The following is a 57,671-nucleotide window of genomic DNA, read 5'->3' as shown; positions in this document are numbered from 1 at the left end:
GGTGCCAGGCGACACCCATGTTGGTGTTCAGCGAGACCGTGATCATCCAGATCAGCGAGACGCCGATCTTGATCATGGCGACGAAGTAGATCAGGTTCTGCAGGGTGTTCGGGTCGAGATCCTTGAACGCGAGGACGAGCGGGTACGAGGCGAAGTAGCCGGCCTCGTAGTGGTCCACGTGGTGGATGGCGCCCTCGAGGCCGCGCAGGGCGTAGATCGCCAGGCCGATGGTGAGGATGACGTACTCGACGAAGTACGCCTGCCAGGCCTTGGAGCCCGCGAAACGCGACTTGCGGCCCGCCCGGGAGGGCAGGTTGAGCAGCCGGATGGCGATCAGCACGAGGATGCCGAGGATCGTCATCACACCGATGAACTCGATGTACATCTCGAACGGCAGGAAGCCGCCGATGACCGGCAGCGTCCAGTCGGCCTGGAACAGCTGGCCGTACGCCTGGGCGAGGGTGGGCGGCAGCGTCAGGAAGCCGATCGCGACGAACCAGTGGGCGAAGCCCACGATCCCCCACCGGTTCATCCGGGTGTGACCCAGGAACTCCCGGACCAGGGTGATCGTGCGCGCCTTCGGGTCGTCCGTACGGCTGCCCGCCGGCACCGGCTGACCGAGCTTCACGAACCGGTAGATCTGCGCCACGGCCCGCGAGATCAGCGCAACGCCGACCACGGTCAGGACCAACGACACGACGATCGCGGCGAGTTGCATGGAAGGCCTTTCGCCTGAGGTGGGTTCAGCCCTTGCGGGTGTTGATCTCCTCGGTGAGCTGGGGGACGACGTCGAAGAGGTCGCCGACGACGCCGTAGTCGACGAGGTCGAAGATCGGGGCCTCGGCGTCCTTGTTGACGGCCACGATCGTCTTCGAGGTCTGCATACCGGCGCGGTGCTGGATGGCGCCGGAGATGCCGTTGGCGATGTACAGCTGCGGCGAGACGGACTTGCCGGTCTGGCCGACCTGGTTGGTGTGCGGGTACCAGCCGGCGTCGACGGCGGCGCGGGAGGCGCCGACGGCCGCGCCGAGGGAGTCGGCGAGGGCCTCGATGATCGCGAAGTTCTCGGTGCCGTTGACGCCACGGCCGCCGGAGACGACGATCGCGGCCTCGGTCAGCTCCGGACGCCCGGTCGACTCGCGCGCCGTGCGGCCGGTGACCTTGGTGCCGGTGGCCAGCGCGCCGAAGGTGACGTCCAGGGCCTCGACGCTGCCTGCGGCCGGGGCGGCCTCGACGGCGGCGGAGTTGGGCTTGACCGTGATGACCGGGGTGCCCTTGGAGACACGGGACTTGGTGGTGAAGGAGGCGGCGAACACCGACTGCGTGGCGACCGGACCCTCGTCACCGGCCTCCAGGTCGATGGCGTCGGTGATGATGCCGGAGCCGATGCGGACCGCGAGACGGGCGGCGATCTCCTTGCCCTCGGCGGAGGAGGGAACGAGCACGGCGGCCGGGGAGACGGCGGCGACGGCGGCCTGCAGCGCGTCGACCTTGGGTACGACGAGGTAGTCGGCGTACTCGGCGGCGTCGTGGGTGAGGACCTTGACGGCGCCGTGCTCGGCGAGCGCGGCGGCGGTGTCGGCGGCGCCGTTGCCCAGCGCGACGGCGACGGGCTCGCCGATGCGGCGGGCCAGGGTCAGCAGCTCCAGGGTGGGCTTGCGGACGGCACCGTCCACGTGGTCGACGTAGACGAGAACTTCAGCCATGGGATTGCTCTCCTGCGGATTGCGAAGGCTTCGAGGGGCGATGAGGGAGTGGGCCTCGGCCGGGCCGGGGCCGCGGCGGGCCGCAGGGCCTTAGATGAACTTCTGGCCCGCGAGGTACTCGGCGAGCTGCTTGCCGCCCTCGCCCTCGTCCTTGACGATCGTGCCGGCGGTGCGCGTCGGGCGCTCGGTCGCGGAGTCCACGGCCGTCCAGGCGCCTTCCAGACCGACGTCCTCGGCCTCGATGTCGAGGTCGGACAGGTCCCAGGACTGAACCGGCTTCTTCTTCGCCGCCATGATGCCCTTGAAGGACGGGTAACGGGCCTCGCCCGACTGGTCGGTGACCGACACGACGGCCGGGAGGGAGGCCTCCAGCTGCTCGGACGCGGCGTCGCCGTCACGGCGGCCCTTGACCACGCCGTCCTCGACGGAGACCTCGGAGAGCAGCGTGACCTGCGGGACACCCAGACGCTCGGCGACCAGCGCCGGGACGATACCGCCGGTGCCGTCGGTGGAGGCCATGCCGGAGATCACCAGGTCGTAACCGGCCTTCTCGATCGCCTTCGCCAGCACCAGCGAGGTGCCGATGGCGTCGGTGCCGTGCAGATCGTCGTCCTCGACGTGGATCGCCTTGTCGGCACCCATCGACAGCGCCTTGCGCAGCGCGTCCTTGGCGTCCTCGGGACCCACGGTCAGCACGCTGATCTCGGCGTCCTCCGCCTCGTCGGCGATCTGCAGCGCCTGCTCGACCGCGTACTCGTCCAGCTCGGAGAGCAGACCGTCCACGTCGTCACGGTCGACGGTCAGGTCATCGGCGAAGTGCCGGTCGCCAGTGGCGTCGGGCACGTACTTCACAGTGACAACGATCCTCAAGCTCAAGGCATGCCCCTTCGCAAACGATCTCTACAGTCGCGCTGTTTGTTGACAATACGAGAAGAGTATGACATTTAAATCTTCGTTAGATCAATACTGACTGCTCTCGAAGCACTCCCACGGACCGACGCATCGGCCATGACTGGGCGGCTGCACGCCAACGCCCGCGGATGCCTCGATACCTGGCGTGCCGGACGTGAAGGAGACCGCCGTGCTTATCGGTGTGGTGAAAGAGTCCAAACCCGGCGAGACGAGGGTCGCGACCACGCCAACGACCGCCGCGCAGCTGCTGCAGCTGGGCTACGAAGTGGTGGTGGAGCCGGGCGCTGGTGCGGCGTCCAGCTTTCCCGACGAGGCCTACATCGAGGCCGGCGCCACCCTGGGCGACGCCTTGGCGGCCGACATCGTGTTGGGAGTGAACCCGCCGTCGGAGGAGCAGTTGGACGGGCTGCGCGAAGGCGCCACTCTCATCAGCCAGTTGGGACTGGCGGGGGAGCCCGGACGGGCGGACGCCTTGGCTGGACGCCCCATCACCGTTCTGGGCATGGACGCTGTGCCACGGATCTCGCGGGCCCAGTCGCTGGACGTCCTGTCATCGATGGCCAATATTGCCGGATACCGGGCCGTGGTCGAGGCGGCCCATGAGTTCGGCCGGTTCTTCACGGGGCAGGTCACCGCTGCGGGCAAGGTCCCGCCGGCCAAGGTGCTGGTGGCCGGTGCCGGTGTCGCCGGACTCGCGGCGATCGGCACGGCCGGCAGTCTGGGCGCGGTGGTGCGTGCCACCGACCCGAGGCCGGAGGTGGCCGACCAGGTCAGGTCGCTGGGCGGTGAGTACCTGTCGATCGAGTCCGTCGAGGCGCAGGTCAGCGCGACCGGATACGCCAAGGAGATGGGCGACGGATACAAGGCGCGCGAGCAGGAGCTCTACGCCGCGCAGTGCCAGGACGTCGACATCGTCATCACCACCGCCCTGATTCCGGGACGGCCGGCGCCCCGGCTGATCACCGCCGAGATGGTGGCCGCGATGAAGCCCGGCAGCGTGATCGTGGACATGGCCGCGTCCAACGGCGGCAATGTGGAGGGCTCCGTCGGTGGGCGGAAGGTGGTCACTGACAACGGGGTGACGATCATCGGCTACACCGACCTCGCGGGCCGGCTTCCCGCCCAGGCGTCCCAGCTGTACGGCACCAACCTGGTCAACCTGATGAAACTGCTGACGCCGGACAAGGACGGCACCCTGGTGCTGGACTTCGACGACGTCGTGCAGCGATCGATGACTGTCGTGCGCAAGGGCGAGCTGACCTGGCCACCGCCGCCGGTGCAGGTGTCGGCGGCACCGGCTGCCGCGCCCGCGGCGGCGACTGTCCGAGCCGAGAGCGTGCATCAGCGGGTCGTGTCGCCCGCCAAGCGGTTCACGGCGGTCGCGGCCGTCGGCGCGCTGCTGTTTCTGATCGCCGCGCTGTCACCGCGCGCGCTTCAGGGCCACCTGACCGTCTTCGCCCTCGCGATCGTGGTCGGTTACTACGTGATCGGGCATGTGCACCATGCCCTGCACACTCCGCTGATGTCGGTGACCAACGCGATCTCCGGCGTCATCGTGGTCGGAGCATTGCTGCAGATCGGCCACGGCGACACCGCGATCACAGCCGTCTCGACCGTCGCGATCCTGCTCGCCGCCATCAATGTCTTCGGTGGGTTCGCCGTCACCCGGCGCATGCTCGCCATGTTCTCCAGGAGCTGACCCCGCATGGCTGTCGACACCGCCGCACAGGCGGCCTACATCGTCTCGGCACTGCTGTTCATCCTGGCCCTGGCGGGCCTGTCGAGACACGAAACCGCCAAGGCGGGCAACACCTTCGGCATCGTGGGGATGGCGGTCGCGCTGTTCGCGACCGTCGCCCTGGCCATCGACCAGGACCTGGAGGGCTCCGGCCTCGGCCTGCTGCTCGCCGCCACCGCCGTCGGAGCCCTCATCGGGCTGCGACGGGCCAAGGCGGTGGAGATGACCGGGATGCCGGAGCTCATCGCGCTGCTGCACAGCTTCGTGGGACTGGCCGCGGTGATGGTCGGCTGGAATGGCTATCTCCATGTCGAGGCGCACCTCGACGGTGACGCGGCACAGGCGCTGCGTGCCACGGACACCCTGGGCATCCACCATGCCGAGGTGTTCATAGGCGTGTTCATCGGCGCGGTGACGTTCACCGGTTCCGTGGTCGCCTTCCTCAAGCTGTCCGCGCGGATCAAGTCGGCTCCGCTGACACTGCCCGGCAAGAACGCCCTCAACCTCGGCGCGTTGTTGGTGTTCGCGATACTGACCACCTGGTTCGTGGTCGAGCCGAGCCTCTGGCTGCTGGTGGCGGTCACCGCGCTCGCACTGCTGTTGGGCTGGCACCTGGTCGCCTCGATCGGCGGCGGTGACATGCCGGTCGTGGTGTCGATGCTGAACAGCTACTCAGGCTGGGCCGCGGCCGCCTCGGGATTCCTCCTGGAGAACGACCTGCTGATCATCACCGGTGCCCTGGTGGGCTCCTCCGGCGCGTACCTGTCGTACATCATGTGCAAGGCGATGAATCGTTCCTTCATCTCCGTGATCGCCGGTGGTTTCGGGATCGAGGCGGGACCGGGCGGTGACCGTGACTACGGCGAGCACCGCGAGATCAATGCCGAAGGTGTGGCGGAGATGCTCACCGGCGCCGATTCAGTGATCATCACGCCCGGTTACGGCATGGCGGTGGCGCAGGCACAGCACGGTGTGGCTGAACTGACCCGCACCCTGAGAGAGAAGGGCAAGGACGTCCGCTTCGGGATCCATCCGGTCGCCGGGCGACTCCCGGGCCATATGAACGTGCTGCTGGCCGAAGCCAGGGTGCCCTACGACATCGTGCTGGAGATGGACGAGATCAACGACGACTTCGACGGCACCACCGTCGTACTCGTCATCGGCGCCAACGACACCGTCAATCCTGCGGCGATGGACGATCCCGGCAGCCCCATCGCCGGCATGCCCGTGCTGCGGGTATGGGACGCCGACAACGTCGTGGTCTTCAAGCGTTCCATGGCCTCCGGATACGCCGGAGTACAGAACCCGTTGTTCTTCCGGGAGAACTCGGCGATGCTGTTCGGCGACGCCAAGGAGCGTGTCGAGGACATCCTTCGCGCACTCTGACGCCGTTTCCATCGGTCGCTGACGCGGCCGCGCGCACGCGGGGAGACACTGGGGGGCGGCCGTCTTCGGCGGCCGCCAGCTTCGGGAGGCGTTCGACCCCGACGACCTGCTGCTCGCCGAGGAGATCACGGCCCGCGCCGGGCTTTGCATCGACAACGCCCGTCGCTACACCTGTGAGCGGAGCACGGCTCTCACTCTGCAGCGCAGTCTTCTGCCCCGACGGCTGCCACGGCAGGCGGCGGTCGAGGTCGCGTCCGCTACCTTCCCGCCGACCTCCGGGCCGGCGTGGGCGGCGTGGGCGGCGACTGGTTCGACGTCATCCCGCTCTCCGGCGCGCGGGTGGCGCTGGTGGTCGGCGACGTGGTCGGCCACGGCATCCAGGCATCCGCCACTATGGGCCGCCTGCGTACCGCGGTGCGAACCCTGGCTGACGTGGATCTGCCACCTGACGAACTGCTGACTCATCTCGACGACCTGGTTACTCGCCTCGCCGACGAGGATGCCGACGGGGAGTACGACCCTGATGCCGATCCGGACATCGTCGGCGCCACTTGTCTCTACGCGGGTCTACGACCCGGTCTCCCGCGGTTGCACCCTGGCGCGCGCGGGTCATCCACTGCCCCTCATGGTCACTCCCAGGGGAACCGTCGGCCTCCTCGACCTCCCGGCAGGTCCACCGCTGGGCCTGGGTGGCCTGCCCTTCGAATCAGCCGAGGTGGAACTGGACGAGGCATGCGACACGGTGCTCAAAGCGTGTTGCCTGATCGCCCTCAGGACGACATTGCCCTGCTGATCGCCCGCCCCAACGCCCTGGACGCCGGACAGGTTGCCACCTGGGACATACCGGCCGATCCCGCAGCCGTGGCCCAGGCCCGCAAGAACGTCTCCGCTCAAGTTGCTGAATGGGGACACGAAGAGGCTCTCTTCGCCACCGAGTTGGTGGTCAGCGAACTGGTCACCAACGCCATCCGGTACGGCGAACCGCCTATCCAGTTGCGTCTGATCCATGACCGCACGCTGATCTGCGAAGTCACCGACGCAAGCAATACAGCCCCTCACCTGCGCCGTGCCCGGGTCTTCGACGAGGGTGGCCGCGGGCTTCTTCTCGTGGCCCAGCTCACTCAGGGCTGGGGCACCCGCCAGTCGTCCACCGGAAAGACTATCTGGGCCGAGCAGGCGCTGCCGAATGCGACGCCGAATCCTGGCAAAGGGCGGGTGGAAGCGGGGCCGGTAGCAGCGCATCGCGGTGATCGAGACCCGTCGCCGGATTCTCGCGAGGGGAGTCTGCCGCGCCCGACATATCCCGGCGTCGCCGTCAGGCGACGTAGGCCTCGAGCGGCGCTGGGTGCTCCCACCTGCGGCCACACTTCTTGCTTCCAAACTGGACGGCCTGCTCGTCACGTTCGAGCACCGTTTGGCCGGGCTCTGCCACGACCAGCCGTGGCGGTGCACGCAGGCGCCACACTCCCGCGATAGAACACGTGAGCCGAACTGCCTGCCGATCACGGTTCTGACGCGTTCCAACAGCCATCGCTGATCTACCCAGCCGTGCGCAGCGGGGCCATTGGCGAGTGTTCTTCCAGCCGAACGGACCCTTCATCACTTCGTGTTCCCGATCTTGCTGCTGGGGACTCGGGAGACGGTCGTCATCATCGCCGCAGTGACGTACGGAACCGCCGGGGAGCGGCCGTGTCCTGGGCGGGCACCTATGCGGTGCCCGTGTCGGAGGGAAGGTTCCGGAGGCAGGCGGTCACCCTCAGTAAGCGCCTGCCTCCGGCTCGCACCACCGCGCCCGGCGTTCCGTGCCTCGCGGTGCGGGGCGAGGCACGGAAGCCGGTGGATCAGCGCGCGGGGTGGGAGTCGTGGGTCTGGCCCAGAAGCCGTCTGGCTCTCTCCAGGACGGGCTTGTCGACCATCCGGCCGTCGACCGCGGTGACGGAGTCCCCTGCGGCGACGACGGTGCGCGCCCACTCCAACTCGGCCTCCGACGGGGCGAATCCCCGGCTGACCGCCTCGACCTGGGCCGGGTGGATGCAGAGTTTCCCGGTGAAGCCCAGGCGGCGCGCGTGCAGGACGTCCTCGTGGAGGACCGCGGCATCCTTCACCGCGGTGGTGACCCCGTCGACCGGCGGGCAGATGCCGGCTGCGGCGGAGGCCGAGACGAGCTTGGAGCGCGCGTACGTGAGGGCGGTGTGGTCGTCCCAGGCGACACCGAGCTGCCCGGCGAGGTCGACGTTGCCGAATGCCGCACGGGCGACGCCCACCGTGGCACACACCTCCCACGCCCGTTCCACACCGGCCGCTGTCTCGATGAGCGGAACGAGCTCGCAGCGTCCGGCGACACGGGCGGCGACTTCCGTGAGTACGGCCGGATCCTCCGCCTTGGGCACCATGACCGGGCAGCCCTGGCGGGCCGCCTCCGCCAGATCGGACTGGAACCAAGGGGTTCCCGGCGGGTTGATCCGGACGACCGCGTCGTTCCCCTGAGCGAGCCAGGCGGCGGCACTGACGCGGGCCCGCTCCTTGTCCTCAGCCGCGACGGCGTCTTCGAGGTCGATGATGACCAGGTCCGCACCGGAGGCGGCGGCCTTGGCGAAGCGGTCCGGGCGGTGCCCGGGGACGAAGAGCCAGCTACGAGCCGACGAGATGTACCTGCTGCCGCGGGTCATGCGAACATCACCTCGGCGGTGGCGTGCCGGGCCTCTCGTCCAGAGGCGATACGCAGCTCCGTCCGGCCGTTCACCGGGGTGCCGGCGGCTAGAAGGCGGTCGCCCGCGAAGGCCGGGCTCCGCAGGCGATAAGACACGGACCGCACCTGGCGGGCCGGGGCGTTGCGGTGGACGAGATCCATCATGAGCAGCACCAGAAGGGGGCCGTGGACCACCAGCCCGGGATAGCCCTCCTCGTCCCGGGCGTAGGGCAGGTCGTAGTGGATGCGATGGGCATTGGAGGTGAGCGCACTGAAGCGGAACAGTAGGGGTGCGTCCGGCCGCAGTGCGAGCTGCCACGCGTCGTCGGCCTGGGGTTCCGTCGACCCTTCGAGCGCCGCGGGAGCGCTCCGGGTGGGGCCGCGTCCGGACCGGTAGACAATGTCCTGCTCCTCGACGAGACAGGTCCGGCCCCCCTGCCGGTACTCGTTGCGCTGGGTCACGAAGAGCAGTTCGCCGGTTCTGCCGTGCTTGACCTCGACGCTCTGCACGCTGCTGACCCGCTCGGCCCGCTCTCCGAGACGCAGGGGTTCGGAAACGGTGCAGCGCCCTCCGGCGAACATCCGCTGCCGGTCGGGGACGGGGGGCAGGAAATGGCCGTGAGCCGGGTGGCCGTCGGGCCCGAGATCGCACTGGGCGGGCCAGTCCAAGAAGTAGAGCCAGTGCCACAGCGTCGGGAGAGGAGACCCGGAGCCTGCGACCGGTTCGGGTCTGTCGAGCAGCGCCGCCAGCGCCGCGACGGGTCCTGGGAGCAGCGGGTCCTCGCAGGTCGCCGAGCCCGGCTTCCATGACTCCACGTGCGCTTGTAGAGGACTCGTACTGAGCTGCATCGGTCCGTCCTTGGGAGCGGTGGGGTGCACGCGGGCGCTGCGCCGCTGATGGGCCCGGCCCGTCGACTGACGACCTTGACATAGTTGTAAGACAATTACATGATTGTCAATAGAGAGGCGCTTATGGACGCACGGTGACAACGCCCGCCCGGCCTGGAAGCAGGGCGGTTGATTCCTCTTGGCCGGTTCCCTCTGGTCCTGGGTGTGCAGCGGTTCTTGTGGCCGTGGAAGCACCCGCAGTGCGCCGTTCCGCAGAAGGGAATCACGTTGACGCCATCACCCCAGCCGCTCGGCGGTCTGCGCATCGTCGAAGGCGCTTCCTTCGTGGCCGGCCCCTCGGCCGGCCTGGCTCTCGCCCAGCTCGGGGCGGATGTCATCCGGGTAGACCCTCCGGGCGGTGGAAGCGACTTCCTTCGTTGGCCGCTTTCCTCCACCGGGGACAGCCTGTTCTGGGCCGGCCTCAACAAGGGCAAGCGGTCCGTGACGATCGACCACCGCACTGAACAGGGACGGGAACTGCTGCTCGCCCTCGCCACGGCCCCCGGACGCGGGGCCGGGATCTTCCTGGACAACATGGTCGGCCGACACCGGCTGACGTACGACGAACTGCGTGCTCGGCGCGAGGACGTCATCCATGTGCACCTCCAGGGCAGGAGTGACGGGTCCCCGGCCGTCGACTACACGATCAACGCGGAAGTGGGAGTACCGCAGATGACCGGCCCCCAGGGCGTGGAACAGCCGGTCAATCACGTACTGCCCGCCTGGGATCTGCTGTCCGGAATGGTCGTGGCCTCGGGAATCCTGGCAGCTCTCCTCCATCGTGAGCGTGAGGGGCAGGGGGCTCAGCTCGAACTCGCCCTGGCGGACGTGGCGTTGGCCGGCGTCGGCAACATGGGATGGCTGGCGGAAGCCGAGATGAGGGGTGGTCCGCGAGTCCGCCAGGGAAATCACATGTACGGCTCCTTCGGCGTGGACTTCGAGACCTCGGACGGCCGTCGGCTGATGGTGGTCGCCCTGACAGAGGGGCAATGGCGCGCACTGCGCGACGTCACCGAGACGGGTGCAGTCTTCGCCGCGCTGGAGCAGGCCCTGGGCGCGGACCTGAGCCAGGAGGGCGACAGGTATCGGCTGCGTGAGACGATCGCCGCCGTACTGAGGCCATGGTTCGCCCAGCGGGACTTCGGCACGGTGCGCGAACTGCTGGAGCGCGCGAAGGTCCTGTGGAGTCCGTACCTGGACATGGCCGAAGCGGCTCGCGCCGCACGCGCTGACGAGACGTCGGTGGCGGCGGAGATGGACCAACCCGGGATCGGCCCTCTACTGGCCACCGGTCGACCGCTGCGGTGGGCCGGCACCGGGGCGCCTCCCGTGCCGGCGCCACGTCTCGGTGAACACACCGAGGGCGTGCTGTCCGATCTCCTCGGCCTCACGAGCGAGGAGATCGGTCGACTGCAGGACGCGGGTGTCGTCCGTGTGAGCGGCGACGGCAGTCAGCAGAGTCGACGGCCGTCCAGCCCGGAGCTTCCCCCGGGCGCGCCGCGACAGCGCGGTCTGCCTGCACGGGCGTGACCTTCCCCGGAACTCGCACTCCGGTGGCGACGCCTGTTGACGGTGCTGGTCCGCGCCGCACGGCAGCTCTCCTCTGATGCGTGCCGCGTAGAAGGGCGGGCCTTTGTGGTCTTCCGTCGGCCTTGATCGACACATCGACAGCGACGGGTAACGGGCTGGCATGGTGGACGGAGGGTCTGTGACGGTTGTGCCTGGGGCGCCTTCCTGAGTGCTCGGCTGGATCGCCCCTCGTCGGGGCTGTGTATACGACCACGCCGCACTGGTGTCGCCGACCGGCCTGCCCCCGCCCTTGACGCGATCTTGTGCGGCCGCATCACCGGCGCCCGCGACTGGCCGGCCACTCCGCTGGCCACAGTTCCCCCCGTGGTCGTCAGCCGCTGTTCGGACGGCCCGTGGCGGTGTGCAGGCCGGTGGTAGCCGGAAGCGATGCGGCGGTCGGCGGTGAGGGTCGAGGAAGATGCGCCCATCACGAGGTGGCAACGGACCCGAATGTCACTGTCAGGCCTCTTGACGGACAGTTGTTAGGCAGCTTTGAATGCAGTCTGACATTAGCTCGCTTGGTAGAAGTCGAGCCAGGCGCTCTGCAATGAGGCGGTGTGCTGATGAAGGTAACGCGCTTGGATCTGCCGAGGGTGGCCGCGGACGCCCCCTCTGCCGATGCCGTGGCAGTGGCTGCGGCTGAGCGTGCGGGTCGGCTCACAGACCTGAAATATCGCTGGCCCGCTCGCTACCGGGCCAGCTGGGCCGCGTTCCTGATGCTCGCCGCGGTGGTGCTCTTCGCGGCGCCGCGGACGCTCAGTAGCGCGTCGCTCGAAATGGTCACCGCACTCGCCGGTGTGCTGGCGATCGCCGCGATAGGGCAGATGCTGATCATCATGCTGGGATCGATCGATCTGTCGGTCTCGGCCATCATGTCCGTAGCGGCAGGCATGATCGTGCACTATGGCGGCCCAGGGGCGAGCGTGCCGACGGTGATCGCCTTCGCGTTGGTGGTCCCGGTCGTGTTCAGTGTGGTCAACGGAGTGCTCATCGCCGTTTTCCGGCTCAACGCGCTGATCGTCACTCTGGCGACGTTCGGCATGATCTCCGGTGGGATCACGCTGTGGACGAGCGTGTCGCTGTCCGTTTCGGGGCAGGCGCCACAGTCCCTCCAGGAGATCGCGCAGAAGACGTTCTTCGGCGTCAATGCCGGCTTCCTGTTCGCGCTGGTCGTGGCCGTGATACTCACCGCGGTTCTGACCAAGACCCGTTTCGGTCGCCGTATCGCAGCCGTCGGCGCCAATCGGCGGTCAGCGCGCGCACTTGGAATCCGGGTCACCGCGGTCGAACTGTCGACGTACGCCCTCGCCGGGCTGCTCTACGGCATCGCGGGCGTGCTGCTGGCCGGGTACATAGGGACGCCGGACGTCTACGCGGGCGCGCCGTACCAAATGGCCACGATCACGGCGGCGGGCATCGCGGGCGTGATCTTCACCGGAGGACCGGCGAGCGTCGCCAGCGTCGTGATCGCCGCAATCTTCCTCCAGTTTCTCGACCAGGCGCTCTCCATCATGGGCCTTTCGGCCGGAGCGCGCGTGGTGATCCAAGGACTTGCCCTCGTGGTCGCCGTCGCTGCCATCACCCTTGGCCAGTACGGCGCCTCGAGCTTCAGGCGTGGCTTCAAGAAGGCCGGACGCCCCGTTGCCGGCGGCTGACCCCAAGCAGTGTCATCCGCGCATCTCCGTTACCTGCCATGCCGATAGGAGCACATCAATGACGATGGGCAAGCAGGCCTGCGTGCGTAGTCGTAAGACCCGCCAAAGGCTCACCATCACCACAGTCGCCGCGATACTCGCGCTGACCGCCTGTTCCAGCACGACAGCGAGCAACTCCGCGAACAACGCGGGCTCGGCGGACGCGTCCGCAGGGTCCTCCGCGCCGGTCGACGAGAAGGCAGTCGCCACGACCGTCAAGCGCATGTTCCTGAAGGACATTCCGCTGGAAACCATGGACCCGGTGGTCCAGGAGGCCATGAAGACGGCCGCCGTCAAGTTCACGCCGAAGATGGAGTCCAAGCTCCAGGAGTGTCTGACGAAGAACGTCTGTGAGACCGGCACCGGCTCGCTCACGATCGGCTTCCCCAACGACAACATCAATCCGTGGCGCCAGACCTTCCGCGCCGAACTCACCGCCCAGGCGATCTCCTCGGGTCAGGTCTCGAGGGTCATCTACAGCCTGGGGTCCGACGTCGCCAGCTACCTGGCGAACTTCAAGAGCATGATCGCCCAGCGGCCCGACATCATCGTGATGGACACGATCTGGGGAGCCGCCGTGCTGCCCGTGGTGCAGCAGGCCAAGGCGGCCGGCATCACCGTCGTCCAGGTGGAGACACCGGTTCCGGACGCGGTCGCGAAGGCGGTGGACGTCTACGCGCCCGCCGACCTCTGCGGTGCCTACACCGACGGTGCGAAGCAGGTGGCCCAGATGGTCGGCAAGCCCGGCAGCTACGGTCTCTACACCGGTGTTCCCGGCAACGCCAGCGCGGCCGCATGGCAGCCGTGCCTCCAGAAGGGCCTGAAGGACGCGGGCTGGCGCAAGTCGATCGAGGGATTCACCCAGTGGACACCTCAGGGCATGACGCAGGCGGGTAACTCCCTGTACGCCTCCGGCAGGGACCCGGAGGCGGTGGCCTACGACTACACCCTGGAATACTTCATGGCCCCGTACCTCAAGGCCGACCGTACGCCGCCGATTCTGATGTCGGACGTCGTGAACTACGCCTTCCTCAAGCAGTTCAAGCAGGCGCAGGAGGACGGCGTCAAGGCAACCGCGTTCGTCGCCAACAGCCGTGTGTGGTACGGCCGCATCGGTGTCACCGCCGGAATCATGGCCAAGCAGGGCCAGAAGGTCGACCACGAGGTGTCGATTCCGTACCCGATGGTCGACATCAGCGAGGTGATGCCGACCTACGACCCGGCGATGCCGGCGAACGCACCGGTACCCACCCTCTTCAATGCCAAGCAGGCGGCCGCGGTTCTTGCGGCAGGTTCGTGATTCCTGAACGACCTGGTGGTTCTGGCCGGACCGGGCCTCGCCCGGTCCGGCCAGAACCGAAGCATCGAATCAGCCAGCGGAGGAATCCTTGATGGAGAAGATCATGCCGCGTACAGACGATCTCGCCGAGGACAGGACCCCCGGCACCACGGACGGGGAGCGCAGCGTTCCCGCTGTCACCCTTACCGGGGTCACGAAGTCGTTTCCCGGCGTTCGCGCATTGTCCGACGTCGACTTCGACTGCCGGCCGGGCGAGGTCCACGCCCTGGTCGGCGAGAACGGCTCCGGGAAGTCGACCCTGATCAAGATCGCGTCGGGTGTCCTGGGCGCGGACGAGGGCACCGTCCTCATCGGCGGCGAGGAACTCGGTGCCGGCGGTGTGCAGCGGGCCCGGCGCCTGGGACTCATCACCGCCTACCAGGACACTTCACTGGTTCCCGAGCTGAGCGTGGCCGACAACATCACCCTCAGCTTCAACGCCGTCGGCGAGTCGCGGCCGCCCGACCTGGACCAGCTGCTCGCCCGGTTCAACCTCCCGTTCAAGCCCACGGACCTGGTCTCCGCTCTCGGCCCGGGCGCCCGCCAGCTGCTCGAAGTGGCGAGAGCGATGGCCCACCGCCCCCGCGTACTGATGCTCGACGAGCCCACCGCCGCGCTCGACATGCGTCTGGCGGAACAGCTCAGCGATCTCATCAAGCAGGCCCGCGACGAGGGCACCGCCATCGTGTACGTGAGCCACCGACTGGCCGAGGTCAAGCGCCTCGCCGACCGTGTCACGGTGCTGCGCGACGGCGTCATCCAGGGTACGCACGCTTCGCGGGACTGGAACGTCGACGAGATCGTCGAGCTCATGGTCGGCGCGCCGACCGAACTCGAGTTCCCCACGCGTACACCGCCGTCTTCGTCGCCCGTCCGGCTGGATGTCCAAGAGCTCTCCGGTCACGGGTTCGGGCCGGTGTCGATCAACGTGCGTGCGGGCGAGATCGTCGGTGTCGCCGGGGCCGAAGGCAACGGCCAGCGAGCGCTACTGCGCGGCATCATCGGCATCGACCGGACCGGCGGATCGAGCAGCGTCGATGACAAGAAGTTGCGCCGTGTCACGCCGGCGACCGCGCTCGACGCCGGCATCAGCTTCCAGAGCGGCGACCGGGCGGCCGAATCGGTCTTCGAGTCGATGTCGGTCATGGACAACGCCACGATCCAGCTGGGCCCCGATGCAGGGCCGGCCGGGTTGTCGCTCAGTCGACGGTTGCTGCCTGCCTTCCGGCAGGCGAAACGTGATTTGGGCATCGTCGCGGCGTCGCCGTATCAACCCGTCAGCGGGTTGTCGGGCGGCAACCAGCAGAAGTCCGTGCTCGCCAGGCCCGCGCTGCGTCAGCCGAAGGTGCTCATCGTCGACGAGCCCACGCAGGGCGTCGACGCGCGGGCCCGTATGGACATCTACCGCGTCCTCGCATCCGCTGCCGACGAGGGCATCGCGGTCCTTGTGAACTCCTCCGACTCGGCTGAACTCGCGGGGCTCTGCGACCGCGTGTACGTCATGTCGCGCGGACGGGTCGTCGAGGAGCTCAGTGCGCCGACGACCGAGACCGAGATCGTGCGTGGCTTCGTCAGCGCGACCGATGTGGCCGAAGAACAGGGCCCCGCTCTGATCCAGGGGCAGGGACTGCTGCGCCGGCTCGTCGGCCGTGTGTCCGCGCACCTGCCCATCGCCATCCTGCTGCTGCTGATCACCATGGTCGCGCTCTACACCGGCACGCAGTCCGACGTGTTCTGGACGAAGACGAACCTGGCGAACCTGCTGATCCTCACGTTGCCGCTGGCCTTCGTCGCGATCGGTCAACAGTTCGTGATGTTCACCGGCCTGCTGGACATCTCCATAGGTTCGACGATGAGCCTGACGGTCGTCCTGGTCTCCATGACATTGCCCGACCTCGGGATGTCATCGGTTCTCTCCACGCTGGGCCTGCTGACAGTGGAAGTCCTGGCAATCGGCCTGTTCAACGTCCTACTGATCGAAGTTCTCAAAGTGACACCGATCGTCGCGACGGTGGCGACCATGGGCATCGTTCAGGGCATCGCGATCGTCCTGCGCCCGCAACCGGAAGGTGTGATCGCCCCGGAACTCGTCACGCTCGTCGCTCAGGGCATCGGCTTTGTTCCGGCCGCGTTCGTCATGCTGGTGGTCATCGCGGTCGCCGCGGAGTTCTGGCTCCGTCGAAGCCGCGGAGGGCTCGCCCTGCGCGCTGTGGGATTCCACGGCGAATCCGCTCGTCGCGTGGGGACACGCGTCGTCCGGGTACGCGTGCTCAGCCTGATCCTCTGCGCCCTCGGCGCCGTAATCGGTGGCGTCTTCCTCGCCAGCCAGACCGGCTTGGGGTCGAACGCGGTCGGCGCCGGTTACACCCTTCCCTGCTTCGCCGCCGTGTTCCTCGGCGGAGCGGTGCTCAGTGGTGGCCGCGGCTCGTTCATCGGTGCCATGCTCGGGGCGCTGTTCCTGGGCCTGCTGAACAACGTCACACCGCTTCTGCACATCCCGGATGCCTGGCAGCAGATCCTTTACGGGGGCATTCTGCTGGTGGCCGTCGGGGCCTACGCGTCGCTCGAGCGCGCCCGTAACCGCGGCATCCGCACAGCCTGACAACCCATTCCGCTCGCACTGGAGCACAACGTGCACTGGAGAACAACGGTGACCTACGAGATCAACACGCTGATCCCCGGGCGGACCTTCGTGGAGGCGCCCCGCTGGCACGAGAACCGGGTCTGGTTCTCCGAGCTGCACACATGCAGCGTCATGTCGGCCAGGGAAGACGGCTCCGACCTTCGCGTCGAGGCGATCGTTCCCGCACAGCCGTCCGGACTGGCCTGGCTGCCGGATGGCAGACTGCTCGTGGCGTCGATGCAAGATCGCACGTTGTTGCGTCGCGAGGCCGACGGCAGCATGGTGGTGCACGCGGATTTGAGCGGTCATGTCAACGGCTTCTGCAACGAAGTCATCGTCGACCGGTACGGCCGGGCCTATGTCGGCGACTTCGGGTTCGACCTGGACAACCGGGCCCCGATGGCGCCGGGCTCCCTCCACCGGATCGACCCGGACGGCCGGATCACCGAGGTCGCCACCGACCTCTGGTTCCCGAACGGCTGCGTACTCACCGAAGACAACGTCTTCCTCGTCAACGAAACCTTCGGGAACCGCATCTCCGCCTTCGACCTGACCGACGACGGGCGGCTCATCAATCACCGGGTATGGGCCGAGTTCGGTCCGCTGCCCAGCACGACGGAGTTCGCCGAGGCCCAGGCGGAGTTCCTCGTGTGCCCTGACGGCATGTGCGTCGATGCCGAGGGCGCACTGTGGATCGCCGACCTCGGTTCTGAGAAACTCCTGCGCCTGCGTGAAGGGGGCGAGGTGATCGATGAGATTGTGCCCGGCATGATGCCCTTCTCGTCCGTCATCGGAGGAGAAGACGGCCACACCATGTTCATCTGCGCCGCGCCCGACTTCGACCAGGAGGAACGCCGGATCACGACCGAGGCGAGGATCCTGACGACGCGCGTGTCGGTGGGGATGGCAACGGGGACGATGGAGCCGGCCGCCTGAAGTCCGGTAGTCCGGGTCGTGCTGCTTCGCCCCGCACCAGGTGACGGGTCCGGGCGTGTGTCGAAAGTGGATCTTGTCCGTGAGGGGTCTTGATTCGTGGCGCATGCAGATCTCACCGACGAACAATGGGCAGTGCTGGAGTCGCTGTTGCCGAACGGACGGAAGCCCGGTCGGCCACCGATACGAAGTCGGCGACAGCTGATCGATATGACCAACTATTGCCGAGAGTGTCAGAACGGTCACTGAAGGTGCTCCGAACGCACCTCCCAAGGCAGGGACTCCCCGATCCTGGGAGGAAATTGACCCCTCTTCGCTGGGCGTTTGTTGAGGTTCACTGACTGCGGCACACCCCAAGCCCTCGCAAAGGATCGACTCGGTATGCACTTCATCAACATCGCCGCACCCGTGGCTCGCACCGGCGCCCGTCGCGTCAGGCTGGCGACAGCGTCTCTGGTCTCCGCGACGACGCTCATCATGTTCTCGGCGGGGGCCGCGCAGGCGCACCACGGGTTCGACGACTTCGACACCGATCGCCTCTACTACATCTCGGGTACTGTCTCGCAGGTCCGCTGGGGTGAGCCGCACTCCTACTTCAACGTGACCATCGACAGCGATCTCCCTGCTGACACCCCCGAGCGCGATCTGCCCGAGGGACTGCGGGACGCCGCCGACAGCGACCCGATCAATGCCGCACCGTCCTACAGCGGGTCTCAGGACGAGCTGGAGGTCACCATCGCGCCGCCGAGCTTCACGGGGATGTGGGGCCTGGACCGCGAGCTCGAGGACGGCGAGCGGATCGAAGCCGTCGGTTACGTCGGCAGGAGTCACACCGACGAGTTCCGTCCGGTCGTGTTCTGGTACGAAGAGGGGAAGCCTGTCAACCAGGTGCTCAACGAGGAACTCCCGGCGAGGCCGCTGCCGGTCCCTTATCCGGAGGGCGACGCACCCGCCGCCGACGCCGACCAGGATTCCCCGTCGGCCGCAGCGGACTCCGAGGGCACGTCACCGACCGTGGTGTGGGCCACGCTCGGTGGCGTACTGGTCGCCGTTATCGCAGGTGGAGTCTTCTACCTGCGACGACGCTCGCCCCGAGAGTGACGGCGCCAGTCATGGACAACATCTTCTCCTGGCTGGAGGACAACTGGTTCTCCGAGGCCGTCCGTGGCACGGCCTACCTGTACCCGATGCTCGAAAGCGTCCACATCATCGGCATCGCCCTCCTCATAGGGCCGGCCGCGGCATTCGATCTCCGGCTGCTGGGGCTCGGCCGGCGGACTCTGCGGGTGACGACCGCGGCCGACTACTTGCTCCGCATGTCACATCTCGGCTTCGTGATCGCGGCAGTCACCGGCGTGGTCATGTTCCTGCCCGGCGCGAGCCTTCTCGCCGACCGTGGCAGTGCTCCGTGGAAGCTCGGCCTCATCCTGCTCGCAGGTCTGAACATCCTGATCTTCCATCGGCGGACCTACCGCGGCGTGGCCGACTGGGACATGGACCAGCCGACGCCTGTCGCGGCCCGGGTCGCTGCGGTCGTCTCCCTCACGTCGTGGTCGGGCGTCACGATCGCGGGGAGGCTCCTGGCCTATACCTGACCGCCATAGCGGACGGAGCCGCCAGGAAGCATGGATTGATTCGACATGCGCTTCGTCCAGGATCGGCGCGATGGCGCCGTAGCCTCGGTGGTCATCGCTCTTGTCGGCGTCGGCTGAATCGTTCAGCCGACGCCGACACCATCAAGGCCCGCAGTGACAGATGCGACGGCGAGGATGCGTCCGGCGTGCGTTCTCCGTCAGCGGGCATCGAATGGCTGGTCACAATCATTCGTTGATGGCCGCGACGACGGTCGCCTCGCAGTGAACCGAGAGCTTGTCGCACCGGGTGGGTGCGCCATGAGGCGCCATGGACGGGGGATGTCGGGCCGAGAGTCAAAGAGCTCCGACACCGTCGGGACGGGCTGGCACTGCCAGACAGCCTCTTGCGGTCATGGACCGGCCGGTGACGTGAACGGTATCGACGATCGACAGTTCCATCTGGAGCCCTTTCTTCTATCGGCCGGAGGCACAGTGATCGCCGCCGGTTACTGGGACTGCGTGATCCGCAGGATGCTCAGAACGCGCCGCCGCTCGCGTGCACGGCCTGGCCGGTGATCCACCGGCCGCCGTCCGACACCAGGAACGCGACGATGTCCGAGATGTCCTCGGGCTCTGCAAGTCGGTCGAGCGGCGTGCCCGCCAGCCAGGGTTCCCATGCCGACCGCGGTGCCGCCATCAGTCCGTCCGTGCGCGTCACGCCTGGCAGCACGCTGTTCACCGTCACCTGCCTCGGCCCGAGTTCCTGGGCCAGAACCCGTACGAGCGTGTCCGACGCCGCCTTGCTGGCCGCGTAGACGCCCGAGCCGGCACGGGCCATCACCGCCGCACCGCTGGAGATGGACACGATCCGCCCGCCGTTCCGGACGCGCCGAGCCGCCTCGCGCAGCGCGACGAAAGTGGCCCGCGTGTTGGTGCCGAAGACGAGGTCGTAGTCCTCGTCGGTGACCTCGGCGATGGAGCCCGGCCGGTTCAGTCCGACGTTGCTGATCAGGACGTCCAGCCCACCGAACTCCCGCTCTGCCACCTCGAACAGTTCCTCGATCGCACCCGCCGCGGTCACGTCCGCGCCGACCGCGACCGCGCGACCGCCCGCCTTGCCGATCTCCGCGACCACCTCATCGGCCGCGTCCTTGTCCGAGCGGTAGTTCACCACCACGCTCATCCGCTCCGCGCCCAGCCGCAGCGCGACAGCGCGCCCGATCCCGTGCGAACTTCCCGTCACAAGAGCAACTTTGCCTTCCATGGTTTAGATACTCAACCAATAAGGTTGAGGATGTCAACTGTCGATAATCCATACTGGCATCGTGACCGAAACTGACCGGGAACTGGCGACCGTGCTGGGTGCGCTGCACCTGGAGATGAGTGCGATCTACGCGGAGGTGTCCCGCGCGTTCGAGCTGACCGCGCAGCAGGTCGAACTGCTGTGCCAGCTCAATGGCGCTTCCCCCTCCCTCGGTGAACTGGCCCGCGCGCTCGGATGCGACAAGTCCAACATCACTGGCATGGCGGACCGGCTGGCCCGGCGCGGGCTGGTGCGCCGCGAGGCGGATCCGTACGACCGCAGGATCAGCCGGCTCACCCGTACCGAACAGGGCGAGGCTCTGGGCGAAGCGATGGAAGCGGCTATTGCCCAACGGGTGGGGGAGCGCTGCGTCGGGCTGAGCGCGGCCGACCGGCAGCAACTCATCGCGCTCAGCCGTCGTGCACTGGCCGCGCTGGGCAAGATCCGCTGACGGCCGCTCATACCGGGCTCATCACGCAGTGGCATGCGAAGGGGCGGGCCCAGCGACCGAAGACGGCGAAGCTGACCGTGAACGAGCTGCTGTGTGGGTACGTGCAGGGCAGACCGACCGGGGTGATCAGAGCACCGGACGGGAAGCTGGTGCCAAGCCCCGTGACGCCGGAGTGGACTAGCTAGCCGCAACAAGCCCCGCTGGCAGGGCCGGCGGTGGGCTCTCGACCTGGCGATGTCGTGGAGTCCACAACAGATCGCGAACCGGTCGCTGTTGGACTTCTGCGATGATGAGTCCATGTGTATCTCGCGCGACGACCGATTGCGTTGGGGCTGCGCTGCGCATCGGTGACAGCTGGATTGTGCGCACGGTCGGCGATCCACCGGCCCTCGAGCCGCTTCACTGCAGCTCCAGAACTGAGGAATTGGCCATCACCGATGGGGAGATGCGTGATGTTGCCGAAGCGCCGAGTGTTCGGCTCGGCGGTGGTGAAGTCCCGCCGCAGCAGGTCAGGCAAAGGGGCCGCTTCCGGCTCGGGGAGCCGCGGTGCGGACCTTCTTGCGCAGGTGCGCGTCCCGACGGCCGCTCCGGCGCATCACCCCCTCGCCGCGATTGTGGTTGACGCTGAGTCCGGAACCATGAGGGCGAAGAGCCGCCCGAGGGAGGGCTGCTCCTCGAGACTCCAGATGCACTGCAACAGCTTTTCAGCACCATCCTCACCGAGGCGCGGCTCGACCTGGCCGAGGAACTTGGCTGAGATCTCGTCGTCGGTCATGGGGTTTCGCGGGTGCCCCTTGGGATTCTCACCCATGAGAGTCAGCGCCCGTCCGTCCTTGAGCTCCACCTCGAACCGACATGCCATCTGCCAGGGGAAGCTCGCTGTGTACGCCGGGTCTTCGATCAGCTGGATCGTGTTCGTGACGTCCAACAGACTGGGGTCGAGGTAACGCGCTGCCTCGAACGTCGCCTCCGTGATCGCGCCGTCCACCAGTGCTGCGGCGATGAGATACGGACCACTGTGGTCGGCGGTTTCCCGGTTCGAGGGGCGCCACAGGGCTGGCTCAGCCTCGCGTGACACGACTGACTTGCGTTCCATGTAGACCCTCATTGTCGCGATGTCACGTGGGTCGACTGTCTTGCGCATCTCCAGCGCAAGCTGAACAGGCAGCTGCATCTCGTAGCGCAACGGCAAGTGTTTGAAGTACGTGTTCTCCACGCGGAACGCGCGCTGAGGGCTGCCGAAAGGTCCGAGCGAGAACTTGTGGTCGAGCTGCCGCATGAATCCGCGAGCGCCTTCGAACGCCATCTCAGGCCCGGTGATCCCCGCTTCAGCGAGTACGGCTGCGAAAAGCCCGTTGCGACTACCGTTCGGGCCGGCCAGACCCTTCCAGTTGGAAATTGAACCCACCCGGGTCTCGTACAAACAGATGTTGGGGACAACCGCGAGCCGGATCGCATTCGCCGTCTGTGCCCGCGAGAGTCCGAGAAGCCTGGCTGCGGCCGCCGAAGTCGCGATGCTGTGGAAGAGAGGGTGGTCCCAGCCATTGCCGCGGAGTACGACCTCATCGACGAGCTGCCCGCAAACCTCGTACGCGATGACGATACCCAGCAGGGTTTCCGCCCCGCTCGCACCGGCGACCTCAGCTGCTGAGAGAACCCCTCCGAGATTGTCACTGGGGTGGGGCCCTGTGTCCCCATGAGCGTTCGTCTTCTCGGTGCCGAAGTAGTCGTCGTTGAAGTCCAGGCACCGGGTGGCCGACCCATTGACGAACGCAGCCATGTCAGGTGTCGTCCGGATCGTGGTGCCCCAGAGCGTGGCGGGGCGAGAACTGGTGGCTGTCGACGCGACCGCCCGAAGGGCGCTGATTACGTCGGTCTCCTGAGCGCCGAGGGCACAGCCCACGGCATCGACAAGGCATCGCTTCGCGGCCCTGAGAGCGGCGTCGCCGACCTGGTCGTGAACCACCTCCGTTGCGAAGGAGGTCAACCCGCGTACGACGTTGTCAGCGATATCGGTCTGAGTGGGACCAGCAGTCATCTGGAGGACCTCGTGATGTTGCGGGCTCGGTGTCGGATTGCGTCCCGGCGAGCCTGGCAGGTTCGGGAGCGCTTACAAAGTAGGCCAGTACTAACAGCGGTGCAAGAGTCTGACCTTTAGCGCTCAGGTGACGTTATGCCTCGCGACGCCACCGTCCACCCAGCCCCGCAGTGCCCGTCGATGAGCGACACAAGCCGCTCCGCCTTTCGTAGCATCCGGTGATCTTGTTCGTTCATCCCCAACCTTGCCTCCCGGGCGTGGGAGTCGTGGACGCGTGACCATCGCCTGCCGCGTGGTTCGGGAGCCGTGGCACGGTGGCGCGTCCACCGAGGTATGCGATGCGCCCTCTGCTGCTGAGGAAGCGGGCTCCTCACGCGAGACGCCGACTGATCTCGGCAACGTCGGCAACGGATTCCAGGTTCTTGACCAGCTCGATGACGGCCTCGACCTGTTCAGGCAGAGGGGGGTATGCCGCAGCGGCAGCGCAGTCCCGGAACTTCTCTGACAGGCCATCCCATGTGGTGGGCCTTTCCGGACTTCCTGGGTAGCCGGCCCCGTCCTGGGCAAAAGTCCGGCCGTCTGTGGTCGTCATCTCGACGCGCCCCGGAGGGAGTTCGAGCTTCCAGTCGAGGGAACTGTCCTCGACGGGGACGACCTTGGCGGCCACAGCGCGGACTCGCCGGTCGCGGACACCCTCCTCGGTGAAATGCGCGAGCCTGACCGATCCATGGACGGCTGCCAGCGCAACGAGGTGCGGGAGGCTGAACTTTGCGTCGACAAGTGTCTGCGGCGCCCTTCGGGCGTCCAGAGGGGTGCACATGAGGTTGTGGTAGTCCCCCACGAAGACGCGAATCTCCTCGATGGCTTCTGGCTCCAGGTCGTGTTCCGCCATGAGCTCGATCGTCGCGTGAATATGGCTGTGCGATGTTCCGACCGAGGGCCAGAGTTTGTACAAGGTGCCTGCGCCTCGGTAGTCGCTACCGAGTTCGGCCAGCATCAGGTCGCGGTCGTACTGACCAGCGAAGAAGGTGTTGAAGACGCCGACCGGGCCTTCGAACAGCCGGTCAACGCCGGTTAGGCCCTTTTCGGCCAGCAGCGCGGCCGTGACGGCGCCTCGCGCCGAGAATCCCGCATAGAGCGCTCTGAGGTCGCTGCCCGTGCCGGCGATGACTTCCATGACCCCGGCGGACTGCTGACTTGCGATGCCGAGCGCATGCTGGAGGGCGGAGCCAGACAGACCCAGCACGCGGGACGCCGCGGCAGTCGCGGCGTAGATGCCGAGAACGCTGGACAGGTTCCAGTCCTTGCGCCATCCGACGTGGCACCGCAGGCGGGCGAAGATGTCCTGTCCGGCCGCGACGGCAGCGATCAAGTCGGCGCCGGTCACCGAGCCCTTGCGCTCAGACACAGCCATGGCGGTCGGCACCACCGAACTCGCGGCATGTTGCCCCCAGGGCGTCTGGTCGTCGAAGTCCAGACAGTGAGCCAAGCCGCCGTTGGCGAAAGCGGCGTTCACCGCCGGGACCCGCAGACCGAGCCCCCATACGGATGCTTCGCCCCGACCGCCGTCCCCCTTCACCAAGGCGAGTAGAGCTTGGAACGCCGGTTCCGCACCACTCGCTGCGAGGGTGACGCCCAGAGTATCGAGGATGCTCATCTTCGCCGCCTCGATCGCAGGGCCGTCCAAAGCCTCGATGGTGACGGTCGCTGCCATCGCTGCGAAGTGGTGAGAGACGTCTCGTTCGGTTCCGGGCATGCCGCACCTCGTTCCTTGAGAGTGCAAGACACTTTACGATATGTCTATGGTCTGACAGTATCCCGGGTGTGACCATTGTGGCGCCTACTGAAGGTGCAATGCCTCAGGCTGGAGGGCGACTATGAGCGTGAACTTCGCAAACAAGGTGGCTTTCGTCACCGGAGCGTCGAGCGGCATTGGGCGCGCCACCGCGCTGGCCTTCGCGCGCGCCGGTGCCTCGGTGGCAGCGGTCGACATCGACGAGGAGGGGGCGGCGGAAACCGTTCGCCAGATTGAGAAGAGCGGCGGAGCCGCGATCGCGCTCACCTGCGACGTGACCTCCGAGGCGGCGGTCTCTGGAGCGGTCCGGGCGACCCTCGACAGCTTTGGCCGACTCGACGCGGCGTTCAACAATGCCGGGATCGAGCAGCCGGTCGCACCCCTGGCCGAGATCGGCGCGACCGACCTCGACCGCTTGATCGCGGTCAACCTCAAGGGCGTCTTCCTGTGCATGCAGAGCCAGGTGCCCGCGATGCTCGCCGGAGGTGGAGGCACCATCGTCAACACCGCCTCCGGCGCCGGCGTGGTCGGTATCGCGGGCCAGGCCGTCTATTGCGCGACCAAGTTCGGGGTGGTCGGCATGACCAAGGCGGCGGCTCTCGACTACGCCGCGCTCGGCGTGCGGATCAACGCTGTGTGCCCCGGGATCATCCAGACCCCGATGATGGACCGTTTCACCGGGGGTACCGACGAGGGCCGTGCCCGGGTTGTGGCGCAAGAACCGATCGGCCGGATGGGATCCCCCGAAGAGATCGCCGACGCGGTCCTGTGGTTGTCGTCGGATGCGTCGTCTTTCGTCGTGGGCCACGCCATGGTCGTGGACGGCGGGCAGACGGTTTGACGCCGCCCAGCCCGAGAGCGGTTCGGACTTGAACGAGAGGGAGATACGGATGGCCAGGATCGGCTTCATCGGAGTGGGCGCGATGGGTTCCTCAATCGCCAGTCGGCTGGTGAACGGTCACGACCTCCTGGTCAGTGACCGCAATCCTGCTGCTGCCGCGGAGCTGGTGAGTCAGGGTGCCCGGTTCGCGACACCTGAAGAGATCGCTGAGAAGTGCCGGACCATCTTCCTCTGCCTTCCCGGCCCTCCTCAGGTGAAGGATCTGCTGCTGGGCCCCAAGGGCCTGGCGTTCGGCCTCGCCGCGGAAACGATCATCATCGACACCACTACAGGCACCCCCGTCACCGACTCGGAGCTGGTGGCAACGCTCTCGGAACGGCGGGTGACCTACGTCGACGCCCCGATCGCCGGTGGCGTGAGAAGGGCGCGCGAAGGAACTGCCACGCTCATGGTTGGTGCTGACCCCGAAGTGTTTGCAGGGATACAGGACCTGCTTCATGAAGTGACGACCGAGGTTGTCAATGTCGGCCCGGTCGGGTCGGGTCACGCGATGAAACTCGTCAACAACCTGCTCAACGCGTGCAACCGCTTTGCCGCGTTGGAGACCATTCGTCTGGGAGTCGCGGCGGGGATGAGGCAAGAGGTCGTCGTCGACGTCCTTAACAAGTCGAGTGGCCGGAACTACGCCACGGAATACACGTTTCCGCAGTTGCTCTCAGGAGACGCGTACAAGCCGCAGGGGTTCACCCTCCACCTCATGCTCAAGGACATCCGCCTGGCGAACGAGCTCGCGGAGACCCTCGGCCACACGACTCCGATCGGCAACCTGGTGCAGGAATTCACGCAGCAGGCGATCGAACGTTTCGGCCCCACCGCTGACCAGAGCCAGATGATGGCCGAATGGTATGACGCATGACCGACCCGGGACGTACGAGCGCGATGACGCCCGACACCATGCTGATCGACGGCGAATGGCGCCAAGCCTCCGACCGGGGAACCTTCGAGTCCGTCAATCCCGTGACGGGGCTGGCTTGGGCAACCTGCCCACGTGCCACGAAGCAGGACGTGGACGACGCCGTCGCAGCTGCGCGCCGTGCCTTCGAGGATGGACCTTGGTCGGCTTCCACCCCTCTCGAGCGAGCGCGCCTTCTGCGCAGACTCGGCGACCTTGTCGCCGAGCATTCCGAGGAACTCGCCCGGCTCCAGGTACAGGAGAACGGCAAGCTATGGCGTGAGGTCGCGGATCAGGCCAAGGCACAGGCCAACGCCTGCTACTTCTTCGCGGGGCTTGCGGAGCATCCGATCGGCCATACCCTCGCCGTGAGCAATCCCCACATGCAGGCCTTCACGCTCCGCGAGCCGGTAGGTGTTGTGGCTGCGATCACCCCGTGGAACAGCCCCATCGCCCAGTTGATCGCCAAGCTCGCTCCCGCCCTGGCGGCCGGCTGCACTGTGGTCGCCAAGCCTTCGGAGATCACGCCCATCTCCACGCTGTATCTCGCCCGGCTGATTGAAAAAGCGGGATTCCCCCCTGGTGTCGTGAACGTCGTCACGGGCAGCGGTGAAGCGGGGCGCCACTTGGTGGAGCACCCACACGTCGACCACATCTCGTTCACGGGGTCCACCGCCGTGGGGAAGCAGATCGCGGCGACTGCCGGCTCCCGTATGGCGAGGGTGTCCTTGGAGCTGGGCGGCAAGTCCCCCAACATCGTCTTCCCGGACGCTGACCTTCCCAACGCCGTCAACGGAGTCATGGCGGGGATCTTCGCGGCGACCGGGCAGACCTGCATGGCGGGATCGCGCGTGCTCGTTCACCACGACATCTACGACGAGTTCGCCGACGCACTTGCACGGCGGGCCTCGGAGATCAAGATCGGCGATCCGATGGACCCCGCGAGTGAGATGGGCACCGTCGCGTGCCGGTCGCAGTACGACAAGGTCCTCGGTTACGTGGATATCGCCGTGCGAGAAGGCGCACGCCTCGTCACCGGTGGGAAACGTCCCGACGCCCCTTCACTCAGCCGAGGCCTGTTCGTTGAGCCGACCGTGTTCACGGAGGTCACGAACGGCATGCGCATCGCACGTGAGGAGGTTTTCGGCCCGGTCGCGGCACTGATTCGGTTCCGGGACGAGGACGAGGCTGTGAAGATCGCCAACGACACTTCTTACGGCCTGGCCGCCGGTGTCTGGACGAATGACGTGTCGCGGGCTCATCGACTGATCCGACGGCTCCGGGCCGGCACGGTCTGGATCAACAACTACCGCAAGGTCAATTACGTTGCCCCGTTCGGCGGCTTCAAGGAGTCGGGCGTCGGGCGCGAGAACGGCGTCGACGCGATTCACGAGTACACCGAAGTGAAGACCGCGTGGATCACTACGGGGGGAACGATCAAGGACCCGTTCAACCCACGCGCCTGACGAAGGGGCGTACCCACTCAGGGAAGGCCCGAGGACGGGCCGTGGTCACGACGCATCGAAGCGGACGGAAACAGGAGTCACTGTGGATCTGAGCCTGAAAGGCAAGACAGCCCTGATCTCGGGAGCCAGCGCGGGCATTGGTCGAGAGACCGCGAAGACGCTGGCCCGCGAGGGAGTACAGACGATCGTGGTAGCCCGGCGAGCCCCTGAACTCGAGGCGTTGGCCGACGAGATTCGAGCGGCGGGTGATCCGGAACCCGTGCTGATCATTGACGACCTCCTCGATGACGGGGCCTTTGAGCGGGTCACAGCGACACTCATGGACGAGTTCGGCGGCGTCGACATCGTCGTCAACAACCTGGGGCAGGCTCGGCCGTTCGACCTGGAGACCACCGAGGAGGAATGGAGCGAAGCGTTCCGTCTGAACTTCGCGACCCCGAGAAGGCTCACCACGCCTTTCGTCGCGGGCATGAGGGAACGGGGGTTCGGGCGAATCGTCAATCTCACCGCGACATCGGAGCCGCAGCATGTGAGTGGTTCACTCACATCGAAGGCGGCCGTGCTCATGTGGGCGAAGGGCCTTTCCCGCCTGGTGGCAAAGGACGGCGTGACCGTCAACTGCGTCTCGCCCGGTTACCTGCTGACCGACCAGATCAAGAATAACTTCATCCCTCAGTTCGTCCCTACCGAGAAGGATCAGCGGGACTGGCTCGAGCGGGAGATCCCAACCGGGCGCTTCGGAGATCCCGCCGACGCGGCCACCCTCATCACTTTCCTGTGCTCTCCGCTGGCCGGGTACATCACAGGACAGCGGATCTATGTCGACGGTGGATGGAATCGGCACGTGTGACCGACATGGGGGCCTTGCCATGCGAACAGAGTTCCGGTGTTGGCGGCCGTGTCAGCTCGGTGGCCCCCGGATCACGGCTCGGTACGTGCTTCCAAGACCATGGGGTACGCCCCGCGACCGTGGTAGACCATGCCCGCCGGCGCATCGAGGCTGAGGTGGCCTGCCCTTGACCAACTCCGCGAGCAACCGAGGCTGTATCCGATGAGGTCCCGCTCTGATGGAGCTGCCGGCCGGGGTGTCCCGCCCGTGAGATCTACGCGGCGTACGGCATGAGGCCATCCAGTCGGTGAGCACTGCCGAGTGCGTCCAGGTCGCTGTCCATTGCGGTGATGTACTCGGCGCCCAGCCTGGCGCCACGCAGGGGAGGCTGTGGGTTACCTCGGCCGTGGGACGTTTGTGAACCTCGCCTTGATGAGGCCGTCCAACTCGGCGAGGGCCATTACACCTTTGCGTGGCGGCCATCATGGCAGCGGCGAGTTGCCTGCCCGGAGGCGCACTGTGCTGGGCCCAGGGCGGTGTGAGCGAATGCGGCGGCGCCCTTCGGCTGGATCACGGTCGGCGCGTGGCAGCCGCCAAAGGCATCAACGGAACCTTTTTTGGCCAGCTGCAGTGACCGCTCAACGCAAGGAAGATCTCGCCAGGTGTTGGGCCGGGAGGCGGTTGAACTGCCGTGTGCGGTCGAGACCAGGTGCAACCGTCTCGGGGTCAGAGGGCGCAAGTTGGCGGCGATCTCGTCACTGGGCCGCAGCGGTCCCAGGTGCTGGCGGACGCAGGCGTGGCCAATCCCAGTGTCATGCCGCGCCTGGTGAGTCACTGGCAATAGCGTTCCCCCCTCCTAGGCGGCTTCGACTGCGGGGGCGCGGTTCGCGGCTCGTGCTGAGCATGAGGGAACGCTTGCCAAGCCAGGAACAGCGTGACTATTGTCTGACTGAAGCGCGGCGTGCAAAATCTCTAACCGGGGTCGGGAACGAACCTATGATCGCGGCGCATCCTTAGGAGCGGCATGCAAGGGATCGTATTTCTAGGCGAGCGCAAGCTTGAACTGGTGACTTTTCCGGATCCGACACCGGGACCCAATGAGGTCGTCGTCCGGACTGAGGCGTCGGGTATGTGTGGGTCTGATCTGCACATCTACCGCGGATCCAGGGGTGGGACGCACGGCAAGATCGCCGGCCATGAACCCGCCGGCGTGATCGTCGATGTGGGCTCGGAGGTTTCCGGAAGCTGGCTCGGCCGCTCGGTTATGGTTCACCACTACTTCGGCTGCGGCAAGTGCGACCAGTGCAACGCCGGTTGGACTCAGATGTGCCGCAACGGAGCTGTGGCCATGGGTAACACCGCACACGGATCGCACGCCGACCTGGTCAAGGTGCCGTTCAGTGCGATCCTGCCCATGCCTGATGGTTTGTCGTACCTGGCCGCTGCGGCCATCAGTTGCGGCACGGGAACGGCCTGGGGAGCGCTCAAGCGCCTGAATCTGACTGGCGACGACACCATCGCGATCTTCGGCCAGGGCCCGGTCGGACTGGCCGCCACCCAGCTCGCCGTCGCCATGGGTGCCCGCGTGGTCGCCCTCGACATCTCGCCCGCCCGCCTGAAACGGGCACACGAATTCGGTGCATGGCGGACGATCAACCCGGCGCAGGTGGAGTCGGTCGCCGACGCCGTCCGCGAAACTACGGGCGGCCGAGGCGTCTCGAAGAGCTTGGAGACTTCAGGCGCGTCATCCGCCGCGCAAGCCGCGCTGCACGTGTTGGACCTGTGGGGTGCTGCCTGCTGGGTCGGCGTCGGTTCGACGATCCGCTTCGACCTCACCGAGCACCTGTACAAGCAGATCACCGCGACGACTTCGTGGACGATGTCCATCCCGGCGATGGAGGCCTGCGCCAACTTCGTCGTCGAGCGGGGCGTCAACGTCGATGAGCTCTTCACCGAGCGCTGGAAGCTCACTGAGTACGCGGACGCCTATGAGCTGTTCGACAAGCAGACGTCCGGCAAGGGTGTCTTCACCCTGTAGCAACCCCCGCCAAGAGAAATCCAAATGACCGGTTGCGCCGATCAATGATAGTCAGCGACGACTCCGCAGGCAATCGTGGGGCGGGTGCTTCCTCCCTCATTAAGCGGATGGCAATGTGGTCGATTCGGCGCACGCGAGCCGTAGTGGCGGCGGAGGATGCGTTGCCGTGTTCGATCTGACATGGCTGACCCATATTGACGTAACTGCATCACTGCCAATCAGGCAGCTTCCGTATGTGTCTGGACGGTTCAACCAGGGTCACGTCGTTCGACGTGATGCATAGAAAGGGAAAAAGGGAATGGAAGGTCGCGTGCCCGAACTCTCCGGGAAGAATGTCCTCATCACTGGCGCCCTCGGCACAATTGGGCAGGCGCTGGTCGCCCGCTATGCCGAAGAGGGTGCCAACATCATCGCGCTGGATCGGCCGGACGCGCCCGATCCGCAAAAGGTGCTGGACGGCATCGCCCAGGGTGTACGTTACTTCGGCTTCGATCTGAACGACTTGGCCGGTCTGGAGACCAATGCGGCGGCGCTGGCCGACGAGGTCGGCGGAATCGACGTGTTGGTCAACAACGCCGCGCTGGTCATCTTCAAGCAGCACGATGAGTTCAGCATCCAGGAATACGAGGACCAGGTTCGGGTGAACTCGTCTGCCGCCTTCGTCCTGTCACGTGTTTGCTCCAAGCAGATGAAGGCGAAGCGCTACGGGAAGATCGTCAACATCACCTCGCTGACCCTGACAGGTCGATGGGACGGCTACGTGCCCTACATCGCCTCCAAGGGGGCCATGTATGGCCTGGTCAAAGGGCTTGCTCGCGAGCTCGGCGAATACCTGATCAACGTGAACGGTATCTCACCTGGTGCAGTGGTTTCGGAGGCCGAATTCCGGGACCGAGGTGAAAAGCGCGAAGAGTACCACCAGTGGATCCTCGAGAATCAAAGCATCAAGCGCCGAATCGAGGCCGTCGACATCGCCAACGCAGCAGTCTTCCTGTCGACTTCGATGTCGGACCTGATCTCTGGACAGAATATTCAGGTCGACGGCGGTTGGTAGTCGGCTGAGAGGTCGAGCCAGACAGCACAGTCCTGCTGGGTGCTGGCTCGCACTCACCTCGAGAGGGCCTACTGGCCTCGACATTTGTGACGGCTCGCCGGTTCAACCGGCGGGCCGTCAGGGTTTGTTCGGAGGGTGAAGGGCCAGTTGAGGGACCCGCCAGTCGTAACGGTCGGGTGCCGGGTTTCACGGCCTCGACAGGGTGGTGCTGCTCGCAGGGGGCGAGAGGGGCAGGTCGGGCGGGGTTCGGCAGGGCGGGCGGCGGCCGGTCCTGGTCGCTCGTGATCACCTCGGTCCAGGGCCAGTGCGCTGAGGGGCGGAGGGTGCGACGGCTTCCGGCGATGACCAGTTGGACGGGGGCGGAGAGCAGCCGCACGCGAAGCCAGTGGCTGCTCCCGCGGACGGGCGGGGCGGATCAGCGTGAGCATGGGCATCAAGGCGGGCAGTAGTCGACATCGCTAAATGGCATGACCTTGACAATTACCCTTGGTGCTTTGCCCGTTTTTGGGTTGCTCTTTACAGGGATTGCGACATCCGGGGAGAAAACTCTCCCTTCCAAAGGCGGAGTGGACGATGTGATCCTGTTCGACGTGACCGGGTAGCGAATCCCTGCGGGGGATTCTGAATGCCCAGCGGTTACGGCCGGGCGCGTCCCGCCGATCGACGGCGACCGAATCGCTGCTGTGTTGCCGGAGGTATTCCGTGCCTTGGGTGACCGGGAAATCGGTGCACCACAACCATAATCTGGGAGCTCTGTCGGTCCCGGACGGTTCGCGCGGGTGCCACATGCATGTTCCACTGGCGGTGAGGGTCCAACTACTCCCCGCTTGTATCATCTGTGAGAAGGCTGAGGAGATCGACGAAGCATGATGACAAAACTCAGGATCCCCCGACTCGGGCTGGCGCTTGCGCTTTCATTTGCGCTCCTGGCGTCCGTACCTCTGTTCGCCCAGGCCAGTGCGACTGATCGCGGTACGGGTTCCCTCGTTGGTGTGTGGCGTATGACCTCTCTGGAAGTCGGCACCGAGGGAGACCTCCAACCCGTGCCCTACTCCGGCCAGATCGTTTTCACCAAGTCCGGCACCATGTCGGTGCAGGCGATGAACCCCGATGCCAATGCCCCGGACACGCCGTACACGAGGAACGGGTACGAAGCCTTCTACGGGACGTTCACCGTCAACAGAGCCGCCAGGACGTTCGTCGTGACCGTCGATTCGTCACTGGCGCGCGACCTCATCGGGCAGAGCTTGACGCGTGCGTTCCGAGTGTCGGGCAACACTCTCGTCCTGACGCCGCCGGATCCGGCAGAAGGCTGGCGCGCCACTTATAAGCGCGTCTGATCGGGCAGGCCCCCGCTCGCCGGCCTCGAAGTTTCATGAGTCCCCGTCAGTTCTCTGACGGGGACTCTGTGGTGCCTGGGCGGTCAGCTGAGTTGCTGTCCGGTGCGCGGTATCCGGACTGCTGCGGAGCGGATAGCGTCCAAGTGTCGCCGCACCTATGCCACGGTGAGGGGAACGAACCTGATGGATTCGTTTTTGCGACCCCCTCTCGGGGGCGTGGGCGGCCATCGCTGCCAGGAGCGCGTGCGCGAGCATGGACAGTGTGATGTGGCGGTACTTCGCGAGCTGATACACGGGGGTGTCGCCGAGAGCGCCGGCTACCTACTGCGCATCCCGCCCCTCTCTACCGGCTGCAGGAGACGGTGAAGTCGCCCGCGCTCGTGTCCCGGACGAACTTCTCCGCGCCGACGAGCAGGAAGAGCTGCTCCTTGGTGGCTCGGCGGACCTGAAGGCCAGGGTGGGCGATGAGCGTGTGGAAGCGGGGCCGCAGCAGGCGGGCCTGGTCGCGGATGGCGAACAGGTCTTTTGGGCCCGCCGACTCGTAGGGCGAGATGCCGCTGTTGCGTCGTACGTACTGAACGGCGCGGCCGTGCAAATGATCCAGCAGGGGAGGGGCACTTTGACCACCAGCACCGACTCCGACCAGCACCTCACGGTCTGGACCGCCGAACCCGGCTTTCCCACCCACGAGCGGTTGAGGATCCTCTCTTCCTGGGCCGCCGACGAGAACCTGTCCACGTCACAGCCACTCACCTGAAGCTGGGGTGTACCCCGTACTTGGCGTCGTCTGCGGAGTCTCCGCAGACCGATCTACACAGACCGAACGACAGAGTCGGCTATGGCCGGGTGCGGCTCATGAAGGCTTTCATCGCTGCGCGGGCCTCCTCACTGTCGAACAGTTCGGCGGATCGCCGGGCTACGTGTTCACCATCGCGTTCGATTCGCTTCAGCAGGTCGCGGTTGAGGAGTCGCTTGGTCTCCGAGAGGCCCTGAAGGGTTCCTCCTGCGATCGAGTTGAGGGTGTCTTCCACGGCGGAGGCGAGTTCCGCGTCGGGCACCGCCCGTGTGATCAGGCCCATGTCGGCCGCTTCCGTTGCTCCGAACGTCCTGGCTGAGAGGAAGATTTCGGCGGCCGCGCGCGGCGAGAGGCGTTCGAGCAGGCTGAGGGAGATGACCGCGGGAGCGAGACCGAGGCGGACCTCGGTGAGGGCGAAGGTGACGGATTCGGCCGCCAGGACGATGTCGGCGGCTCCGACGATGCCGAGTCCTCCGGCTCTGACGGGGCCGCCGAGTTCGACCACCACAGGCTTGGCCATCCCTGCGATCTGGGCCTGCAGGCTGACGAGCTGTCGTGGCCCGTCCGCCCCGGTATCGGACGCGGCCTCCGCGAGGTCGGCGCCGGCGCAGAAGACGGGGTGCGCGGAGCGCAGTAGGACGACTCGTGTACCGGGGTCGGCTTCGGCCGTCGAGAGCCGCTCGCCCAGCTCCCCGACGAGTTGGCGGCTGAGGGCGTTGCGGTTGTGCGGGCTGTCGAGGGTGACGGTGGCGACGTGGTCGGAGAGTTCCAGATGGACGAGTTCGCTGGGCACGGTGTCCTCTCGCGGTGTTCGGGCGGGTCAGTAGGAGCGGGGCAGGCCGAGGGAGGACTGGGCGATGAAGTTCAGCACCATCTCCCGGCTGACGGGCGCCACACGGGTCAGCCGGGACGTGGCGAGGGCCTGGACCAGTCCGTACTCTTCGGCCAGACCGTTGCCGCCGTGGGTCTGGATGGCCTGATCGACCGCGCGGCATGCGACCTCGCCCGCGGCGTACTTGGCCATGTTGGCGGCTTCGCCCGCGGCGAGCAGATCGCGGGAGGCGTGCAGGGCCGCGGCCTTCTGCGTCAGCAGTCGTGCGGCCTCGATCTCGATGTGGATCGTGGCGAGGGGGTGTGCGATGGCTTGGTGGGACCCGATCGGGGCGGCCCACACCTCCCGCGTGCGGGCGTACTCGACGGCCTTGTCCAACGCCCATCTGGCGGTGCCGATGGCGGAGGAGGCCACCATGATCCGCTCGGGGTTCAGGCCGGCGAAGAGCTGGTCGAGGCCGGCGTCCTCCTTGCCGACGAGTGCGTCGCCGGGCAGTCGGACGTCATCGAGGAACAGGGTGAACTGCTTCTCCGGAGAGGTCAGGCCCATGCCGATCTCGTGCCGGGTGAAGCCGTCGGCGTCGGTCGGCACCATGAACAGGGCGGGCTTGAGTTTGCCCGTCCTGCGGTCCTCGGTGCGGCCGACGATCAGCACGTGGCTGGCCTCGTCGACACCGCTGATGAAGGTCTTCCCGCCGTTGAGGATCCAGTCGGTTCCGTCGCGGCGTGCGTGAGTGGTGATGTTGTGCGAGTTCGACCCGGCGTCCGGTTCGGTGATGCCGAAGGCGTACGTGGCGGTTCCGTCGGCGATGCCGGGCAGCCAGCGCTGCTTCTGTTCATTGGTTCCGAACTCGGCGACGATCGTGCCGACGATGGCGGGGGAGACGATCAGGAGCATCAGGGGGCAGCCGGCGGCGGCGAGTTCTTCCAGTACGGCGGCGAGGTCACCGATGTCGCCTCCGCCTCCGCCGTACTCCTCCGGGACGGACACTCCGAGGTAGCCCAGTGCCGCCGCCTCGTTCCACAGTTCCGTGGTCTTGCGGCCGTCGCTGACCGTCGCGTAGAAGTACGATTCACCGTATTTCTTGCCCAGATCGCTGACCGCCGCGCGCAGCGCGCGACGCTCGTCCGACTCCATGAACGTGCTCATGCTTCCTTCTCCTCGATGATCGCGAGCACGGCACCTGCCGTGACCTGCTGACCGACGCTCACAGCGAGCGCGGCGACGATGCCGGGGGCCGGCGCGGCAATGGTGTGCTGCATCTTCATGGCCTCCAGCAGCACGACCGGGTCGCCCTTGCGGACCTCGGTACCGACTTCGACGGCCACAGCGACGACGGTGGCCGGCATGGGGGCGAGCAGGGATCCCTGGGCCACTGCCTCGGCCGGATCCACGAAGACGGGTACGACGTCCAGAGTGAACGCGCCGTGCGGGCCGCTGACATCGACGACCCCGTCACCGATCGCCACGTGGTAGGTCTCGCGCAGACCGCCGTCCTGGAGCAGGACGTGGTCGGCGCGGGCGTCGAGCACGGAGACGTTCTCGATGTGGTCGGAGACGAGGCGATGTCCCTGAGAGGCGTACGTGACCGCGTATTCGGTCCGGCCTCGCCGGTAGGTGCGCACCCGGGGCCCACTGGGCACGTTGCGCCAGGCGGCGGGAATGCGCGCCAGGACGGGTGCGGAGGCAGCCACCTGGGCCGCTTCGCAGACCGCCGCGGCCAGTGCCGCCTTGCGCACGGCGCGTTCGCCGACGCCCGCCGTCCAGTCGTCGATGCGCTGGTCGAGGAGCGCGGTGTGCATCCGGCCTGCGATGAACTCCTCGTCGTTGAGAGCGGCGCGCAGCAGGTCCGTGTTGGTGGTGACGCCGTGGACCCTGCCGCGGCGCAGCGCGTCGTCGAGCATGCGGATCGCCGAGGGGCGGTCGACGGCGTAGGCGATGACCTTGGCGAGCATGGCGTCGTAGTGGATCCCGACCTCACTGCCGGCCTCGACGCCGGAGTCCACGCGCAGCGCCGGGGCACGAGGGATGTCGAAGGCCGTGCCGCCGAGGTCGAAGGCCCGGATGCGGCCGGTCTGCGGGGCGAAGCCGTCGGCCGGGTCCTCGGCGTACAGACGGACCTCGATCGCGTGGCCCGAGGGAGCGGGCGGCCGGCCCGTGAGCGGGCGGCCCTCCGCGACGGCGATCTGGTGGGCCACCAGATCCAGGCCGGTCACGCACTCGGTGACCGGGTGCTCGACCTGGAGACGGGTGTTCATCTCCAGGAAGAGGACACGATCGCCGTCGACGAGGAACTCCACCGTGCCGGCCCCCCGGTAGCCGACCGCGTCCGCGGCCGCCCGGGCGGCGCTGTGCAGGGTCTCCCGGGCCGTGTCCGACAGGTGGGGAGCAGGAGCTTCTTCGATGACCTTCTGGTGGCGGCGCTGGATGGAGCAGTCACGGTCGCCCACGATCCACGTGGTGCCGTGGGTGTCGCTGAGCACCTGGACCTCGACATGGCGCGCCATGGGCAGATAGGGCTCGACGAACACGGTGCCGTCGCCGAACGCGGACAGGGCCTCCGCTTCGGCCCTGGCGAGTTCGCCGTCCAGCTGGTCCAGCGACTCGACGACGCGCATGCCGCGACCGCCGCCGCCCGCGGATGCCTTGACCAGCAGCGGCAGGTCCGCGTGCGTGACGGCCTCGATGTCGACGTCGAGGACGGGAACCCCGGCCTCGGCCATGATCTGCTTGGCACGGATCTTGCTGCCCATGGCCTCGATCGATTCCGGCGTGGGACCGATCCAGGTCAGTCCGGCCTCCTCGACGGCCCGGGCGAAGTCCGCGTTCTCGGACAGGAACCCGTAGCCGGGGTGGACGGCGTCCGCGCCGGCGAGTCGCGCGGCGGCGATGATCAGATCCCCGCGCAGGTAGGTCTCCGAGGGCGCGTCACCGGGCAGCCGCACGGCGAAGTCGGCCTCGCGCACGAACGGTGCCCGGTCGTCGGCGTCGGAGTGGACGGCAACCGTCGCGATGCCGAGGTTCCGGCATGTACGGAACACCCGTCGTGCGATCTCTCCTCGGTTCGCGACCAGGATCTTGCGGATCATCAGAACTCTTCCTCGGGGCGGTGGCGCCTCGGCGACGTGGAGTGCGGCGGGTGCCGCCGGTGTGCGGGTCACAGGCGGAACACCCCGTAGCCCTGGGTGCCCTGGACCGGCGCGGAGTGAATGGCGGACAGCGAGATACCGAGGACGGCGCGGGTGTCGCGCGGGTCGATGACGCCGTCGTCGTAGAGCATCCCGGAGGTGAAGTAGGCCAGTGACTCCTTCTCGATCTGCTCCTCGATCACCGCGCGCATCTTGGCGTCGGCCTCCTCGTCGAAGGGCAGGCCCCTGGCCGCCGCGGCCTGGCGGGAGACGATGGACACGACTCCGGCGAGCTGCGCCGGTCCCATGACCGCGGACTTCGCGCCGACCCAGGTGAACATGAACCGCGGGTCGTAGGCGCGGCCGCTCATGCCGTAGTGGCCGGCGCCGTAGGACGCGCCCATGACGACCGACAGGTGCGGGACCCGAGAGTTGGAGACGGCGTTGATCATCTGGGCGCCGTGCTTGATGATTCCGCCCTGCTCGTACTCCTTGCCGACCATGTAGCCGGTGGTGTTGTGCAGGAACAGCAGCGGAGTGTCGGTCTGGTTGGCGAGCTGGATGAACTGGGCCGCCTTCTGCGCTTCCTTGCTGAACAGCACGCCCTGGGCGTTGGCGAGGATGCCGATGGGGTAGCCGTGCAGCTGCGCCCAGCCGGTGACCAGGCTCGTGCCGTACAGGGGCTTGAACTCGTCGAACTCGCTGCCGTCGACGATCCGTGCGATCACTTCACGCGGGTCGAAGGGGATCTTCAGGTCGGTCGGGACGATTCCGAGCAGCTCTTCGGGGTCGAACAGCGGGTCGGCGAAGCCGGTCCGGGGAGCGGGTCCGGCCTTGCGCCAGTTGAGGCGGCGCACGATCTGCCGTCCCAGCCGAATGGCGTCGTGTTCGTCGGCGGCGAGGTAGTCGGCCAGTCCGGAAGTCCGGGCGTGCATCTCGGCCCCGCCGAGCGACTCGTCGTCGGACTCCTCACCGGTGGCCATCTTCACCAGCGGCGGCCCGCCGAGGAAGACCTTCGCTCCACCGGCGACCATCACGACGTAGTCGCTCATGCCGGGCACGTAGGCTCCGCCGGCGGTGGAATTCCCGAAGACGAGCGCGATGGTGGGGCGGCGGTCGGCGCTGGCCTCGGTGAGGTTGCGGAAGCTCCGGCCGCCAGGAATGAAGATGTCCTTCTGCGTAGGCAGGTCGGCGCCTCCGGACTCGACGAGGTTGATCGTCGGCAGACGGTTCTCCGCGGCGATCTGCGCGGCCCGGAAACTCTTCTTCAAGGAGACCGGATTGCTGGATCCGCCGCGCACGGTCGGATCGTGGGCGATGATCACGCACTCGACGCCCTCGACCGCGCCGATGCCGGTGACGAGCGAGCCGCCGACGGCGAAGTCCGAACCCCAGCCGGCCAGCGTGCTCAGCTCAAGGAACGGGGCGTCCGGATCAAGGAGCAGCTCGATGCGTTCGCGAGCGGTGAGCTTCCCCCGGCGGTGATGTCGTTCGACGTTCTTGGCGCCACCTCCGGCGAGCGCCTTGGCGTGCTGTTCGGTGAGGTCGGCGACGCGTTCCAGCATCGTTTCACGGTTGGTGGCGTAGGCCGCCGAGGCAGGGTCGATCGTGGTCCTCATGGTCTCGTCCTGGTGAGTGGCGGGTGACGGCGTGGGCATCCGGCGGCTGAGGCCGTGGAGTGTGGGCGCATCAGCGTTCTCGGAACGGGGCCGCGGCCTCGACCGGAACCGTCCCTGCCCGGGCTTCGCCCCGCTCCGGGCGGGCCGGCGAAGGCTTGCGAGGTCCCAGCGCTTCATGATCGCCGCAGTGGGCTGGGATGCCGTCTTGAAGGCCTCATCTTCGACGAACCGTTTCGGGCGCCGCTGTCCGAGGAGCAGGAGCGCCTCCCAGTCACCGCCGTCGCCTCGGGCAGCGGGGACGGCCCACAGCGCGGCCTCGTCGGCCCAGGCCAGGTGGGCGATGTGGGTGGCGACGTCCCAGCCGGGGGACGCGGTGGCCGTACGCCACTGCGCCTCAGAGGCCTGCGCGACTGCGGCGAGCAGCCGGTCTCCCTCTGCGCGGAGCGCGGCCAGCAGCTCGTCGAGCAGGGCCATGCCGTCCGCGCCCTGCGGATCGGGGTGATGCGGGTGTGCGGTCGGCCGTCCACCGGCGAGGCCCGGGGCACGTACGCGGGCCAGGGCTGTCAGCAGTTCGCTGAGGAGGTTCATGCCAAGAACCTCTGAGGGATCGGCGCGTTGCGGGAGCGGAGCCACTCGCCGACCGCTTTGGCCTGAGGGTCGAAGCGCGTGGAGGAGGCGACGCCTTCACCGAGCAGGCCGACGATGACGATGTTGAGCGCCGACAGGTTCGGCAGCGGATGCACCCTGACGTCCAGGGCCGCAGCCTCCGGCAGCAGCCGCCTGACCGTGTCGGCATCGAGCCAGCCGGCCAGCCAGGCGAAGACGTCCTCGCGCCGCGGGTGCCCGGAGGGAACCCAGACGCCGATGTTCGCGCTGCCACCCTTGTCACCGGAGCGCGCGAACAGCAGTCTCCCCAAGGGCGCTTGCGTGACCGGCCCCCAGGCCATCGGCGCCGTGGACCGGGGGCCGGTCTCCTTGCTCACCCGGTCCGCACGGCGCAGGGGGTCTTCGAGGGCGGTCGGCGCGGTCACCGACGGAGCAGGGATGTCGATCCGGCGGCCGTCGTGCAGAACCACCGTGTGCGGCACGTCCCCCTGCGGCACGTAACCGGCGTCGAAGACTCCGTACGGGGTCGCGGGCCCGGGTGGGGCAGTGACGTGGAAGCCGGGGTACGAAGCGAGGGCGAGTTCGACGGCGGCGCTGCTGAAGGAGCGGCCGGCGACGGTGGCGTCCTGGTCCTTGACGTGGCAGCGCAGCAGCGCGGACGCCTCGGGCTGGGTCGCGGCATCGGGCCGGTCCGTGCGCACGAGATCCCAGGTGACCTGCTGGGGCGCTCGGACCGTGAGTGCCTGGTGCATCTGACCGCGTACCCAGCCCGCTTTCTGCTCGATATCGAGTCCCGTGAGCACGAATTCGACGCTGTTGCGGTATCCCCCGAGGCGGTTGAGAGCGACCTTCGCCGTGGGCGGCGGGGACTGCCCCCGCACTCCTGTGATGCTCACCCGGTCCTCGCCCACCTGCTCCAGGGCGACGGTGTCGAGCCGGGCGGTGACGTCCGGGTTGGCATACAGCGCGCCACCGACCTCGTAGACGAGCTGGGCGGTGACGGTGTCCACCGTCACCGCGCCGCCGCTGCCCGGATGCCTGGTGATGACGGTGGTGCCGTCCTCGCCGATCTCGGCCAGGGGGAACCCGAGCGCCCCGGAGGTGTCCAGGGCGGTGAAGCCGGCGTAGTTCCCGCCCGTCGCCTGCGCGCCGCATTCGAGGACATGCCCGGCGACGACACCGGCGGCGAGCAGGTCGAAGTCCTCACGGTCCCAGCCGAACTCGGCGATCGCCGGGCCGAGCGTCAGAGCGGCGTCGGTGACCCGCCCGGTGACGACGATGTCGGCGCCGGCCCGCAGTGCCTGGGCGATTCCGAATGCACCGAGGTAGGCGTTGGCCGTCAACACGCCCTTCCAGCCGTGCTCTTCGGTGGCGTCGAGCAGGTCATCGCCCTCGACATGCGCCACGTCGACCTCGACGGACTGCTCCTGGGCGAGTGAGCGCACCGCTGCGGCCAGACCGGCCGGGTTGAGTCCGCCTGCGTTCACCACGATGCGCACGCCCCTCTCGTGGGCGAGAGCGAGGCAGTCGGTGAGCTGGCGCAGGAAGGTTCTCGCGTAACCCAGCGACGGGTCCTTGCGACGGTCCTTGCCGAGGATGAGCATGGTCAGCTCGGCGAGGTAGTCGCCCGTCAGATAGTCGAGCGGCCCACCTTCCAGCATCTCCCGCATCGCGGAGAGCCGGTCTCCGTAGAAGCCCGAGCAGTTGCCGACCCGTATCGTGCGCCTGCTTCCGGCAGCGTGTTCGTGGTTCACGATCCCTTCTCTCCTCTCTCGATGCGGGCGTGCTCTCCGCTGGGACGGGATGTGTGCCGCGGCCCTGCCGCAGCGGCGTGACCACGTCCAAGAGACGGACGCCGCCACCTTGAGCCGGCCCGGCCCCAGAGAAAGCCCTGAGCTGCCTCGGCGAGGTCCGGTGCGGTCCCGCGCCCCCGCAAGGGGCGCGGGACCATGACCCACGGGTTTGTCACAACGCTTCCCAGCGGAGGGCTCAGGCGCCGAACAGGTCCTGGTAAGCCCGGCGTAGGTCCATCTTCTGGGTCTTTCCGGTCGCTGTGACCGGCAGATCCTCGACGATCACGATCTCCTTCGGGGACTCGAACCTGCCGAGGTGTGCTTTGGCATGTTCGATGAGGTCAGCGGCGGTCGCGCGCGCCTGGTCACGCAGGATGACGACGCCGACGATCGCCTCGCCCCAGTGCGTGTGCGGCACCCCGATCACCGCGGCGTTGGCCACGTCCGGATGTGCCAGGAGCACCGACTCGACCTTGATGCTGGGTACGTTCTCCCCACCGGACTTGATCATGTCCTTCGTCCGGTCCAGGAAAAGCAGCTGGCCGCTGTCGTCGATCACGCCGAGGTCCCCGGTGTGATGCCAGCCGAACCGCTGCGCCGCCGCCGTGGCCTCGGGGTCCTTGAGATACCCGGCCATGACGTTCGGGCCGCGGTGCACGATCTCCCCCGGCTGGCCCGGGCCGAGCAGTCGGCCCTCACTGTCCATGATCTTCGTCTCGCACAACGCCGTCGAGATCCCCCAGTAGTTCGCGTCCAGGTGCGGATGCTCCAGGGCGCGAAACGTCATCGTGATCGGGTACGCCTCGGTCTGGCCGGTGACCAGCCACACGTCGGCGTCCATGGTGCGCGCGATCTGCTCGATGAGTGGCCGGGGCATGGCGGCCATCGCGTACAGCGCCAGTCGTACCGAGGAGAAGTCCGTACTGCGGGACCGCTCGTGCCGCAGCATGGCCGCGAACATCATGGGCAGTCCGCCGAATATCGTCACCCTTCGGCGCTCTATGAGGTCGAGCCCCGCATCGGCGGTGAACCCGCGGGCGAGCGCCACGGCACCGCCCGCAGCCAGAACGGATGTCGTCATCGTGTGCTGGGCGCAGTGGAACAGCGGCAGGAAGCCGGACAGAACGTCGCTTTCGCGCATGAGGTGGGTGGCCATGTTCGCCGTCACCGTGCTGTAGACGGAGAGATGCGTATGCATCGCTCCTTTGGGATGCCCTGTGGTGCCACTGGTGTACATGACCAGGGCGAGATCGTCACCGCAGACGTCGACGTCGGGCAGATCCTCGGACTGCCCCGCGGTCACCTCGGCGAAAGCGGCGACCCGCTTCCCGTCCCCGGGACCGATCGCGACCGCGGTGATGCCGAGCCGGTCGAGGACGGAGGCGATGTCCTGCCGCTCGAGCAGTTCCTGGTCGACGACCGCGTATTCGACCTCGGCGTGTTCGAGGATGTACTCGATGCTGGAGGCGGTCAGTTGCACGTTGACGGGAACCCAGACCATGGCCGCTTTGCTGATGCCGAAGAGACAAGCCAGCATCTCGGCCGAGTTCGTCGTCAGCGTGGCCACCGTCGTACGAGGCGGCAGCACGCTGAGCAGATGGTGGGCGAAGCGCGAGCTCAGCGCATCGAGGTCTCTGTGGGTGAGGGTGCGCTCACCGTCGATCACGGCGACGCGGTCGCCGCACCTCTCGGCCGAGCGGTGGATGATGTCTCCCAGAGCGATACGGCCGATCCGGCGCAGCTCCGGTCCCGGGGTGGGCAGTTTCATGTCGCTTCACCTCTCCGAGCCGACGGCAAGTGCCCCGGCCGTTTCGAGAACGGGCTTGATGGCGTCGAGAGCACCCGCGCCGTCGCACGGAATGACCGCGCCCGAGATGTACGAGGCGGCCGAGGACGACAGGAACATCGCGAGCGAGGCGATGTCGTCCTTCGTGCCCAGCCGGCGCAGCGGAACGTTTCGCGCGATCCGCTTGCCCTCGGGGTCGTCGGGCGGCGAGAGTCGCGTGAACCCCTCGGTATCCGCGATGGCGCCCGGTGAGATGGCGTTGACCCGGATGCCCCGGGCTCCCCATTCCAGGGCGAGGACCCGCGTCAACTGGTCCACACCGGCCTTGGCCGCACATACATGGGCCTGGTAACGCATGGGGATCACCGCCTGGGGAGCGGTGAGGCTGATGACCGACGCGCCGGGGGAGAGATGCTCGAACCCTGCGCGCAGCACATGGAACGTGCCGTTCAGGTCGATGTCGACGACCACCTTGAAGCCATTGGACGACAGCCCGTTCGCCTCGGCGAGGAAGTTGCCGGCGGCGCCGGAGACGAGCACGTCGACCGGCCCCCACTCGGAGCGCACCGCCTCGAAGACACCGGCGACGGCCTCCATGTCCCGCACGTCCGCGGCATACCCGAGGACCTTCCCGCCGTGCTTGCCCAGCCGCTCCACAGCGGCGTCCACATTGTCCTGTCTGCGGCTGGAAACCGCGACGTCGGCGCCACGCTGTGCGAATGCCTCCGCGATGGAGAGGTTGATGCCGGTCGTGCCACCGAAGACCACGACCGTCTTCCCACTGAAGTCGAACTGGATGTCCATCAGGTGCCTCTGTGTCCCTTCGAGCGCCCCGGCACTACAGGCCCATCGCGTCAACGGATGCGATGACAGTGATCACGCTAGCTGGATTGACAAAATAGTCAAGTCTGCAGACGATGCCCCAAGTGGCCATGGTCACTGTCAACTGCTGATCCATGCCTGGCCTGGCGTAGGTTCTGAGCGCATGCCGCTCTCATGCAGTCGATAAAATTGTCAGATAGGAGTGAGGCGTGTCCGCATTCGACCTGGTCCACTACGACGTCGCGGACGGAGTTGCCACGATCGCGCTCGACGACCCCGGGACAGGCAACGCATACACCCCGGCACTGGCCGACGAGCTCGAGGAAGCCTTCGATCTGGCCGACGCCGATTCGGACGTGCGCGCAGTGATCTTCACTGCCACGGGCAGCAACTTCTGTATCGGCGCCGACCTCTCCGGCGGCGGCTTCGACACCAGTGGCTTGCCGGCCGAGTTCGACGAGGCCTGGAAGGAGCCTGCCGGCCGCTGCTCCTTGCGCATCTACGAGATGAACAAGCCGGTCATAGCCGCCGTGCGCGGTGCCGCAGTCGGAGGCGGATCGACCATCATCCTGCCTGCGGACTACCGGCTGGCCTCTACCGACGCCCGCTTCGGGTTCGTCTTCAGCCGGCGCGGAATCTATCCCGAGGGTGCCTCCGCATGGTTCCTGCCCAAGCTTGTCGGACTCGGGACCACCATGGACTGGATGATCAGCGGACGCGTCTTCGGCGCGGCGGAAGCCCAGTCCGCAGGGCTGGTCCACAGCATCCACGAACCCGATGACCTGCTTGAGGCGGCCCGCCGCCTCGCCCGAGACCTCGTGGAGAACACGGCGGCCGTCTCCGTGGCCGTCCTGAGGCAGATGATCTACCGACTGGCGTTCCAGGAGTCGCCGTATCCGACGCAGCGCGTCGACTCGCGCCTCGTGTTCGAGATCGGCGCCAACCGTGACGCGGCGGAAGGCGTGGCGTCATTCCTTGAGCGGCGCAAGCCGAAGTTCCCGCAGACGGTGCCCTCCGACCTGCCGGTCTGGCTGCCCTGGCGCCGCCTGTAGCCGAGCCTTTCGGGACCACCCCGAATGGAGACTGGCCGACGCCACAGCATCGCCCTCCCCGGGCGCGGCCGCACAGCGCCGGCCGTGCGAGCCGATGCGGAGGCGGCCGGGTCGGTGACTGCGTGCCGCGCGTCGTCTGCTGCATGCCACCGCTCACCACCACTCTTCCCGTTTGATGGAATAGGTACATGGGACGATCCAGAACGAAGCCTGCACCGCCGATGCCCACCACGACCCGAGGGCGGCGCACACGTGATGCGCTGATCTCGGCAGGGCGGGAGATCCTCGAGCAGTGCGGGCTGTCCGGCTTCAGCCCTGAGACGGTCGCCCAGGCCGCAGGCGTCTCTTACGGCACGTTCTACACCTACTTCGAGTCCAAGGAAGACCTCCTGCGCACCGTCGTGCGAGCCGTTGCCGGGGAGATGTTCGCCGCCAGCCTCGTCTCGCCCGCAACGGCGGACGACGCCTACACGCGTATCGTCGAGGCGAACCGCCGTTACCTTCGTGCCTGGGCCGAAGCTTCCAAGGTGCTGCGCCTGGTCGAGCAGGGCGCTGACTCGGACGAAGCCATGCGCGAGATGGTTTTGGAGGTCCGTGAGCTGTACGTCACCCGTGGTGAGGAGGGCCTGCGGCGCCTGCAGGGGGCAGGGCTGGCGGACCCGAGCCTCGATCCCCGGCTCACCGCCATTGCCCTGGGCGCCATGGTCGAGCAGGTCGCCCACGTCATGTACTCGCTCAAGGAGCCGCTCGACGAGAACGAAGTCGTCGACCACCTGTCTCGTCTCTGGGCCGCTGCGATCTCACTGCGCGGACGACCGGGCCATGAAGGCGGCGACACGTGACGTCGTAGCAGCGCGGCGGGCCGCTGAAGGAGACCCCGGACGCGTCTCGCACGGGCCGACCGGTGCGTCACGCGTCTGGCCGTCGAACCGGTACTGGTCGCTCGTGCGCGCACAACCGGCGAAGGGGTCGCGAACACCTGTGCCTCGGAGTGTGATCCCGTCTTTCACACAGGGCGGTCCAGTCAGAGGACGCCCTCGGCGCAAGAACCGGCGGGTGACGGCTCGCCTCTGCTGCCCGCTCACGCATCGCTCACATGCGGGCTTCAGGTCATGGAAGGTGTGAGGCCGACCGGCCATCCTCCGGGGCCTGGGGGATGGGTGGGAATCCGCAGCCTGCGCTCACGTCCGCCGAGAACGCGTAAGGCGGAGGCGAGGATGGCGTCCAGCGGTCGACATCGACTCGACCCACCGCTGGGGAAGCCCGCCCCGTTTCAGCGATCCCGATGGGCGGTGCTCAGCAGCTCGTCAGTGCCAACCCTTGTACCCGTGGGCGCGGGCCAGGTCGTTGTAGAAGTTCTTGCCCTTGGCGCCCATGCCGCCGAGGTAGAGGGCGATCATCGGACGGAGCAGGTCGCGGGCGGCTGCCGCGTCCTGGCCGACTGCGAGGAGGCTGCCCGCGGCGATCTGGAGATTCCCCCGTTCCGCGGGCCGGCGTGCCAGTCCCTCGGCGAGTGCGCCGCCCCAGATCTGTCCGGCCTTCTCGGGGATGAAGAGATGCGGCAGCCAGCCGTCGGCGATCTCCGCGGTCATCCGGACGTTGGCCGGGCCGAGGGCCGCGACGTGGATCGGTATCTCGCTGCGTACCGGGTGGTTGAGGAACTTCAGGGGCTTGCCGAGCGTGCCGCCCTTCTCGGGCGGCAGTGGCATGTCGACGATGCCATGGTGGTCGATCACCTCGCGTCGCCAGATCCGGCGGCACAGTTCGACGGTCTCGCGGGTGCGGCCGAGCGGCTTGTCGTACGGCCGGCCGTGCCAGCCCTCGACGACCTGCGGGCCGGACGCGCCGAGCCCGAGGAGCGCACGGCCCTGGGAGAGCACGTCGAGTCCGGCGGCGGTCTGGGCGATCAGCGCAGGCGTCCGTGAGTAGATGTTGATGATGTACGAGCCGATTGTCACGCGCTCGGTGCGGGCGGCGAGATAGCCCATGAGGGTCGGGGAATCGAAACCGTACGCCTCGGCCACCCAGACGGCGTCGAGCCCGGCCTTCTCCAACCGCACAACCTCCTCAACGGCCCACAAAAAATCAAGCACGCCCCCGCTTTTAATTCCTAGACGAGTCATTCCGATGTGATCAGTGGTCGTAGGCGATCAGGGATCGCATGACCGGCTGTCCGGTCTTGTGGTTGTGCCAGATCGCCACGGCCAGTGCGAGGACGCGCTGGGCGACGCGGACGGCGACGCCCTCGAAGGTCCGGCCGCCGTGCTGCTCCAGGTCGAGCTGGCCCTTGAGAGTGTCGTTCACCGACTCGATCAGCTGCCGCACCGACTTCAGCAGGGACTCGCCTTTGCGGTGCTTCTCCCGCTTGAACGACGGCCGCAGCAACTCTGCCCCGCGCAACGCCAGGTCCGCCTCGAACTCTTTGGAGGCGAAGCCCTTGTCCGCGATCAGTAGCAGGCCGGGCCGGTCGGTGACCGCGTCCGGCTCGCGGTCCAGCATTGCCGTCAGCACCTCGCGCTCGTCCAGCTTTGGGTTCGCCAGGGCCCACAGGATCGGCATGCCGGTTGGGGTGCACACCAGGTACAGCCGCAGCCCCCAGAAGAATCGGGAGTGACTGGCGCAGTATCCGTATCCGGCCCAGCCGGCCAGGTCCGACCGCTTCACCGTGGGCCGTGAACGGCCGCACTCGACGGGGTGGAGTCGATGATCCAGTGGTTGTCGAACCAGAAGTCGGTGTCCGCCGCGAGGAGCCGTATGGCTCGTTTGACCAGGGGCAGCGCGGCCCGCAGCCGCTTGTTCCAGCCCGGCTGCTTCGGTACGTACGGGAACATCGCAGCCAAGCGGGAGCCCACGAACCGCAGCCACCTGGACTCCGAGGCGAAGCCGAGCATCGCCTGGGCAACGGCGAGGCAGACGAGCTCGGAGTCCGTCAACCGGGGCGGCCGTCCCAGCCATCGGGTGTCTCCCATCTCGTCGTCGATCTTCACGTACAGTGCGGTGAGCAGGGCGTCCAGGTCATTCGTCACAGATCGATCTTGGACGCCCTGTCTGCGTTCCCGAACGCACCGTCAGCATTCGGAATGACTCGTCTAGATCATCATCGGCGCCTGGCGGGGGTGTTCCCTGTGGCCCAGGCTGCTGGCGCCGCTCAGTCACCGGATCGCGGTCCCGATGGATCCGCGGCCTGTTGGGTGACGAGGCCCGCTGTGCGCGCGGTCGCAGCGGGCGGCTCCGTCAGCGGTGGACACGCAGCGTGTGAAGACCTTGAGTGACGTCATGGCAGCCGGTCGAGGCGCCGACGCCCTACAAGATCAGTACGCACCTTCTCGCCCGAAACGGGCTCTCTCGCCGACTGCTGTTGTCCCCTCCGTGGTGAATTCGAGGGGCGTCGACTTGCCGAGCCTTCGACGGTCCTTCATTCATTACCTAGCGCTTACTTGCGGGCAAAAAACCAAGGGAAAACCAAGGGAAAGCAAGGGGGGAGGAAAACCTCCCTGCCATGGGTGACGCCTGTGGTGCAAGACTTCCCGCGTGATCAGTCGCCCGGTCGAGGCGAGCGGTCACCCAGTTTTCCGCGGTGGCGTCGATCTCGTGCCCGGTCTCCCGCTGGTGTACACGACTGATCCGTCCGTGATGCAAAGGCGAATGCATGTCCTCTGAACTCCCTGATTCTGTTGTTCCTCCGCCCACCGGAGCCGGTGAGTCCCCCTCGGGGCCCAGTCGGCGCACCGTCATCGCCACCGGTGTCGCGGTGGGCGGTGTCGTGGTGGCCGGAGGAACGTTCCTGGCCGGCGCCGAGGAGGCGACCGCCACGGGGGCGGCGCCCTCCAGCCGTGTGTCCCTGTCGGTGAACGGCACCCGGCGGACCGTGACGGTCGACAACCGCACCTCGCTGCTGGATCTGCTCCGGGAACATCTCGACCTGACCGGCTCGAAGAAGGGCTGTAACGCCGGGGCTTGCGGGGCGTGCACGGTGCTGGTCGACGGGCAGCGGGTCAACTCCTGCCTGACGTTGGCGGTTCGGCTGGAGGGCGCCGAGGTCACCACGATCGAGGGTCTGGCCAAGGGTGACAAGTTGCACCCGCTGCAGCAGGCGTTCGTCGACGAGGACGCCTTCCAGTGCGGCTACTGCACTCCGGGCCAGATCATGTCCGGCGTCGGCTGTATCCAGGAGGGCCACACCAACTCGCCGGAGGAGATCCGGGAGTACATGAGCGGCAACGTCTGCCGCTGTGGCTGCTACGTGAAAATCGTGCGCGCGGTCGAGCAGACCGCCGCCCGGAAGTAAGGAGCGGCCCCATGCATCCCTTCTCCTACACCCGCGTCAGCAGCGTCCGGGAAGCCCTGGACGCCGGCCGACGCGGTGGCCGCTACATCGCCGGCGGAACCACCCTGGTCGACCTGATGCGCGAGACCGTCGAAACCCCCGACACACTCGTCGACATCAGCGCCCTGCCCCTGCGTGACATCACCGCCACCGCGGGCGGCGGCATCCGCATCGGCGCCCTGGTCCCGATGGCCGTGGCCACCGCCGACCCCAAGCTGAACTCCCTCTTCCCGGTGGCCGCCCAAGCGCTGCGGGGCGCCTCGGCCCAACTGCGGAACATGGCCACCATCGGCGGCAACATTATGCAGCGCACCCGCTGCACCTACTTCCGCGATGTCACCGCCGACTGCAACAAGCGCGAGCCCGGCTCCGGCTGCGCCGCTCTGCAGGGCTACAACCGTGGCCACGCGATCCTCGGCGGCTCCGATCACTGCGTGGCCGTGCACGCGTCCGACTTCGCCGTCGCCCTCACCGCCCTGGAGGCGAGGGTCCACCTGCAGGCTCCGGACGGCAAGGAGCGCAGCCTGCCCTTCGCCGACTTCCTGCTCCGGCCCGGCAGCACTCCGCAGCGCGAACAGAACATCCGCCGGGGTGAGTTGATCACGGCGGTCGAGATCCCGGCGTATCCGCGTCCGCTGAAGTCGGCCTATCTGAAGCTCCGCGACCGGCAGTCCTACTCGTTCGGGCTCGCCTCGGCGGCCGTCGCACTGCACATCCGGGGCGGGGTGATCCGCGAGGCGAAGGTCGCCGCCGGCGCTGTGGCGACGGTGCCGTGGAAGCTTCCGGCCGTTGAGCGTGCCCTGATCGGCGAGCGCCCCTCGGACCGCCTGTGGGCCGAGGCCGCGAGTCACGCGGCCGATGGTGCCCGCCCCCTTCAGCACAACCGGTTCAAGGTCGAGCTCCTGAAGCGGACCGTCGAACGCCAGCTGCGCACCGTAGGAGAGATGGAATGAGCCCCCAGCCGCAGGCAGCCGTAGGCGCACCGCTGTCCCGGGTGGACGGCGTGCTGAAGGTCACGGGCAAGGCGGAGTACGCCGCCGAGCACGACCTCAAGGGTGTCGTGCATGCCGTCATCGTCGACGCGAGCATCGGCCGCGGCCGCATCAGATCCATCGACACGCGCGCCGCGGAGAAACACGCTGGTGTGCTGCGGGTGATCCACCACGGCAACGCGCCGAAGCTCCCGTACCGGGACAACGCCGGCTCGAACAACCCGGCCGGGCGCAGGCTGCGGGTGTTCCAGGACGACCGGGTGCTCTTCCACGGCCAGCCCGTCGCCGTGGTGGTCGCTACCACGCTGGAGGCGGCCCAGCACGGGGCGAGCCTGGTCGAGGTCCGTTACGACGCCGAGCGGCCCTCGACCGACATCGCCAAGGCCGAGCCGGGCGAGCCGACGAACTACGCGCGCGGTGACGCGGAAGCCGGGCTGCGCTCCTCGGCCGTACGGCTGGACCTGACGTACGAGCTGGCCCGCAACCACCACAACCCGATGGAGCCGCACGCCACCGTCGCCCGCTGGGACGGCAACAAGCTCACAGTCTGGGACAAGACCCAGTGGGTGATGGGCACGCACGACGAGATCGCCGCGGTCTTCGACCTGCCGGCGGACGCGGTGCGGGTCATCAACCCGTTCGTCGGGGGCGGTTTCGGCAGCGGACTGCGCTGCTGGCCGCACACGATCGTCGCCGCGCTCGCCGCGCGGGTGACGCGGCGCCCGGTCAAACTGGTGCTCAGCCGCAAGCAGATGTACTTCGGCACCGGCTTCCGGCCCGCGTACGAGTACCGGCTGCAACTGGGCAGCGACCGGCGCGGCCGGCTGAACGCCGCGATCCACGACATCGACGCCGAGACGTCCTCGTACGAGACGTTCTTCGAAGGCGCTGGGTCGCCGGGGCAGATGATGTACAGCATGCCGAACGTCCGCCAGGCGTACCGGCAGGTGCCGCTGGACGTGAACACCCCGATCTGGATGCGCGGGCCGGGTTTCGCCACCGGGTCGTTCGTGATCGAGTCGGCGATGGACGAACTCGCGCATGAACTGGGCATTGACCCGATCGAGCTGCGCCGGCGCAACGAGCCGAGCGAGGACGAGGCGACGAACGAGCCGTTTTCCACCCGGCGGCTCAGCGAGTGCTACACGGTCGGTGCCCGCGAGTTCGGCTGGGACCGCCGTAATCCGAAGCCGCGCTCCACACGGGAGGGGAACCTGCTGATCGGTTTGGGCATGGCCGCCGGTGTCTACGACCCGGGACGGTATCCCGCGCAGGCGCGGGCGCGTCTGGACGCCGATGGCACCGCGGTGGTCGAGGCGGCCACGAGTGACATGGGGCCGGGCACGTACACCTCCCAGACCCAAGTGGCAGCGGACGCGCTCGGGCTGACCATGCGCACAGTGACCTTCCGGCTCGGTGACTCCCTCTATCCGCCGACCTCGCCGCACGGCGGTTCGGCGACCATGGCCAGCGTCGGCTCGGCCGTCGTCGACGCCTGCAACAAGGTGCGGCAGCAGGCGATCAAGCTGGCCGTCGAGGACCGCGAGTCGCCGCTGTACGGCGTGAACGCGGACGACGTGGTCGTCCGCGGCGGCCGACTGCACGTGCAGAACAACACCGCCCGTGGTGAGACGTACAAGCGCCTGCTGGCCCGCAACAAGCGCGACCAACTGGAAGCCGACGGTACCTACAGCGGGCCGGGCAGTGAGCGGTCCGCCTACTTCGCCTACAACGCCACTTTCGCCGAGGTCGCCGTGGACGCGGACCTGGGGCTGGTGCGGGTGCGGCGGATGCTCGGCGTGTACGACGCGGGCCGGATCATCAGCCCCAAGCTGGCCGAGAGCCAGGCGTTCGGCGGCATCGTGGGCGGCATCGGGCAGGCGCTCCTTGAGCACACGGTCACCGACCACCGGGACGGGCGGATCGTGAACGCCAGCCTGGCCGACTACCTCGTCCCGGTGAACGCCGACGTCCCCGACATCAAGGCGATCTACCTGGACGGCGAGGACAACGCCGGCAACCTGCTGGGCGTCAAGGGACTCGGCGAGGTCGTCCAGGTGGGCGTGGCGCCCGCCATCGCCAACGCGGTCTACAACGCCACCGGTCGGCGGGTCCGCCAACTGCCCATCACCGCCGAGGGGTTGCTCTGACACCACCGCCTCCCTAGACGGGTCCCGCAGCCGACCCCCCGTACGGCTGCCGGACCTCCCCGGGCCGCCGCCGCGCACACGCCCCCGTCGACGCGGCGGCGGCCCGAGCCACCTACTGCGACAGCGACCGTCCGTTCTGGAGACCCCCCATGCTGAACATCGCGGACACACTGCACCGCTGGTGCCGCGAGGAACGCCCCTTCGCCCTGGCCACCGTCGTCGACGTCACCGGCAGCGCACCCCTGCCCATCGGTACGTCGGTCGCGGTCGACGAGGACGGCAACGCCATCGGCAGCATCTCCGGCGGCTGCGTCGAAGGCGCGGTGTACGAGCTGTGCCGACAGGTACTGCACGACCAAGGGCCTGCCCAGCGGGCCTGGTTCGGCTACTCCGACGACGACGCCTTCGCCGTGGGACTGACCTGCGGCGGCGAACTCGACGTCCTCATCCAGCGCATCGACCCCGCCGCCCAGCCGCATCTCGGCGGGGCGCTCGCCGAGGCGACCGAGGGCCGGCCCGCCGCCGTCGCCCAGGTCGTGGACGGGCCTGAGGGATTGCTCGGCGCCACGCTGAGCGTGCTCGGCGACAGCTGGATCGCCGACCGCGCACTCGCCGACGGGCCGACCGGCCGGGCCGTGGCGGACCGGGCCACCGCCCAACTCCGTACCGGACGCACGGCACTTCTCGCTCTCGGCGGCGAGGCCGACACCTGCCCCGAGCAGCTCACCGTCCTCGTCCACGCGGCCGCCACCCGCCCCCGCATGCTGATCTTCGGCGCCATCGACTTCGCTGCCGCCCTCGCCCAGGCCGGCCGGTTCCTGGGCTACCACGTCACCGTGTGCGACGCCCGCCCCGTCTTCGCCACCGAAGCCCGCTTCCCGCACGCCGACGAGGTGGTCGTCGACTGGCCCCACCGCTACCTGGCACAGACGGCCGTGGACGCCCGTACCGCCGTCTGTGTGCTCACCCACGACGCCAAGTTCGACATCCCGCTGCTGCAGCTGGCACTCGACCTGCCCGTGGGCTACGTCGGCGCCATGGGCTCCCGCCGCACCCACGAAGAGCGCCTTCTCCGTCTGCGTGAAGTCGGCGTCACACCGGAGCAGTTGGCCCAGCTGCGGTCCCCGATCGGCCTCGACCTCGGCGCCCGCACGCCCGAGGAGACAGCGATCTCGATCACCGCGGAGATCATCGCCCACGCCGGCCGAGCGAGTGGCTTGCCTCTGGTCCAGGTCAGCGGCCCGATCCATCGCGTTTCCGCGGCGGTGTCGGAGGCGGCGCGGCACGGGGCAGGAAGGGTCGCAGGAACGTGCTGATCGATACCTACGGCCGAGTGGCCACCGACCTGAGAGTGTCGCTGACTGACCGGTGCAATCTGCGCTGTACGTACTGCATGCCCGAGGAGGGCCTGCAGTGGCTGGGCAAGAGCGATCTGCTCACGGACGACGAGATCGTCCGCCTGATCGACATCGCGGTCACCTCCCTAGACATCGAGGAGGTCCGCTTCACCGGCGGCGAGCCGCTGCTGCGCCCGGGCCTGGTCGGCATCGTCGAGCGGGTGGCCGCCCTGGAGTCCCGCCCCCAGATGTCGCTCACGACCAACGGCATCGGCCTCAAGCGCACAGCGACGGCGCTGAAGGCCGCGGGCCTGGACCGCGTCAACGTCTCCCTCGACACCCTGCGCCCGGACGTCTTCAAGACCCTCACCCGCCGTGACCGGCACAAGGACGTCATCGAGGGCCTGTACGCCGCCCGCGAGGCGGGCCTGACCCCGGTGAAGGTCAACTCGGTCCTGATGCCCGGCCTCAACGACGACGAAGCCCCCGACCTGCTGGCCTGGGCGGTCGAGTGCGACTACGAACTGCGCTTCATCGAGCAGATGCCCCTGGACGCGCAGCACGGCTGGAAGCGCGACGGCATGATCACGGCAGGCGACATCCTGACCTCCCTGCGCACCCGCTTCGAGCTGACCGAGGAGGGCTCGGCGAAGCGCGGCTCGGCCCCGGCGGAGCGCTGGCTGGTCAACGGCGGCCCCCATGTCGTGGGTGTCATCGCCTCGGTCACCCGCCCGTTCTGCGCGGCCTGCGACCGCACGCGTCTGACGGCGGACGGTCAGGTGCGTACGTGCCTGTTCGCGACGGAGGAGACGGACCTGCGAGCGGCCTTGCGCTCGGGAGCGCCGGACGAGGAGATAGCGCGTATCTGGCGGACGGCGATGTGGGGCAAGAAGGCGGGCGCAGGCCTGGACGACCCGACCTTCGTCCAGCCGGACCGCCCGATGTCAGCGATCGGAGGCTAGCAATTCTCTCCTGGGATAAGAGCCTTCCCGGGAGGGAAATCCCAGTGCTCGCCGCTGTATTCCTTGAATTCCACCGGAGTGATATGGCTCACAATCGGGAACGGCGAGAATACTGCCGGGCGTCTTTCCTGTCCCAAGCCAATTCAATCGGCTTTGGGGACAGGAAAGGGATTTGATACTGCTCGACCTGTTCATCCTGCTGACCGTGCCGCTGTTCGCTGTATCCGGCTATCGGCGCGGGCTCGCGGCCTCCGTGGCCGTGCTCGCGTTGACCGTGGCGGGCGCCCTACTCGGTCTGGCCCTTCTGCCCTGGGTCCTCGACAGAGTCGGCGACTCCTCGGCGGCCGTGAACACGGCTGCCTTGCTCACCGTGCTCGTCCCGGCCGCCCTCGGTGCCGCACTGGCCCGGCGGCCCGCGTTCTGGCTGCGCGGCCGGCTCCCGACGCGCGGTCCGCTGCGCTGGGCCGATGGCGCGGGCGGCGCGCTGACTGGTGCCGCCGCGTTGCTCGGTGTCGTATGGATCGCGGGCAACGCGGCCCTGGACTCCCCGTACACCTCGACCGCCATGCAGCATCAGATACGCGAGTCGACCACCATGCGCACCCTGGCCGACCGGCTGCCCGGGGAGACGGTCACCTGGGTAGACCGAGCCTCCGGCGTGCTCACCGAGGCCGGTTTCCCGCAAGTGCTCAACGCGTTCCAGAGCGAGCCGGCCACCGGGGTCGCCGAGCCCTCCGGCGACGCCGTGACCGCCACGGCGACGCGCGTCGCGCAGCAGAGCACGGTGAAGGTCACCGGACAGGTCGGCAGCACCGGGCGGGGCTCCGAGGGGAGCGGCTTCGTCTATGGCGATGGCCTGGTGATGACCAACGCCCATGTCGTCGCCGGCGTGGACCGCCCGTGGGCCCAGGCCGGAGGGGTGGGGGAGCTGCTGCCCGCGACGGTCGTTCTGTACGACCCGGGCACCGACGCTGCGGTGCTGTGCGTGACCGATCTGGACACCCCCACCGTCTCCTTCGCAGAGGACGACGCGATGCGGGGCAGCTCCGCCGTGGTCGCCGGTTACCCGCAGAACGGTGGTCTGGAATTGCGAGGTCGGTCTGGTCGGCCCACGACAGGGCTGACTGACTGACGAACATGAGGATGTTCTCGGGCTCCCACGCGGGATCGAGGTAGCCGGCCTCCCGCGCCAGGCCAGAGCGGGGGAGCGGCGCATCAGGACGTTGTTCCGGCTTCCATCGGCGAGGATCGCATGAACGTCCGCCTGCAAGCCACCCGTCTCGGCAGCCCCGCCTCCGACGAGCCCACCAAATACCGCCTCCAGCTCGCCGAACTCGCCGTCCCCGCCGCCGCGACGACGGTCACGGCCAACTTCACCCTGGAGAACGGCGACTGGGGCAAGACGCGGGTCCTGGACGGCACCACCACCAGCGCGACCGGCGCCAGGGCTTCACCAGCATCGACTTCCCCTCCGCCGACATCAGCCGCACGCCCGTCTGGATCGAGATCGACCTCGGCGCCGACCGGGCGATCGGCTCCGCCACTCTCTACCCACGCACGGACACGGGTGGGGCTGGTGGCGGCACGCCGGGCCTCCCAGCCGACTTCACGCTTCAGATCCGGGCCGACGGCGACACCTCGAACACCACCGCCCGCACGGTCACCGGCCCGCCCAACCCGGCCGGAGCCGCCCAGACCTACACCCTCGCCTCCGCCACCGGACGCTACCTGCGCCTGCACGCCACCAGGCTCGGTAGACTCGCCTCGGACGAGAGCACCAAGTACCGCCTCCAACTCGCCGAGATCCTCATCAGATAGCCGCCGGGCGGTGTCGTAGGGGAACCGGGAGTCGTTCCCCGGGGAGATCACTCGCCGCTTCCGCTACGAAGCAGGGAGAAATTCCTCCCCCTCACAGAACGCCCGTGCGGTGCGATGCTCTACGGCGTCCCCCGCCCCACGGCGGTCGCACGTCGCCCTGAAAAGAGAATGCCACCGCATGTCACCCCCGACCGACGGCCGACCCCGCAAGCTGCCCTTCGTCGTCTGGGTGCTGTCCGCCGGAACATTCCTCATGGGCACCACCGAATTCGTCATCGCGGGCCTGCTCCCCGAGATCGCCGACGATCTGAATGTCAGCGTGTCTCAGGCGGGCCTGCTGATCACGGCGTTCGCTGCAGGCATGATCGTCGGCGCACCGGTGATGGCGATCGCGACGCTGCGCCTGCCCCGGCGCTCCACGCTGATCCTTGCGCTCGTCGTCTTCGCCCTCGGCCACCTGGTCGCCGCGCTCAGCTCGTCCTTCGCGCTGGTG

General features: G+C 67.7%; 44 protein-coding genes and 3 pseudogenes (2 of these 47 running past the window's edge). 29 read left to right on the top strand and 18 right to left on the bottom strand.

Going from position 1 to position 57,671, the window contains the following annotated elements; all coding sequences use genetic code 11:
* The 3 genes from K1J60_RS08860 to K1J60_RS08850 form a co-directional block, all read right to left on the bottom strand.
* Nucleotides 1-718: the start of a (Fe-S)-binding protein gene (locus K1J60_RS08860; RefSeq protein WP_220645710.1), read on the bottom strand. It extends 1,577 nt beyond the left edge of the window; only the first 718 of its 2,295 coding nucleotides appear in the window; it begins with the start codon at nucleotides 716-718; its stop codon lies off the left edge, out of view.
* A 25-nt stretch (nucleotides 719-743) separates the two neighbouring features.
* Nucleotides 744-1,706, bottom strand: coding sequence for an electron transfer flavoprotein subunit alpha/FixB family protein (locus K1J60_RS08855; RefSeq protein WP_220645709.1), 963 nt, complete (start codon nucleotides 1,704-1,706; stop codon nucleotides 744-746).
* A gap of 90 nt (nucleotides 1,707-1,796) precedes the next feature.
* The gene (locus K1J60_RS08850; protein ID WP_220645708.1) at nucleotides 1,797-2,582 is read right to left on the bottom strand and encodes an electron transfer flavoprotein subunit beta/FixA family protein; all 786 of its coding nucleotides are present in this window, start codon (nucleotides 2,580-2,582) and stop codon (nucleotides 1,797-1,799) included.
* A 205-nt stretch (nucleotides 2,583-2,787) separates the two neighbouring features.
* On the opposite strand from K1J60_RS08850, the gene K1J60_RS08845 reads away from it, so the two are divergent.
* The 3 genes and pseudogenes from K1J60_RS08845 to K1J60_RS08835 all read left to right on the top strand — a co-directional run.
* A complete protein-coding gene (locus K1J60_RS08845; RefSeq protein WP_220645707.1) occupies nucleotides 2,788-4,317 on the top strand; it encodes a Re/Si-specific NAD(P)(+) transhydrogenase subunit alpha in 1,530 nt (509 codons plus the stop codon).
* A gap of 6 nt (nucleotides 4,318-4,323) precedes the next feature.
* On the top strand, nucleotides 4,324-5,742 hold the full coding sequence (gene pntB / locus K1J60_RS08840) for a Re/Si-specific NAD(P)(+) transhydrogenase subunit beta (protein ID WP_220645706.1): 1,419 nt from the start codon (nucleotides 4,324-4,326) through the stop codon (nucleotides 5,740-5,742).
* Nucleotides 5,743-5,748: 6 nt separating this feature from the next.
* Nucleotides 5,749-6,927, top strand: a pseudogene (locus K1J60_RS08835) (ATP-binding SpoIIE family protein phosphatase); the annotation flags it as partial.
* Between the two features lie 656 nt (nucleotides 6,928-7,583).
* On the opposite strand, the gene K1J60_RS08830 reads toward K1J60_RS08835, so the two are convergent.
* Nucleotides 7,584-8,411 (bottom strand): HpcH/HpaI aldolase/citrate lyase family protein, encoded by an 828-nt coding sequence (locus K1J60_RS08830; protein WP_220645704.1) that lies wholly within the window; start codon nucleotides 8,409-8,411, stop codon nucleotides 7,584-7,586.
* Complete coding sequence (locus tag K1J60_RS08825) at nucleotides 8,408-9,247, bottom strand: FAS1-like dehydratase domain-containing protein (RefSeq protein WP_259407633.1); 840 nt, start codon at nucleotides 9,245-9,247, stop codon at nucleotides 8,408-8,410. Before K1J60_RS08825 ends, K1J60_RS08830 begins: the two co-directional genes overlap by 4 nt.
* Nucleotides 9,248-9,547: 300 nt before the next feature.
* Here K1J60_RS08825 and K1J60_RS08820 point away from each other — a divergent pair, with 300 nt between their 5' ends.
* The 7 genes from K1J60_RS08820 (at nucleotide 9,548) to K1J60_RS08790 (ending at nucleotide 19,072) form a co-directional block, all read left to right on the top strand.
* Nucleotides 9,548-10,849: a CoA transferase gene (locus tag K1J60_RS08820; RefSeq protein WP_220645702.1), complete on the top strand. Its 1,302-nt coding sequence runs from the start codon at nucleotides 9,548-9,550 to the stop codon at nucleotides 10,847-10,849.
* 602 nt (nucleotides 10,850-11,451) lie between these two features.
* The gene (locus K1J60_RS08815; RefSeq protein WP_259408246.1) at nucleotides 11,452-12,543 is read left to right on the top strand and encodes an ABC transporter permease; all 1,092 of its coding nucleotides are present in this window, start codon (nucleotides 11,452-11,454) and stop codon (nucleotides 12,541-12,543) included.
* 58 nt (nucleotides 12,544-12,601) lie between these two features.
* Complete coding sequence (locus tag K1J60_RS08810; protein WP_220645700.1) at nucleotides 12,602-13,882, top strand: substrate-binding domain-containing protein; 1,281 nt, start codon at nucleotides 12,602-12,604, stop codon at nucleotides 13,880-13,882.
* A gap of 91 nt (nucleotides 13,883-13,973) precedes the next feature.
* Complete coding sequence (locus tag K1J60_RS08805; RefSeq protein ID WP_220645699.1) at nucleotides 13,974-16,523, top strand: ATP-binding cassette domain-containing protein; 2,550 nt, start codon at nucleotides 13,974-13,976, stop codon at nucleotides 16,521-16,523.
* Nucleotides 16,524-16,553: 30 nt separating this feature from the next.
* A complete protein-coding gene (locus tag K1J60_RS08800; protein WP_220645698.1) occupies nucleotides 16,554-17,480 on the top strand; it encodes an SMP-30/gluconolactonase/LRE family protein in 927 nt (308 codons plus the stop codon).
* A gap of 378 nt (nucleotides 17,481-17,858) precedes the next feature.
* Entirely contained in the window at nucleotides 17,859-18,578 is a 720-nt protein-coding gene (locus K1J60_RS08795) for a DUF6152 family protein (protein ID WP_220645697.1), read from the top strand.
* A gap of 11 nt (nucleotides 18,579-18,589) precedes the next feature.
* On the top strand, nucleotides 18,590-19,072 hold the full coding sequence (locus K1J60_RS08790) for a DUF6644 family protein (RefSeq protein ID WP_220645696.1): 483 nt from the start codon (nucleotides 18,590-18,592) through the stop codon (nucleotides 19,070-19,072).
* A gap of 514 nt (nucleotides 19,073-19,586) precedes the next feature.
* On the opposite strand, the gene K1J60_RS08785 is transcribed toward K1J60_RS08790, so the two are convergent.
* Nucleotides 19,587-20,294 carry an SDR family oxidoreductase gene (locus K1J60_RS08785; protein WP_259407632.1) on the bottom strand — a complete coding sequence of 236 codons (708 nt, stop codon included), beginning with the start codon at nucleotides 20,292-20,294 and terminating at the stop codon, nucleotides 19,587-19,589.
* 82 nt (nucleotides 20,295-20,376) lie between these two features.
* Here K1J60_RS08785 and K1J60_RS08780 point away from each other — a divergent pair, with 82 nt between their 5' ends.
* Complete coding sequence (locus K1J60_RS08780) at nucleotides 20,377-20,805, top strand: MarR family winged helix-turn-helix transcriptional regulator (RefSeq protein ID WP_220645694.1); 429 nt, start codon at nucleotides 20,377-20,379, stop codon at nucleotides 20,803-20,805.
* 595 nt (nucleotides 20,806-21,400) lie between these two features.
* On the opposite strand, the gene K1J60_RS08775 is transcribed toward K1J60_RS08780, so the two are convergent.
* Complete coding sequence (locus K1J60_RS08775) at nucleotides 21,401-22,843, bottom strand: MmgE/PrpD family protein (protein WP_220645693.1); 1,443 nt, start codon at nucleotides 22,841-22,843, stop codon at nucleotides 21,401-21,403.
* 370 nt (nucleotides 22,844-23,213) lie between these two features.
* On the bottom strand, nucleotides 23,214-24,599 hold the full coding sequence (locus K1J60_RS08770; RefSeq protein WP_220645692.1) for an MmgE/PrpD family protein: 1,386 nt from the start codon (nucleotides 24,597-24,599) through the stop codon (nucleotides 23,214-23,216).
* A gap of 121 nt (nucleotides 24,600-24,720) precedes the next feature.
* Between K1J60_RS08770 and K1J60_RS08765 the strand changes: the two genes are divergently transcribed.
* From K1J60_RS08765 to K1J60_RS08735, 7 genes are all read left to right on the top strand, one after another.
* A complete protein-coding gene (locus tag K1J60_RS08765; protein ID WP_220645691.1) occupies nucleotides 24,721-25,479 on the top strand; it encodes a glucose 1-dehydrogenase in 759 nt (252 codons plus the stop codon).
* On the top strand, nucleotides 25,421-26,395 hold the full coding sequence (locus K1J60_RS08760; RefSeq protein ID WP_259407631.1) for an NAD(P)-dependent oxidoreductase: 975 nt from the start codon (nucleotides 25,421-25,423) through the stop codon (nucleotides 26,393-26,395). The genes K1J60_RS08765 and K1J60_RS08760 overlap by 59 nt, the downstream gene beginning before the upstream one ends.
* Entirely contained in the window at nucleotides 26,392-27,897 is a 1,506-nt protein-coding gene (locus K1J60_RS08755; protein WP_259407630.1) for an aldehyde dehydrogenase, read from the top strand. The genes K1J60_RS08760 and K1J60_RS08755 overlap by 4 nt, the downstream gene beginning before the upstream one ends.
* An 82-nt stretch (nucleotides 27,898-27,979) precedes the next feature.
* Nucleotides 27,980-28,747, top strand: coding sequence for an SDR family NAD(P)-dependent oxidoreductase (locus K1J60_RS08750; RefSeq protein WP_220645689.1), 768 nt, complete (start codon nucleotides 27,980-27,982; stop codon nucleotides 28,745-28,747).
* 1,003 nt (nucleotides 28,748-29,750) lie between these two features.
* A complete protein-coding gene (locus K1J60_RS08745) occupies nucleotides 29,751-30,764 on the top strand; it encodes a zinc-binding dehydrogenase (RefSeq protein WP_220645688.1) in 1,014 nt (337 codons plus the stop codon).
* Between the two features lie 310 nt (nucleotides 30,765-31,074).
* Nucleotides 31,075-31,818, top strand: coding sequence for an SDR family oxidoreductase (locus K1J60_RS08740; RefSeq protein ID WP_220645687.1), 744 nt, complete (start codon nucleotides 31,075-31,077; stop codon nucleotides 31,816-31,818).
* A gap of 866 nt (nucleotides 31,819-32,684) precedes the next feature.
* Entirely contained in the window at nucleotides 32,685-33,158 is a 474-nt protein-coding gene (locus K1J60_RS08735) for a lipocalin-like domain-containing protein (protein ID WP_317619703.1), read from the top strand.
* A 343-nt stretch (nucleotides 33,159-33,501) separates the two neighbouring features.
* Here the strand turns inward: K1J60_RS08735 and K1J60_RS08730 are convergent, their stop codons facing one another.
* The gene (locus tag K1J60_RS08730) at nucleotides 33,502-33,753 is read right to left on the bottom strand and encodes a hypothetical protein (protein WP_220645685.1); all 252 of its coding nucleotides are present in this window, start codon (nucleotides 33,751-33,753) and stop codon (nucleotides 33,502-33,504) included.
* 24 nt (nucleotides 33,754-33,777) lie between these two features.
* Between K1J60_RS08730 and K1J60_RS08725 the strand changes: the two genes are divergently transcribed.
* Nucleotides 33,778-33,915: a hypothetical protein gene (locus K1J60_RS08725; protein WP_398683157.1), complete on the top strand. Its 138-nt coding sequence runs from the start codon at nucleotides 33,778-33,780 to the stop codon at nucleotides 33,913-33,915.
* Nucleotides 33,916-33,994: 79 nt separating this feature from the next.
* Here the strand turns inward: K1J60_RS08725 and K1J60_RS08720 are convergent, their stop codons facing one another.
* The 7 genes from K1J60_RS08720 to K1J60_RS08690 form a co-directional block, all read right to left on the bottom strand.
* Nucleotides 33,995-34,747, bottom strand: a complete 753-nt coding sequence (locus tag K1J60_RS08720) for an enoyl-CoA hydratase-related protein (protein ID WP_220645684.1) — start codon at nucleotides 34,745-34,747, stop codon at nucleotides 33,995-33,997.
* Between the two features lie 27 nt (nucleotides 34,748-34,774).
* Nucleotides 34,775-35,935, bottom strand: coding sequence for an acyl-CoA dehydrogenase family protein (locus tag K1J60_RS08715; protein ID WP_220645683.1), 1,161 nt, complete (start codon nucleotides 35,933-35,935; stop codon nucleotides 34,775-34,777).
* Nucleotides 35,932-37,875: an acetyl/propionyl/methylcrotonyl-CoA carboxylase subunit alpha gene (locus tag K1J60_RS08710; RefSeq protein WP_220645682.1), complete on the bottom strand. Its 1,944-nt coding sequence runs from the start codon at nucleotides 37,873-37,875 to the stop codon at nucleotides 35,932-35,934. The genes K1J60_RS08715 and K1J60_RS08710 overlap by 4 nt, the downstream gene beginning before the upstream one ends.
* A 68-nt stretch (nucleotides 37,876-37,943) precedes the next feature.
* The gene (locus K1J60_RS08705; RefSeq protein WP_398684237.1) at nucleotides 37,944-40,007 is read right to left on the bottom strand and encodes a carboxyl transferase domain-containing protein; all 2,064 of its coding nucleotides are present in this window, start codon (nucleotides 40,005-40,007) and stop codon (nucleotides 37,944-37,946) included.
* A 110-nt stretch (nucleotides 40,008-40,117) separates the two neighbouring features.
* Entirely contained in the window at nucleotides 40,118-41,893 is a 1,776-nt protein-coding gene (locus K1J60_RS08700; protein ID WP_398683156.1) for an acyclic terpene utilization AtuA family protein, read from the bottom strand.
* A 235-nt stretch (nucleotides 41,894-42,128) separates the two neighbouring features.
* On the bottom strand, nucleotides 42,129-43,700 hold the full coding sequence (locus K1J60_RS08695; RefSeq protein ID WP_220645680.1) for a class I adenylate-forming enzyme family protein: 1,572 nt from the start codon (nucleotides 43,698-43,700) through the stop codon (nucleotides 42,129-42,131).
* 6 nt (nucleotides 43,701-43,706) lie between these two features.
* Nucleotides 43,707-44,522, bottom strand: coding sequence for an SDR family oxidoreductase (locus K1J60_RS08690; RefSeq protein ID WP_220645679.1), 816 nt, complete (start codon nucleotides 44,520-44,522; stop codon nucleotides 43,707-43,709).
* 227 nt (nucleotides 44,523-44,749) lie between these two features.
* On the opposite strand from K1J60_RS08690, the gene K1J60_RS08685 reads away from it, so the two are divergent.
* Complete coding sequence (locus tag K1J60_RS08685; protein WP_220645678.1) at nucleotides 44,750-45,592, top strand: enoyl-CoA hydratase-related protein; 843 nt, start codon at nucleotides 44,750-44,752, stop codon at nucleotides 45,590-45,592.
* 221 nt (nucleotides 45,593-45,813) lie between these two features.
* Entirely contained in the window at nucleotides 45,814-46,434 is a 621-nt protein-coding gene (locus K1J60_RS08680) for a TetR/AcrR family transcriptional regulator (protein ID WP_220645677.1), read from the top strand.
* Nucleotides 46,435-46,911: 477 nt separating this feature from the next.
* Here K1J60_RS08680 and K1J60_RS08675 read toward each other — a convergent pair.
* Together K1J60_RS08675 and K1J60_RS08670 are read right to left on the bottom strand one after the other, a co-directional pair.
* A pseudogene (locus K1J60_RS08675) lies at nucleotides 46,912-47,715 on the bottom strand (LLM class F420-dependent oxidoreductase); the annotation flags it as partial.
* A 10-nt stretch (nucleotides 47,716-47,725) separates the two neighbouring features.
* Nucleotides 47,726-48,618 (bottom strand): annotated as a pseudogene (locus K1J60_RS08670) (IS982 family transposase).
* A gap of 623 nt (nucleotides 48,619-49,241) precedes the next feature.
* On the opposite strand from K1J60_RS08670, the gene K1J60_RS08665 reads away from it, so the two are divergent.
* The 8 genes from K1J60_RS08665 to K1J60_RS08630 form a co-directional block, all read left to right on the top strand.
* On the top strand, nucleotides 49,242-49,880 hold the full coding sequence (locus K1J60_RS08665) for a (2Fe-2S)-binding protein (RefSeq protein WP_220645675.1): 639 nt from the start codon (nucleotides 49,242-49,244) through the stop codon (nucleotides 49,878-49,880).
* An 11-nt stretch (nucleotides 49,881-49,891) separates the two neighbouring features.
* A complete protein-coding gene (locus K1J60_RS08660) occupies nucleotides 49,892-50,872 on the top strand; it encodes an FAD binding domain-containing protein (protein WP_220645674.1) in 981 nt (326 codons plus the stop codon).
* Nucleotides 50,869-53,061: a xanthine dehydrogenase family protein molybdopterin-binding subunit gene (locus tag K1J60_RS08655; RefSeq protein ID WP_220645673.1), complete on the top strand. Its 2,193-nt coding sequence runs from the start codon at nucleotides 50,869-50,871 to the stop codon at nucleotides 53,059-53,061. The genes K1J60_RS08660 and K1J60_RS08655 overlap by 4 nt, the downstream gene beginning before the upstream one ends.
* Before the next feature lie 149 nt (nucleotides 53,062-53,210).
* Nucleotides 53,211-54,377 (top strand): XdhC family protein, encoded by a 1,167-nt coding sequence (locus tag K1J60_RS08650; protein WP_220645672.1) that lies wholly within the window; start codon nucleotides 53,211-53,213, stop codon nucleotides 54,375-54,377.
* Nucleotides 54,371-55,360, top strand: coding sequence for a GTP 3',8-cyclase MoaA (gene moaA / locus K1J60_RS08645; protein ID WP_220645671.1), 990 nt, complete (start codon nucleotides 54,371-54,373; stop codon nucleotides 55,358-55,360). Before K1J60_RS08650 ends, moaA begins: the two co-directional genes overlap by 7 nt.
* Before the next feature lie 172 nt (nucleotides 55,361-55,532).
* Nucleotides 55,533-56,492: a CvpA family protein gene (locus K1J60_RS08640; RefSeq protein ID WP_220645670.1), complete on the top strand. Its 960-nt coding sequence runs from the start codon at nucleotides 55,533-55,535 to the stop codon at nucleotides 56,490-56,492.
* Between the two features lie 179 nt (nucleotides 56,493-56,671).
* Nucleotides 56,672-57,178: a discoidin domain-containing protein gene (locus tag K1J60_RS46865; RefSeq protein WP_317619748.1), complete on the top strand. Its 507-nt coding sequence runs from the start codon at nucleotides 56,672-56,674 to the stop codon at nucleotides 57,176-57,178.
* 178 nt (nucleotides 57,179-57,356) lie between these two features.
* On the top strand, nucleotides 57,357-57,671 hold the beginning of the coding sequence (locus K1J60_RS08630) for an MFS transporter (RefSeq protein ID WP_220645669.1). 942 nt of this gene lie beyond the right edge of the window; 315 of the gene's 1,257 nt are visible here — the first part of the coding sequence; its start codon is at nucleotides 57,357-57,359; the stop codon falls past the right edge of the window.

Origin of the sequence: Streptomyces akebiae (assembly GCF_019599145.1) — a bacterium.
Lineage (GTDB): Bacteria > Actinomycetota > Actinomycetes > Streptomycetales > Streptomycetaceae > Streptomyces > Streptomyces akebiae.
The sequence above is the reverse complement of the archived record's forward strand: the minus strand, read 5'-3'. Positions and strand labels throughout refer to the sequence as shown.

Bases quoted from the DNA above. Each gene is read 5' to 3' on its own strand.
- K1J60_RS08855 (WP_220645709.1), bottom strand. From the start codon at position 1,706: ATGGCTGAAGTTCTCGTCTACGTCGACCACGTGGACGGTGCCGTCCGC.
- pntB (WP_220645706.1), top strand. From the start codon at position 4,324: ATGGCTGTCGACACCGCCGCACAGGCGGCCTACATCGTCTCGGCACTG.
- K1J60_RS08830 (WP_220645704.1), bottom strand. From the start codon at position 8,411: ATGACCCGCGGCAGCAGGTACATCTCGTCGGCTCGTAGCTGGCTCTTC.
- K1J60_RS08815 (WP_259408246.1), top strand. From the start codon at position 11,452: ATGAAGGTAACGCGCTTGGATCTGCCGAGGGTGGCCGCGGACGCCCCC.
- K1J60_RS08810 (WP_220645700.1), top strand. From the start codon at position 12,602: ATGACGATGGGCAAGCAGGCCTGCGTGCGTAGTCGTAAGACCCGCCAA.
- K1J60_RS08805 (WP_220645699.1), top strand. From the start codon at position 13,974: ATGGAGAAGATCATGCCGCGTACAGACGATCTCGCCGAGGACAGGACC.
- K1J60_RS08795 (WP_220645697.1), top strand. From the start codon at position 17,859: ATGCACTTCATCAACATCGCCGCACCCGTGGCTCGCACCGGCGCCCGT.
- K1J60_RS08790 (WP_220645696.1), top strand. From the start codon at position 18,590: ATGGACAACATCTTCTCCTGGCTGGAGGACAACTGGTTCTCCGAGGCC.
- K1J60_RS08775 (WP_220645693.1), bottom strand. From the start codon at position 22,843: ATGACTGCTGGTCCCACTCAGACCGATATCGCTGACAACGTCGTACGC.
- K1J60_RS08770 (WP_220645692.1), bottom strand. From the start codon at position 24,599: ATGCCCGGAACCGAACGAGACGTCTCTCACCACTTCGCAGCGATGGCA.
- K1J60_RS08765 (WP_220645691.1), top strand. From the start codon at position 24,721: ATGAGCGTGAACTTCGCAAACAAGGTGGCTTTCGTCACCGGAGCGTCG.
- K1J60_RS08760 (WP_259407631.1), top strand. From the start codon at position 25,421: ATGCGTCGTCTTTCGTCGTGGGCCACGCCATGGTCGTGGACGGCGGGC.
- K1J60_RS08755 (WP_259407630.1), top strand. From the start codon at position 26,392: ATGACCGACCCGGGACGTACGAGCGCGATGACGCCCGACACCATGCTG.
- K1J60_RS08745 (WP_220645688.1), top strand. From the start codon at position 29,751: ATGCAAGGGATCGTATTTCTAGGCGAGCGCAAGCTTGAACTGGTGACT.
- K1J60_RS08735 (WP_317619703.1), top strand. From the start codon at position 32,685: ATGATGACAAAACTCAGGATCCCCCGACTCGGGCTGGCGCTTGCGCTT.
- K1J60_RS08715 (WP_220645683.1), bottom strand. From the start codon at position 35,935: ATGAGCACGTTCATGGAGTCGGACGAGCGTCGCGCGCTGCGCGCGGCG.
- K1J60_RS08710 (WP_220645682.1), bottom strand. From the start codon at position 37,875: ATGATCCGCAAGATCCTGGTCGCGAACCGAGGAGAGATCGCACGACGG.
- K1J60_RS08705 (WP_398684237.1), bottom strand. From the start codon at position 40,007: ATGGCCCTGCTCGACGAGCTGCTGGCCGCGCTCCGCGCAGAGGGAGAC.
- K1J60_RS08695 (WP_220645680.1), bottom strand. From the start codon at position 43,700: ATGAAACTGCCCACCCCGGGACCGGAGCTGCGCCGGATCGGCCGTATC.
- K1J60_RS08690 (WP_220645679.1), bottom strand. From the start codon at position 44,522: ATGGACATCCAGTTCGACTTCAGTGGGAAGACGGTCGTGGTCTTCGGT.
- K1J60_RS08680 (WP_220645677.1), top strand. From the start codon at position 45,814: ATGCCCACCACGACCCGAGGGCGGCGCACACGTGATGCGCTGATCTCG.
- K1J60_RS08665 (WP_220645675.1), top strand. From the start codon at position 49,242: ATGTCCTCTGAACTCCCTGATTCTGTTGTTCCTCCGCCCACCGGAGCC.
- K1J60_RS08660 (WP_220645674.1), top strand. From the start codon at position 49,892: ATGCATCCCTTCTCCTACACCCGCGTCAGCAGCGTCCGGGAAGCCCTG.
- K1J60_RS08655 (WP_220645673.1), top strand. From the start codon at position 50,869: ATGAGCCCCCAGCCGCAGGCAGCCGTAGGCGCACCGCTGTCCCGGGTG.
- K1J60_RS08650 (WP_220645672.1), top strand. From the start codon at position 53,211: ATGCTGAACATCGCGGACACACTGCACCGCTGGTGCCGCGAGGAACGC.